Here is a 57,671-nt window from a genome sequence, read left to right as displayed (position 1 = left end):
TACGAGAATAACATTCCCGACGAAATCCACACCGTTGCCATCGGGGGGAGAAACCTTCGCGATCCGTTATCCGAAGTTAGAACCCGAGCTCCCCACGCTCCAACGATAGACCATGCTCCGGTACTAAACGTCAGCAGATGCCACCACACATCGCGTTCATCCACTCTTGCCGGGTCAATGCCGAAGGTCCCTCCCGCAGCCCAAAACACCTTAATGGTGCCGAGTAGAATACAGCCAACTCCAACAAACTTGGCCAATGTTTGCTGCAGCTTCAAAGTGTTCCCGGGTAAATCACGATAATCAATGAATGTGCCGAAGGCCTCCGGCCAGCGTGTTCTGGCGTAACCTGCTAGGGCGAGAGGCAGACAAATGCCGACACCGACCAGCGATATCATGACGAACAACTGTTCATAAACCCAAACATCGGCCGCGCCTGCCTCCTTATCCCGAGTCATGGCTGCCGGTCCTAGTACTGGTGCCAAGAGCAGCATAGGAACCAGCAGACCCGTACCCATCCAAATGGGGATGGCAACCAGCCAAGCAGGAAGACGTTCGCCCCATGGCATGCTGAACGCCAGCGCCAGCAGGATTCCGATCATTGCGAGCACTACGGTAGCTGCGTTGATCGCACGCCAGCTAACATCGCCCATTTGTTCGGTCGGAATGAAGAAACCTAAAGTCCAAACGATTTTGATCAACAGATACGGCAACACCGATATGGCTGCTCCATAGCCGCATATACGACGCATTTTCATCCATAACGGCGCCTGCAGCTCTTTCGACATTGCCATGTTATCATACCTCATGTTGGATTACTTACCTCCTTAAATAACGCTGCTTGCATATCCCATTCTATCTTCTGATTCGAAAAGTAAAGCGACCTTAAGTTTAAGAATGGGTTAAATTTCTACATAAGTAGCCTTACGCGAGGTAATTGATCAAAAAAAGAAACTGCATGCAATCGTAATCTAAATGCTGCCGCCGCTATCCTTCCAAAGATAAAACGAGCTTCCGTTTGCTTCGGACTTCAACTCCCATTGCAAACCCATCTCCCTGGTCATCATGGATACAATGGACAATCCAATTCCAGCTCCTTTTTCAGGAGACTCGTTACAAGTGCCGGGACCCTTGTCTTGTACGATAATAGCCTGATTGGGATAATCCGTGATTTGAATGCCGATGTATCGGCCAACTCCAGCATGACGCACCACGTTCTGGAACACATTGTCAATGATCCGATGAAGCCACATGGGGTCTACATTCCATAGGATCGGGCAATCAGGCAGCTCGACAACAACATCAAAGTCCTTTGCCTCGAAGATCGGATACCATTCGGCCACGCGGTTACGAACTTCTTCAGTGATATCGATCGATTGGATGTTAATGGGATACTTACCCGCTGATAGCAGTGAGTATGACAGCAGGTTATCCATCAACTTGTCGACTTCATCCAGCTTGTGGTCAATGATAGAAAGCGACGTCTGTTCCTGGGAAGCAGCAGGATTACTTCGAACGGAATGAACATGCTGCCGAATGACAGTTAACGGAGTCCGGAGATCGTGGGAAATATTCGAAATGAATTGCTTACGCAGTTCCTCCTCCTCCTGCTCCCGCTGCTGACTTTCTTTAAGCTCGCAGACCATCCGGTTAAAGGCGCCTTCCAGCTCTCCAATCTCGTCTTCCTTGCTAATAACGACTTCATTCGGGAAGCCGGTCTTCCCGCTTAAGTTCATCGCTGATCGAAGTTTAATCAATCTTTTTCGAAGATTCACGAAGAACAGAAATGACAGTACCAAGAAGCATAGACAGACGGTGAAGAACATAATGGCTAACGGCATGTTCTCTGGAAACGACATTTCCGCAGATATAATATAAGATTCGGGAAGACTCATCACCATAAAGCCTTGTTTTGGATCGTTTCCGATGAGAGCCGTCAAGGTAAACGCTTCCTGGCTGCTATCCAGGGTTTGAAGCGAGAGCATATCCTCATAATTCCATTGCGCCGGGATATCGTTCGAGGTGACCTTGATCGCATTCGTTCTACCCGACGAGTCGACCCAGAATATCTCCGCCTCCGGATATTCCTTGCTCAACGCGCCTAGTTTGGCATAAATCGCGGCACTTCCTGCACCATTCAGCTTGATGGCCTCCTCTTGCCACCTACGAGTGATCTCTTCCGGACGATACATCGAATGCTCGCTGAATAGGTAACCCGGTAAATAAAACATCGCTGGAATAACCGGCCATAGCAGCAATGCGGTCATCATCAGAGCCAGGTATTTGCTCATTAACGAGGTGCGCATCCTCATGTTCTCACTCGGTATCCGACGCCGCGAATCGTCTCAATCGTGAATGTCTTCATCTTCACACAGACTCCTAACAAATGGTATAAGGTTAGTCTAACACACGAAGGAAATACGGTGAGAGTTATTACGAGAACTTCTATGCTTCAAGCAAAAAAGCCGCAGCTTATGCGGCTTTCCTAATAGTCAATTTCGATCTGCCTATATATTCTCCTGCTTTAACGCATCAATAATGTTTTCCTTTTTTAATTTCCTGCTGGAAAAAATAATCGCAGAAACGACAATAACAAATACGGCGACGACAACTGACAGCACACTCAGCCAGGGAACGGTGAATCCGTAGCTGAATCTGTTCGCAAATGACCTATAGATCAGAATCATCACGGCGACACTGACGGGAAGCCCGAACAGCAGCGACTTGACCCCATAAAAAATACTTTCATAGTTCATCATTTTCGCAAAGCCCTTTGGCGTCATGCCAACGGATTTTAACATCGCAATTTCTCGCTTACGAAGGGATAAGCCCGTTGAGATGGTATTAAAAATATTCGCAATGGAAATCGCGGAGATTAATACGATAAAACCGTAAGAAAAGACGGCCGTCAATAGAATCTGTTGTTCTTCGCTTTTTCTGGATTGATGTACATTGTAGACATTCAGATTGGTCTCAAACATCTCTTCGATTTCCTGCTGTGTTCTCATCGGCTCCGTACTTTTCAAATAGAGGTATGTCTGAAGGTTAGCCGGCTCCTCGTCGTCTGCCAATTGATCCATGATGCGTTCCGACACGATCATATTTAACCCGCCCACGCCTGCCCCGCTCATCCCCATCGGCGCTTGATCCGTCAGCGCGGCAACGGTCACCCGGCTTACCTTCGTTTCTTCCGCATTATCTTTATAGCTATTCGTTAGTTCGAAATTTTGACCGACATTCGTATACACGGCCTTCGTCTGGACATATTTCCCCGCATCCATATCTTGGTAGCGTATCGTATCCATCACGATCGCGGCAGGATGATCCGGATCCCTAAGCTGTTCGTAATTTGCACCGACGGCATTGGCATAGGCTTGCAGACTCGAATCGTCTAATGCATGGATCTTAATCTCGTAAGGGTATTTTCCGTCCTGCAGTAAACCCTTATCCTTCTTAACCATCTCTTGCAATTCATCGGCGATGTACGCTTCATCGACCCAAGCCTGCTTATAGAACTCTTGAATCAGGTTGTATTCCGTTACACCATCTAAGGATACAATCGATTGCATCAACCGGTCGTCTATTCTTTTTCCAGTGCTGTACGACACTTCAATATCATAATTGACGCCTTCCTGCGACAGTTCCAGGGATTGTTTCATGCCGGCGGTAAAAAACGATACCGTCAAAAACAAAACGATGCTGATGACAAGCGAAAATACAATGGCATGATATCTCCGTTTGTTTCTTTTTAAGTTTTTCAATCCGATTTCCGCTTCGATGCCGAAGAGCTTGCGAATGAACCTCGACGTTTTCACGGCTTTCGCCGTAAGCTTAACGTCGGACGTTTGGCGAATCGCGTCCAAAGCGGAAACCTTGGATGCTTTGATCGCCGGAAGATACGTCGAGATGAAAATCGTCAGCATCGAAACAACACAGGCAATCAAGAGTGATAATGGCGTGACGATGACCGTCAGCTTTTCACTGCTCCATAATGCCCCTTCAATCATCGGGTTCATGAACCAAAAGGTGATTCCGATCCCGGCAAGACCGCATAGAATGCCAATCGGAATGCTGATCAAGCCAATAATGACACCTTCAAAAAGCACGGAATTTCGCTTCTGCCTTTTCGTAGCCCCGACGCTCGCGAGCATCCCTAAATGACGGGAACGTTCCGAGACGGATATCGCAAACGCATTATAGATGAGCGAAACCGAGCCGATCATAATGACCGCCATCAGGATCGCCGATAAAGAGTACATCGTGCTGTACGATTCTTCGTTTTTGGATAAGCCGTAATAATGCAGCAAGTCGTTATTGTATTGGACCGATTCGATGTCGTTTCTCTTTGCCACATTTTCCGCATGCGCGAACAAGGACGGTTTGATTTTCTGCAAGACCACCGCCGCATTCACGTGATCGTTTGACCCGATCATATTATCATCGACATAGCTGATAATCGTATAACCCGGCCCCCAAGCCGTTTCCCATTCGGGACGCTTGATGTAGCCGACCACCGTATAATCCCTTGTCTCGATATGCTGCAACGATTCCGTCAATATGCCGTCTTCCCTACGCAGCGGTTCGGTCTGGTCCAAAGGATGATCGCCCCCTTGTTCGAACCGTTCGCCAATGCGAAGGGTTAGACGATCGCCGATTTCGTACTTCACTTTGGCGTTCGTTGCAACGGGCTCGGAGATAACGACTTCCTTGTCCGTACGGGGTAGACGCCCCTTGCTTAGTTCAACCTGAAATTGCGTGAAACCTTGCGCATCATACTCCTTAATGAACAAGTATGGTTTGTTGGGATTTTGTCCCCCTTCTAAAGGAGCGAAGCCAAGATCCCTTGTAATCGCAACGGTTTTAGTTGCCTCATCGGCTTGTATCGCCGCAAGCTGTTCTTTGGTAACATCTTGATATTGGACATGCCACTCCCCGCTATCCGCGATGGTTTGCCTGATCATTAAATCCGAGAAGGAGAACACAAGCGTAGCGACAGCGGTCACCATGGCAACCGAAATGATGACGCCGATGATGGTTACGAGTGTTCGTCTCTTGTTTTGCTTTATATTCCGGATGGCAAGTTTGTAGACAATATTCATCGACGGATCACCTCGTCTTTGGCAATCTTCCCGTCTACAATTGAAATGATCCTGTCGGCCTGCAAAGCGATTCGTTCGTCGTGAGTGATGACAATCAGCGTCTGATGATAGGTTTTATTCAACATTTTCAACAAATCGACGATCTCGCTGCTATTTTTGCTGTCCAAATTCCCGGTAGGCTCGTCTGCCAGCATGATGGCAGGGTTACTGATGATCGCTCTGCCGATCGAAACCCGCTGCTGCTGTCCGCCGGATAACTGATTCGGCAGGTGGTTTAAACGATGCTCCAAATTTAGGGTCTTTACGAGTCCATCGAACTGCTTCTTATCTTCCTGCTGGTTGTCAAGCAAGAGCGGAAGCGTCATGTTCTCTTTCACCGTTAAGGTGGGAATCAGATTGAAAAACTGGTAGATCAGTCCGATTTGTCGCCGACGGAAGATGGCCAGTCGCGTTTCGTCCAATGCATAGATGTCCGTATTTTCAACGAAAACCTTGCCGCTTGTCGGTCGATCGACGCCTCCCAGCAGATGAAGAAGGGTCGATTTTCCCGATCCGGACGGACCGATAATCGCGACGAATTCGCCTTTTTGAACCGAAAACGAAATATCGTCAAGCGCCTTTACCGCCGATTCGCCTGTGCCGTATATTTTAGACAGATGCTCGATTTTTAAAATTTCCATTGCCATATCTCCTAAAAGTTTTGTGGGCGTTACTTCTTGAATCGACTTCGTACAAAACTCACTTCGGAACCATGAGCGCTCCTTCATGCTCAATTCCAGCTATAGACCATCTCTTTATACCCAACATCCCACAGGGTTACATTTCCCTCAATGGTTATCGTAAGCTCATTGGCCTGAGGGAGATAAATGGAACTCATATCCGGCTCATGACGACCGGCTTCTACAGATACAGTCAGGAACTCATGTCCATCGGCGGTAATCCTAATGCTGCCCCGGGAATCCTCCTGATCGGGAATTCCATAATTCAAGAAGAGGTACACCTCCTTCTTATTGCCTAGCGTGTACCTGTACGTTTCCTTGTTCTTGCCTTCGAGGCTGTACACATTATATTGGGGTTCCACTTCTTGACCGCCAATCTCAAAACTGGCCGTTTTGGGTCCTGTTGTTGGATTTCCCGTACGATCCCTTAAATCGTTTATCGCTACAAAGGGTCCCAAATCTTTGGTGAACGCTTGGTCAACCATTCCGAAGATCCCCCATACCCCGAGCATCAAGACAATGCCGGAAAAACCCGCAGCAGCAATATTTCTCCAGTAGTTTTTTGTACGAAAGCCAAGTTTGTACGCCCCGAATCCGATGGCTGCGCCCGTTGAATTCTGTATGACGTCGTTCATGTCGAAGCTGCCGAGGAAAGTAAGCGCCTGAATCGTCTCCAGCATAAGAATGGACAGGACGAACAAAGTCATGAAGCGAACAAAGTTGGTTCGATATAACAACGGAATCAAAATGCCAAAAGGAATGAAAGCGGCGACGTTCCCGAAACCCACAAAATCCATCAACGTCGGATGTAGAAGGTCGGATAGACCTGGCAGCCTAAAAAAATCGTCCGGTAAAAAAATAAAGGTGTACCCCATGATTGGATCTGCCTTACCTACTCTGCCGAAAGCGAAAAACAAAAAATAAAGAATAAACAGGGTGTAAAATATCGTGATAGCAAAAATAATCTTACGCTGTTGCTTCGATTGCATTGTCTTACCTCCATCGTTCTTCTGATGAAAATCATTTTATCTGCCTAAAATGACTTTTCAGTGACGATGGAGGTGACAATTCAGTCACTTAGAGGAGTGCTGCTAAATCACCTGCTTATAAAATTTAATCCGAAACTGCGTACCCTTCTCGCTGTCGCTCGTCACATCGATCACGCCGTTCTGGCTGGCAATGATGCTCTGGGCCATCGCAAGGCCTATGCCGATGCTCCCTTCGCTAGCATTCTTTCCTTTGTAGAAACGTTTGAAAATATACGGCAATTCTTCTTTCGGAATGCCTTTTCCGTTGTCGGCAATGACGATTTCCGTGTATAACGCGTTTTCGGAAAATGAGATGGCGATCGCACCGCCTTCAGGCGTATGCTCCACTCCGTTTTTCAAAATATTGATAACCGCTTCGGCAGTCCAATTGAAATCGCCGACAAAAGAGACATCGTCATCCCCCGCAATGGAAACCGTCTGTCCCTTAATATCCATCGGAATCATTACCGGCTCTAATGCCTTTTGGATAAGGTTTTTCATGGGTATTCGATCTTTTTTGAATGGGATGGTCTTCGCGTCCATTTTCGATAGCTTTAATAAGGAAGAAACAAGCCAGTCGATCCGTTCAAGCTGGATGCGAATATGGTGGGTGAACTCCGTTCTTTTGACCGGAGGCAGGTCGGGGGCGCTTAGCAGATCCGCCATGACGGTCATGGAGGTGAGCGGCGTTTTGAGCTGATGCGAAATATCGGAGATGGCATCCGTCAATTGAAGTTTGTCCCGCTGCAATAGCGACCGGTGTTCCGACAGCATGCGCGTCACTTTGTAAATATCATTCTTTAGGATGCTAAGCTCGCCTTCTGTATTATCCCGTACGTCAAGGGTATCATTGCCGCTGCTAATCTCCCGCAAATAGACGGACAGCTTTTCAATTTCCCGGTATCTCCATTTCGTAAATAACAAGCTGCCGCCAATGAGCAAAATCGATAGGAAGAAAACGAGCACCGCGGCGGCAGGAGAGATCATAAGAGCTGCAACAATCGCCGCAAGGCTGATTGAACCCATAACGAACAATAACATCTTAATTTCTCGATTGCGCAGCATCTAATCACCAACCTTATATCCCAGTCCGCGCACGGTTTTGATCAATGTCGGATGTCCAGGATCATCTTCCAGCTTTTCCCGCAGTCTTTTGATATAAACGGTTAACGTATTGTCGTTCACGAAATCGCCGGCCACATCCCAAATTTGCTCTAATAGCTGATTTCTTGAGAGAACCTGCCCGATATGGTTGCCAAAGATGAGCAATAAGCGATATTCCAAAGCGGTCAACGCTATCTCGGCACCGTTCTTGAACACTTTCCCTTCCAGCGTATTGATGCGTATATCATCGATATCCATGATGCTGTTAACTTGGGACGGCTTTTGGTATCTCCGCAAGACGGACTTGATCCGCGAAAGAAGTTCGCGAACCCGAAAAGGTTTGGTAATATAATCATCGGCTCCCATATCAAGCCCCATCACGACATTAACCTCATCATCGATCACGGTTAAGAAGATGACCGGAATGTCACGCCGCTCCTTCACCATCTTGCACAATTCATAGCCGCTTCCGTCCGGAAGCTGTAAATCGAACAGACATAAAGCGAACTGATCGATGTCTTCGGCGAGCACCTGTTTTGCAGATGCGACATCATGGCAAATAACGGTGGAATAGCGCTCTTGCTGCAGCGAATATTCCAGGCCGGACGCAATCGTTTTATCATCTTCCACTAACAAGAATTTCATATCCAAAAAGATCATCCTAACGTTATGATTAAATTTATGACCCCATCTTCATTCTGATAGTTTACCAACGCATTAGGAAAAATAAAAGCCGTTGCCACAATGAAAACGGCAGCCGATCATTTGACCAGCTGCCTCAATATGATGCTTCAACATCAACTACGGATAGGCAAATCTCGAATCTCAAGCTTTCGTTGCTGTTGTCCATACAATACAGCCAACGCAGCGGCAATCGCCATAAAGATGGCGCTGGATGCCACGCCGAATGGCAAGCCGTATTGTTCGACGATCAAACCTCCAACGATGGGACCGATGATCTGTCCAGAGGCAAAAAAAGCAGTGGCTATGCTGAGGCTTGGCGCATACGCGTGGTGAGGGACATGACGACGAAGAAGCGCGGTTGTCATCAGCGGAGGGGTAATAAAGGAAACCAACCCAATCGTGGTGGCTCCAAGTACAGTAAAGAACATATTATCAGTGATTACCCCACACGCACCGATCGTACCTAAGGTTAATCCCGACGCCAGCGTATACCCGCTCGGCCATCGGTCAATGGCTTTGCCTCCGATCCATCCGTTAAACAAACCCGCGAATCCGATACCGGACCATATCAGCCCGGCATAGAGGGATGGAATGCCTTGGTTCACCAGATAGGGAATCAAATACGTGAAATAGATGATGTATCCCCAGCCGAAGAAGAAATAAGAAGCGATTAGGAACAAGAGCTTTTTGGGGTTCAACAGGAGACGATACACATGATTGCTTTCTTGGTCCCATGGCTTCGATTCGGTCGGCGCCGGTATTTTTACGACTCCCCTCTCTCTGGTAACAACGAACTCGAAGCCAAGCGCGGCAATTACACCGAATACGCCCATGATTACCCAAGCATAACGCCATCCCTGCAGGTGTGAAGGATCAATGATAAAGGGGGCGAACAAACCCGTCACTAGAATGCCGGCAGAACCCCCCAGCCATATAAGACCCGATGCAACGCCTCGTTCCGCCGGTCGAACGGCATCCATGGCAATGGACAGAACTAACACGGTCGCGAAGGCAGATAACAATCCGATGGCGAACCGCCAAAGCCCAAGCTGGGTAAAATGGTCACTAAATGCCGAGCCGATCAAAGTTAATCCGAGCAATAAGCACGTCATCCGATTCATGATATGCTTGTGGTCTGGAAACCGCGAGATCAATGGGGAAAGACACAACGTCCCGATTAAATAACCGATAAAGTTGACGGTGCCGAGTATACCCAACTGTCCATAGCTCCCCCCGATGACCCTCTGGATCCCGGGCAAAAACATGCCGTAGGAGAGCCGGGAAAAACCGAGTATCACGACAAATAATAACGATGCCCATAGCGTAATCCAATTCCATGCCGATTTAGTCCCCATATCCCCCATCTTCCCCCAAAATAATAAGACGAACCATGAACCGCTACCCTTCCTGCATTACAATCTCGGCTTCGATGCCCATCTGTTCGCACAGCTTGTGAATCCGGCGCATCTCCTGTGTGCTGGTGATCCATTCGCAGCCCAAGGCTGATGCCTCGTGAGCCGCCCATTGCAGGATATAGACTATAGCATCCGCATGGGCTTCCTTCGTAGCGAAGTCCTCCAGTATCAGCGTGCCGCCCCGGATCGAAGCACGCACGTATGCCCAGTGCTGTCCGGCAAAGCTGCGTGCGACAAAACGCGTTTCACCATCCGACGGAGAATGTATGGAGAGCGCTTGCAGCCATTTGCCGAAAGCTCCTGACCCCGTCGGAGCTTTCGGGTTCCCCCATTCAAGTGAATCGGCAGCCAGCTTCCGCAATTCATCCTCGTCAGCGACGCTCTTCCACTGCTCACTTTGGTAAGAGTTCGGGAGAGTCGGTTTGAAGCGGACTTGCCAGCTGCGTTCGCCTGCCCTGATGCCATTGGCACGAAGGAGATCGGATACGGTGATCATATCAAGACCCTTGGCATGAGCATGGTGTACAAGCGATTTTACGGCCTGCGGCGTTTCTTTGGCGATTTCATTGGCATGAAACATCAAAATCGTCCCATTATCCAGCTTAGGTATCACCCGTTCCACAAGCTGCGCGCTTGGCGGTCCCGACCAGTCGACGGTATCCTCCCCCTCGATGACCAGATAGTTCCACTCCCGAAGCCATTCCAAATTTTCTTCCCGATAAGAGGCGTAAGGAAACCGCATGAAAGTCGGAACCGGCCTTCCCGTTGCTTCTTGATAAGCAAGCTCAGCCCATTTCAACTCTTCCAAGAAAACGGCTTTGGTCACATCTGCCATTCTGCGGTGATGGTAGGTATGCGTGGTAAGCTCATGGCCCCTGGCTATCATTTCTCTTGCTTTCGCCGGATACCGATCAAACCACTCGCCCGTTAAAAAAAACGTCCCGCACGCGCCTCCCTGCTCCAAAGCATCCAGCCATGCGTCAACAGGAACCCGCATCGGTCCGTCATCAAACGAAAAGGCACAGTGAGAAAGCGCCGGATTGCCGCGAGTAATGACCAAATTAGACATCGTAAATCCCCCTTCTGTAATATCTTTTCATCAGAATACCGGTGAACCTATTGTAAAATTCCAGCAATGTTTTGTAAAATTGAATAATATGAACAAATGATTCAGGTATCTTAAACAAAGGTGATGGAAATGATGGATCTTCGAGCTTTAAAGACCTTTGAGGCTTGCGTGCGTCTTGGACATTTTTTGAAAGCCGCCGAGGAACTCCAATATGCTCCTTCTACGGTAACCCTTCAGATTCAGCGTCTCGAAGCTGATCTTGGCGTTTCTTTGTTCGTGCGCGACGGAAAACGCGTGATTGTGACCGAAGCCGGCCGATGGCTCTATCATGAGGCCTCGGCTTTACTGAAATCGATCGGAGCCATGAGGCAGACCGTCTCGGATATTGCAACGGGAGATAACGGCTCAGTGCGTTTTTCCTCTATCGAGCCTGTCGCAAGCCAGCAGCTAGCGGCCGTGATAGCCCGCTTTTGCAAGACTAGACCGAAAGTGCAGTTAACCATGGAAGTAGGCGGCAGCAGATCCATTGCGGAGAGGGTTCGGGCCGGCGAACTCGATTTTGGTGTTTGCTCGGCTCCACCTTCGAAGCTCATGCTGGAGTTTGAGCCGCTGTTTGAAGAAAGATTAGGCGTCATGTTAAACATGAATCACCCATTAGCCGATCGAGATAGCATCACCGCAAGCGACCTCGTGGGGCATACCATTCTAGTCAAAGAACCGACTTGTATCTATCGGGAGCTTTGGGAAACGGCGATTGATGAGGCTGGGGATAACCTGTTCTCTTGTATGGAGGTTGGAAGCTTCTTTGTGATTCAACAAATGGTAAAGGCCGAGCTCGGTATCGGGATTGTTCCGATATACAGCGGTCTGGAACAGGAGGGCTCCTTGGTTATACGACCTATAACCGATTTGAATCCTGTCATTACGATAGGCATCGCTTATAAAGACAAAAACGTCCTAGGCAAGGCAGCTTTATTGTTAATGGAGGCCATTCGGAGCATCCGCGAACCCAAGCCTGCTCTCTAAAATTCGACAGGACCTGTATGGAAAATGACGATGAGTTAACTCCCATGAAAAATTTCGGCGGTAAAGCCGTGCTGTTCATGCCCTTCTTGTTCAGGGCTGCAGCGTGCGCGGAAAGTTCGAAATCGTCCTCATTTGCGTAAAATAAAAAAAGCCGCAACTGTGCGACTTTTAAGCATATACGTTGTATCGGTCCACGGCCATACCCCAGGACTACCCGTTCTGGCCGGATACCTTCGCCCAGAGTTCCAGCTCGTTCGTGCAGATAAGCAAGGAAGGATATTGAGCTGCCAATTTCATGTCGCTTTCTTGATTAACTGTCCATGAGATGAGTTGAATGCCTTCTTCTGCACAGCGATGGATGAAAGGCTCCGTAATATGTTGATGTTCGATCGACATGTAGCCGCAATGGATCTCTTTGGCAAATGGAAAAAATGCCGGCGAAGCCCCAATGTTGATCAGGCCAAGGCCGATTGTATCGTCAAGCTGTCTTACTCTTTCGAGGGAATAGTGGTCGAAAGATGTGATGAAGACCTGCCCCTGCATTCCTTTTTTCTTGACCATATCGAGCACAAGCTGTTCCATCCCCGGGTATAGATCGCCCATCTGCTTCAATTCAATATCAATGATGATCCGGTCCTTTAATAAATCGAGCGCTTCTTCGAAGGTTGGAATGCGCTCCGTCCCGTCAATCGTCAGCTGCTTCAGTTCGGCCAGCGTCAAGTCCTTCACTCGCCCCGCTCCGTTGTCAGTCATACGGTCGACAGAAGTATCATGGATGACCACCGGAATGCCATCCTTGCTTAATTGAACATCTAACTCCAGGTGAGTGAAATTCAAATCGCAAGCTGCTTGAAAAGATATTAACGTATTTTCAGGGTATTTACTTGGATACCCCCGGTGCGCCATGCCTTTAATATGTTTTTTCATGCCATCCTCTCCTTTGCCCCTTTGCTTCGGGGAAGCAAATCCAGCGCTTCCAGCACTTCGATCATACCGTTGCTCATCGCCATTTTCGCGGCCGCAAATGAAAAAGCCTCAGGCCAGCAGCAACGGATGGATGTTGGCAATCGCGGCTAACGGGCCCTTAACGATCTTATCACCTGTATATTACAGTGAGCGGCGCTATTGCACAATGCGTTTCTTCCAACTCTTGCATTCAGATCGTCAATAACACACTTCGCTTGTTCCCTGCGCTCAAAATACTCAGTAGCTGATTGTCGGACATCACATGCAAGAAGCATGCGCACTTGCTGAATCCGACAAACTGTGATATTTTAATTTCCAAGTAAACAATATGGAGTGTGAGACCGGAACTATGGATTACCCTGATCGCATCAAGTCAATCATTTATGAACAGCTGCTTCACTTCTCTCATTTGCATGAACAGCGAATGGAACTGGAACTTAAAGAAATCCAAGAGATGGTCCAGCTTCATCAACTGAAAGGCGTACCTGGAAATTTATCGACCATCCATGTCCTGGATTGCATCGGCCAACATGAACCGATCAATCATTCCGCGATTGCCGAAAAATTAAATTTGTCGAAGGCGAGCATTACCAAAATCAGCAAGAAACTGCTTGCGCTTGACCTTATTCATCGAACCCAGCTTAACGACAATCGCAAAGAAGTCTATTTTCGTCTAACGCCCCAAGGTAAGCAGTTGTTCGAATTGCATCGGACTATGCACGAAGCAGAGGAGCAGCGCTTTATGCGATTTTTGGACGATTACTCCGAAAGCGAGCTGCAGACGCTGTTGAAGTTTTTTCAAGGAATGGCCCGGTATATCAGCGAGAGATAAGTAAATTTTTTTAGTATTTTTGTTTACCGGTAAACTATATTATATAAGGAGGAATCAAATTGAATATTCCCCAAACGATAAGAGAACGCAGAACCATCCGGAGATTCAACACAACGCCGGTACCTCCCGAACTGGTCGTATCCTTGTTGAACGATGCGGTCAACCTGTACGAAGACAAAGGTACGCCCCGCTGGCGCTGTCTTATCGCTGGCACGCCGGAGTCCCGTCAAAGATTGGTGGAGAGCATGATGACCAAGATGAAGGAAAACCGATTCGTTAAGCTCATGCCCCCAAGAATGATTGATTTTTTCATTAAACGAGTAACGGAAATTCCCGCTCACCTGATTTTCATCGCGGAATCGGCCTCCGATCGGAGGCAGAGCGACGAAAACTTCGCTGCAGTTTGCAGTGTGATGCAAAATTTTCAGCTGCTTGGCTGGGAACGTGGATTGGGTGCGCTGTGGGACACGGACCCCATGCTTCAAAGCAAGTCATTTCTTGCGGAAATCGGTTTGCAGGAAGGTGAAAGGTTTGCCGGGATTTTGCACATTGGATATTTCGATAAAGCGCCGAGAGCCCGAAGAAGAACGCCGGCCGAGCAGAAATGGACCGCCGTCGGCGAAGGCCGAGAAGCGGATGGGCTACGGTCGGAACGCGGCGGGATTTCAGCGCAAAGCATTCTGGAAGTGCTGGATGACGCTGTCTGGGCCCCGAATGACGGACTAAGAGAACCGTGGCGCTTCATCTATGTGACGGGCAGCGAAGCGGCCGCAAAGCTCTCGAATTCGGAAGGATATACATCATCGGCTTTTCTCTTGATTATAGCAGAGCATGAAGAGGATCCCCACAAGCAGGAGGAGGATTATGCGGCGATTTGCTGTTTGATCCAGAACGTACAACTATTGGTAAAATCCAGGCCGTGGAACGCACGCCGATCGATACCGGAATGGATTTATGACCAGGATCAGTGCAAAGCGTTCGGCATTCAGCCGGAGGAGCGGGTTGTAGCGGTGCTGGAGCTCGGAGAAAACAATCGATCGTTGCAATCGGTATCGTCTCCTCCCCCGCTCCTTAACCTGACGCATCTATGATGATATAAGCGGGGTGGACCTCCCCAGATCGCTTGATGTGAAGTCCACCCCGTCGTATTTGTGCAATAACCCCGTTCAGATAGCCGTGATTTCGCCCTGTTCTTAAGATAAGCGGTTCTTCGGTGGCCGTAGCGCCCACGAGACGATATTAAGTGCCGCATAAGAAAGCGGTAGGATAAGATTAAACCCGGAATCCCCATAGTCGTTAGCAAATGCATGAGATAATGCCGCACCCGTCATTAAAAAGAAGATGCCGGCGTGAACCCATTCTTTAAGTCGAGGTAAACCTGGCACGAGGAGAGCGATGGCACCAAGCACTTTCCAAATTCCGAGAATGGTCAATACATACAGTGGATAGCCCAGATTCGTCACCAATTCGAGGTTTCCCCCAAATTGCATCAACTGTCCGATGCCGCTTAACATAATAGCTGCTGCGAGCAGTCCTGTGACTGACCAATAAGCAACCGTTTTCCCTAGAGGGCGGGTATTTATTTTCATGCTTGTTTCTACACCGATCACCTTATTCATTGGTTTCCACCTCTTCATAATAATCTCTCTTGATCACAAAAAACGAGCCTCGAATCGTTCCTGCAAGTTTCGACTTCTGCCTAGCGAACTTGAACTTCCCTTCTAACTCTTCGGGCACCTCCATCCCCTCCGAAAGCTTAAAACCAACAGCTCGCTTCTTAGGATCATCCACGGTATACATTACGTTTAACCCGAGACCATTCTCGTAAAAAACATAGGCAAATTGAATGTTTTCCACTTGAAAACGTGACGTTTCCAATGGTTTGGCCGCAAACTCAAGATCACGCTCTTCTTTCAATATTCGGTTCACATAATCCAGGGTCTCCTGGCTCTCGCTAGCCGGTACAACCGTAAATGCATGCTTATACTTGTTCATAAAGTAACGGGCTTCATTCGCTCGTAAACCAGCAAGCGCTTCTGCTACGGGCGAAGACTCTAAACCAGTTGAAGATACATGTTTAAAATCAACGATATTGGACACGATCATCCCTCCTAATAGTTTTGCAAGCTTTCCTTCTACTATAGGCAAAGCTCGCTCGAAAGCATTCGCGGCTCTTTATTTCCGAACAACAGGAATCCACATTTCGCCTAATATTTGGCCGTTTCGCTGTCCCATATCCACCATGGCATTCGGCCCGCCGACATAAGCGAAATTCTTGGCTTCCGGCAATACTTGACCAAAGGCGATACCAGCAAGCAATTGACTCAGCTCATCAGCCGACTGCCCCTCCCCTTTTACAACGAGGTAATCCCCTTTAGGAAATTGGATAACGCGGGTTGCTTCGGGCACCGATTCCTCTGTCATGACGCCGGCGTAGAACATCATCTTGTTGTTAACCGCTTCGTTTACGGCAAAAATGTAGTCATTTGCGGCGATGCCCTTTAATGTGTCCAACCTTCCGTCTTGCTTCACGGCTTCCCAAAAGTCGGCCTTCTCCTTGTTAATGCCCGCATAGTCGGTGTAGTCGCTCTGAAGCTCAGTTCCAATTCCTAAAACGATAAAGCTGTCTTTTTCCTCGAGGATGTAATTTGTCATTTTCAATCCCTTCCTTTTCTGTGAATATTCATTTCGTTCGATGGGTTAATCATAACTTTTAATCATGTCAAAAAATGATACTGTTTAGAGGGCTTATGAAAAAAGTTAAAACGGATGAATTCCATCACTTGGTTTCTTATCCTCAACTCGGGTCAAGAGCTTGCAGCAATAAGACAAACTAGCCTCGATTCTCGCAATCTCTTATGCATGTATATTCTTGTAATCAAGTGCTTACAAGAATACAAGCAACAAAATAAGAACGGGAAGTTTCTCCCGTTCTTATTTTGTGAGCACTTCTAATTCATGTCTTTTTGCCTGATCTGCATGTTTTCTTTTGTTTATGAGGCTTCCCGGCTTTTGACCAGGTAATTGTACATCAGTTCGGCTGCCATTGCCCGATTGGTAACGGCCTTTGGAGACAGCTTGCCTCCGCCGGTGCCTTGAATCAATGCGGCTTCAAGCATGAAATCCATCGCTTCCCGCGCATAACCGGATACGTCCTTCGCATCGGAATAACGATCCATGCCGTCTCCTCCGCCCGGCAACTCGCTTCCGGCCGCTTCCATCATCGCATGAAGCATGACGACCATATCCTGACGCGTGATCGAGTCCTCCGGTCTAAACCGGTTATCTCCCGTTCCATGAACCAGTCCCAGCTGCTTCGCAGTGGACAAATACGGCGTATAGTACCTGCTCCCCGCATCTGCAAAATTCATGGCGTCATCCGTTTTCCCTGGTTTGAAGCCGAAGGCATTCATGGCCATGACCAGGAAATCGGCCCGGCTGATCTTCTCCTGCGGAAGATATCGCCCTCCGCCTGCACCTTTTACAACGTCCCTGGCAGTGAGGTAATGAACGGCGTCCGCATACCAGCTGCGCGGGTCTATATCCAGGTAAGATACTTGCTTATATGCGATCGCATACGTGCCAAGCTTGCCCGTTTCAAAGGTCAGGGTACGATGCTCGACATTGTAATAACCGTTTAGGACAGCGGATACGGATCCCATTGCATTGAGTTCCCACGCGACCAGCTGATCCAATCGCTCGTCAGCCTTGGCCTCATAATGAAGCGATACCTTTACAGGTGTGCTGCTTCCCGGCCATTCCACCGTCTTGCCATCGATCTGCAGCAGCAGCTCGACGATCGGTCTGTTCCCAATTCCGGTAAGCCGATCCCCGGAAAGCCCGCCTTGATTGCCCGGACGAATCACGAGGCCCGTGAACTGCCCTGCTTCCTTCAGATTGTTCAGCATATTGGAAGGCACCGTCACGGTTGCCTGCGGGGTAACGATTTCGATCCGTTCCCTCGCGTGGTTCCGGTTCAAGTACGCTGACGGTACCTGGATGACGATTTCGCCGTTGAACGTTCGGACGCTTTCATCCAGTTGAATCGTGACGGTCTTGATTCCCCGCCCATCTGCAGTTACGCTTTCGAAGGCTTCGCTGAGCTCCAATTCGCCGATGGATGCCTGAGCCTTCTGACCGTTTATCGCGACTTCCGCCGTAATCGTTCCCGGTCTGGAAGCTCCAGTGGTCGGCGGTGTGCCACCTGGCTTGCTTGGGCCCGGTTGATTGCTGCCGCCTCCATTATTGCCGTTGCTTCCGTTGCTTCCGTTGTTTCCATTGTTTCCGTTATTGCCGCCACCGCCATTGTTTCCGCCGCCGTCATTGCCGCCACCCGGAGGCGAGGATTTCTTTGTGGTCGTAAAACGATAGATTGGACTAAGCTGCCTGGCGCCGAATTCATCGGTAATATCCATATACCAATAATATGTCTCATCGGCTTCTCGTCCATTCCATACGGCAGAAGCAATTTCTCCGGACTTCACGTCTTTTTGCTCGCCAATCAGCGTATCTTTGTACACATTGACCGCGAAATAATCGGTTGCCACCCGTTTTTGAATATCCCTGAACGCAAACGGCTCCGTAAAATCCTCAATGGCGTCGTCAAAGAAATTATAATCGTCCAAGTAAGGCGAATACGTATCCACATCCAGCGTGCCGGAGGTTGGATCGAATTTCAGCAGACGCAGATAACCGCTTCCTCCGTTCGGCCCTCCCTGATAATCCGCCAGCATTTCAATGACCTGTCTTGACGATCCGTCCGGATGCGTCACCGTTTTCACGACCCGGTTGGCAGCATGATAATGGCCGCTTAGCACCAGCTGCACGTTTTTGTTCGGCGCAATGACCTGGTCAAAAACGCGCTGCGCCATACTGGACAAGGTTCCGTTGCTCTCCAGATAAGCGTGCATGCCCACGATCGCGATGCGGTCCGCATGCTTCTTCAGCACCTCGTTGGCCCAAGCGATCGTCTCCGGTGTATCCTCCAGCCCGAAGCCGATATAGAGGAAAATAAAGTCGTGGCCTCCGAACGACACGAGGTCGTAATGGTTGCGGTTGTTATCCATTTCGCCGCCATACCATGGATTGTTCTTGTACCGGTCGGCCCCGACATATTTCCCGTAGTAGGAGTAGTCCACGCCGTCAATGATGACGTCGTGATTGCCCGCCAGCACGCCATACGGTACGCCCGCTTCGTCCAGCTTCTTCAAATTCCGGTCGGCTACGGCCCACTGCTTCTCGTCGTCGGCCACGTTCACGATGTCGCCGGTATGGATCACATAACTGAACAAGCCCTTCTCATATTCTTCCGTGATCCAATCGCCCAGCTTATCGAAAATGTCCGGGTACGATTCCGCGTAATACTGGGTATCCGTAAACCATAAAATGTTGAACGGCGCATTCGCGCTCTTCACTTCATCTTGGACCATGGCCTGGATTTTGCCGTTTCGCACGTAACGGCTAGGATCCACTTCCGCTGTCAAGACGATGTCGGATTCGGCTTCGTCACCGGTGGCCGACTTCAGTGCCGTCCACTTTCCGCTCTCATAATCCCAAGCATACAGCGTCACGATACGGCCCGGAAGCGTGCGCCCTTGCCAGTGCAGCTCTACGGTATCCTGTTCCGACCATGCTTCGTCCAGCTCGATTTCGAATCGATGATAAGGGAACCCGGAATCCGTATCCGTGATAAGATACTCACCGTCCGGATAAGCCATTTTCTCGGCTTCCTCCTTGCCGATCCCTTTCTCTCCGTCCGGCGCCAGCACGAGCGGAGGCTCCCGGTCTGCAACGTTGAAATGGCCTTCGATCCCGTCTTCGCGGGCAAAGTCATATTTATCCCCTTCCAAGAAGCGAACGTCCATCGAATCTCCGCTCGGATCGCTGAGTCGTGCTCTTAGGCTCGGATTCAAACCCACCTTCTCCGCGAAATCGGCTGGGGAAACCTCGCCCGGAAGAAGAGGTTTCTCCTCTTCGATCATAAAGGTGCGAGAAATCTCCGCCGAATTGCCGGCCCCGTCGAGTACGGTCACATTCAGAATATGCTCGCCCGGCGAAAGCAGCGTGGAAGATGTTTCATAAGGTAGCGTGATTGGCTCGCCATCTAGCTCCGCCGTAATGCCCGTTACGCCTGTTAAGTTATCTGAAGCGACCACATCCAGCATGAACGGCCCTTTGAGCTGTATGGCGTCGGTCAATAATTGCCCTTCCCCATACGATATCCCTTCAATCTCGGGTGCGGTGTTGTCCACAGTCACGTCGACGGACTGGAAGACTTGACCGTTCACCGACATGCTCAGCGGATATACCCCGTCCTTTACCGAAGCGGTGTCGAGCTCGGCATATCTTGCCGTGAACTTGTCTTGCGGAATCGGAAAATGGAAGTCGCTGATCATCGGCTTGTTCGGGTTGCTGCCGTAATCCGCATCGCCGAATCCGTAGTACGTATCCTCCCGGTAATCCACGGTCGACTGCCCAAGGTTGCCCAGGTAGTTCAGTACCTTATCCGGTTTGACCACCGAACCGTCCGGCAGCACAAGATGTAGATTCATCACTTCAAAATCATCATGGTTGTTCTTGCCGAATACCTTGTCATGGTCTTTGACTTGATATGGCGCATTCTCATTTCCGGTATGCACGGAAACCGTTGTCCCGGTGACGAACAGGTCAGGAGCAATATCGAACATCGACCAGGCGCCGTCGATGTATTTGGGCAGGATGCGGCTGAAAAATACCGTCTCCCCGCTTGCATCCAGCCCGCTTGCCGACGCTTGGTAAATCTGATCGATCCCCCGGGTCTGCATGCCCAGCTGTACCTTACCCGGCAGTGCCTTGCGAAGCGGCAGCGGATTGACCTCAAAGCGAACTTCGATGTCGTCTTCAGCCCGGGAGCCGTAAGCATAGAAGGATGACTTTCCGCTGATCATGCTGCCGTTTGATAAGGACAACCCCGGCGCCGGCAGCTCCGTTCCCGTATTCTCTTCGTTAACCGTTAGCAAGCCGCCTCGGGAGTTATATGGAACCCGCGTGCGGTTGCCGCTGCCGTCGGCAGCTTCAATGATATACCGATAGACGCCGATCTCATTTAGCGTGATCGTGCCTTGATAGACGTAAAGTCCATTATCTTGGGACGCAAGCGTCAGCGCATGCTTGTCCGTAAACGCTGTCGGCTCCTCGGAAGCCGCTTCAATCAGCACTTCAATGGAAGCAAGGGGCTCATCGCTGATCACGGAAACCGGATAAGCCTGTCCCTGGCCCAAGTTATAGGCGGTCTGCTCATGCTGCAGCGTCGGGGCAATCATGTCGACACCTGCAACAGGCGGCACCTGAACCGGATCAATGCTGCCAGGATTGGCGTACATCCGATTATCCAGGCGTTTCATGGTCGTTCCTGCATCCGGATAGGCATATCGAACGACCGCATTGCGGACGTCATTGACCAGCCTGTCCGGGCTGTCCGGAGCGCTGGGATCGTACCAGGCCTGTACAATGTACGAATTGGCCTGTCCCGGCGCGGACAAGGCGATCCCTCGATGCAGCGAATTCGGAAGATTGAAATCCGAAGCTTTCGAATTATCGTAGAAAATAATATCGTTGTCGTTCAGCATGCTGTTAAAATGCAGATTGAAGTCCGCCGTCGTCGTATAACCCTTGCCGTTAGCCACGGCTTCCTTCGCGAACCAGATAACCGCTGCGCTGTACGGCTCGATCGAGGTATGATCCGGTACCTTCCAGCTCTTAGGCGCCGTTGTGCCCGGATATAGATACCAGAGGGTGTAATCCTTGAGGTCCAAAACCTGATCCGAGTTATTGTAGATTTCAACGTATTCGTACTGGTTGCCGCTTCCCCACCGGTAATCCCCGGCCGGGTTCGGAAGAATTTCGGTGATTAGAATACGCGGTACGCCCCCGCCTGCAGAAGCTCCGGTTAAAGCCGTTTCATAATCGACAGATCTCGACTGCTGAAGTCCATCCGCTGCCTCGATATAATACTGCAGCTTATCCCCGGTCAACTGATCGGCCGGAATGACCGCATCGAATTGATCACCGCCCCGATCGATCATGTCGATCTGGCTGTAGGGACTATGGACCGCCGTTTTGTAATACATCTTAACTACCAGCGCATCTCCGTCCGCGTCATAGACGCTTGCGCTGACGGTCAGCGGCTGTGTCCGCTCGGTAAAGGCAATGGGCGTATGATTGATTTCCGGCGCACGATTGTCAAGCGGCGATAGCTGGCCCAAGTCAACGATTCCGGCGCTAGGCGCAGCTTCCCTGGCGTAAGGAATCATCGCCGAACCGCCGGGAGGCAGCTGAAGATGTACACTCTTGCCGTCGCCGACATCATTGGCAGTATAATAGAAGCCGCTGATCACGGCGGCGTCGTCGCCTTTTCGGGTTATGTATAAGCCGCGGTCCGTATTGTTGAGGCCATCCTGTCCCCGAAGCTTGAATACCGGTACCTGGTCGGGAATCGAATGATACCGGCGGAAATCGGATTCCGTCAGGGCAGCGGCTGCTCCGGTAATGGATGAGCTTGTCCGTTCCACCCAGAGCACGGCCGGGCTGTCCGCCGGGATGACCACCCCATCCGGATTGCCGTATACGGTGTCCGTTACCGTCAACGTCTTCACGCCCGTATTGTAGTCGTAACGCATGTTGAATTCGTCATTAAACGAGATCGGCGCTCCCGAATGATTGTAAACCTCCACATATTCGAACAGGTCGGCCCCGCCCGCGCCTTCGATCGTCTGCTGATTCGACCGGTCATCGGGATAAATTTCCGAGATCAACACCGGCATTGCTCCCGAAGGGGCCGCATAGGCCGAGTTGCATGCAAGCGCAAGCTCAAACAAGCTGCTGCCAATCAGTATGCCGGATAATAATCCGGCGATCCATTTTCGCTTCATGTGCTCCTCCTATTTGCTTTATTTCTCTAAAATCCTAAAGCATAAGGGTCAAGCGAATATTAAATGTAATTGCGTGTTTCGTAAACGAATTCTGAATAAAAAAAAGCCATCGCTAAGAACGCGATAGCTTTAAACTTCATTTCATTATTTATTGAAAGTGACCTTCTCCGAACCGCCCTCAAGAATGATCGACGTGTCCCGCGGCTTCGTTTCGGCGATTTTGCGGCCGCCTCTGAACGAGTAGAGCACCCCGGCCTGTTTGCGTATAGCCTCATATTCGTTCTCGGCTTCAAGAACGATGAAGTTCGCAGGCTTGCCTTCTTCAATACCGTACACGTCCTCGATATGCAGCGTTCTTGCACTGTTTTTCGTAATGAGATCGATCGAATTCACGATTTGATCGTAACCGAGCAACTGCGAAGCATGGATGCCCATGTGCAGCACCTGAAGCATGTTGCCCGTGCCTAGCGGATACCATGGATCAAAGATATCATCGTGACCGAAGCATACATTAAGACCGGCTTCCTGAAGCTCTTTGACGCGAGTCAGCCCTCTTCTTTTCGGATATGTGTCAAAGCGTCCCTGCAGGTGGATGTTGACCAGAGGATTGGAGACGAAATTGAGGTCCGCCATCTTCAGCAATCTGAACAATTTGTAGGTATATGCATCATTGTATGAGCCCATCGCCGTCGTGTGGCTTGCCGTGGTGCGGGAGCCCAGCCCGCGTTCGTAGGCTTCTTTGGCGACGACTTCCACGAAACGGGATTGCTCGTCATCAATCTCGTCGCAATGGATGTCGATGAGACGGTCGTATTTTTCGGCGAGGTCAAACGCAACCTTCATCGATTCAACGCCATATTCCCTCGTGAATTCGAAGTGCGGAATGCCCCCAACCACGTCAACTCCCATTTTCAGCGACTCCTCCAGCAATTCCGCGCCGTTCGGGTAGGAGTGAATGCCTTCCTGCGGAAAAGCGACAAGCTGAATATCGATGTATGGTGCCATTTCTTCTTTCACTTCAAGCATCGCTTTTACCGCGGTCAAGCTTGGATCGGTGACGTCCACATGCGTTCGTACATGCTGGATGCCCTGTGCCATCTGCCACTTCAGTGCCGTTTTGGAGCGCGTCTTGACGTCTTCATGCGTCAGGAATGCCTTGCGTTCAGACCAACGCTGAATGCCTTCGAACAGCGTTCCGCTTAAATTCCATTCCGGCTCGCCTGCCGTTAACGTTGTATCCAGATGAATGTGAGGCTCAATGAACGGCGGCAGCACAAGCGAGCCGCCCACGTCAATGACTTCCTCATTCGCCGTTGCTTCCAGCGACTGCGTAATTAGCTCAAACCTTCCGTCTTTCACGACGATATTCCACAAACCTTCTTTACCCCGCAATTTTGCGTTCTGTATAATCATTGTTTTTCCCCTTTTCTTTGGATTCTTTTGCAGGAGCGATCAGCATCAACACAATGTAGGCAACCGCCGTACCGATTAGTGCGTTCAATGGCGTTATGCCTGGAGCAAGCTGGGCGAACGCCACGCCGATAGCCCAAGCCAGCATCGCTATCCAGTTTACCTTCTTGAAAGTCATGTCGGCAAATGGCTTATAGTTTCTGCGCTTCACAAAAAAGTAGTCCGCGATGATGATGGCCCCGATGGACGGTACCGCCGCGCCCAGCACATTGAGGAACCCGACGAAATTATTGTACATCCACATGGCAAATAGGGTACCCACGATGCCGTTTACGATGACGAAGAATTTTTTCGATATTTTTGTGATGTTGGCAAATCCCAGTCCGGAAGCGTAAAGAGCGTTATCATTGGTCGTCCAAATATTCAGCCCCAGTACGATGATCGCGGGAATGATCAGCCCTTGCAGGAACATGACCTCCGAGATATCTGCCAGGTTATAAGCCATGGCGCCAACCGCACCGAACAGGAACATGAGCGAATTCCCCAGGAAGAACGCTATGACCGTGGCGGTAACCGCCTGCCTCGACGTCCGGGAGAACCGTGCAAAATCGGGCGTCAAGGTTCCACCGCTAATGAATGAGCCGATACAAATGGTCAGGGCCGCTGCCGCGGTCAGTGTCTGTTCAGGCTTGTAATCGAGCAAGCCTTGCAAACCGCCCAGCATATCTGCGCCTTTGAACATGGAGTAACTGCCGAGAATGGTAATGGCCGGAACCGCGATATAACCCAGAATGACCAGCGACTTCATGCCGAAGATGGCCGATGCCGTCATCGCGAGACCAAACAGGAAGATCAACAGGTACACGTTCCAATCCATCGCTTTGGCAACCGGAATCGCGAACATGGCCACGCCGACGCCGAACCATCCGACCTGCGTGAAGCCAAGCAGGAATGATGGCAGGTACGAGCCTTTCTCACCGAACGCGTATTTTGCCAGCAAATGCGTGGAAAGGCCCGTTTTTGCAGCGATATGTGCCAGCGCTCCTGTGTAGATACCGAGTGCCAAATTACCCGCAAGCACGATTCCAATAAACTCCATGAACGTCAAGCCGACTCCGAGCGTCCCTCCCGCAAGCATGCTTGCGGAAAAGAATGTGAACCCTAACATAACGGATAACGTCTTCCAAAAATGGTTTCTCTGCGTTTTCGGTACCGCTTGCCACGAAAACTCTTGATCTTGTTTGCTCATCAGAATACCTCCAGGTTAAAGTGTTCTGATACCAAAGAAGCAGAAAAAAGAGGCTACTCGTCAAGTCTTCACTGACAAGTAGCCTCTTTCATTACATCATAACCCGCGCGAAGACGCAGAGCATCCCTGACTGAATACGCTCTGAATCACGCGTGATTATAAAAATCCGCTGCCCTTGCCAGCCTCTCTGGACTGAATTAAAGGTACCAGTATTCAATTACATTCTATTATTTTGGAAAAGCCTGCAGTTGTCAATGTTATAATTATCCAATGGTTAAAATCCTCTTAAGTATCTTTAATGCGGAAGGATATTGTAAAACTCAAGAGCACGAAGATAAATTGGAGAGACAAAGCCAATAAGATCGTTGTTCTGCGACTCTAGTAGTTCATATGGGTTTTGTACTTTTCTTCATCACTCCACGTGTACTTATTAGGTATAGATTTCTGTAACTATTCTAATTGCATCCTTAGCTATGATGAACGAATCACAATTAAGAACATCATATACATTCAGCGATTTGGCATCAGTTGTCTGCACATCCGGAATGTTATTTGCACTTTTATACACGATTTGATCCGCCTCAGGTGTTACAATAAGCACTTTCTTATTGGCATAAAGAGCTGTAAGCATGGCAATGATCGATTTTGTCCTGTAAGTTTCAAGTTTAATACGGTCAACTACGATGAGTTCGTTATCTTGCACCTTGGCGGATAAAGCTGATTTAATCGCAAGACGTTTAACCTTTTTATTAAGGCTATAACCATAGTCACGAGGTTTGGGACCAAACGCAATCCCTCCGTGACGCCAGTGCGGCATCCGAATGGAACCCGCCCTCGATCTGTCAATTTTATTTTGCTTATAGGGTTTTCTACCTCCACCTCTAACTTCGCCACGGGTTAAAGTCGAATGTGTCCCACGTCGCTTGTTCGCTAGATGGTTAACAACAGCTTCATGCAGTACCGATTTGTTGGGAATCACCCCGAAGATGGATTCTTCAAGCTCCATCTCGCCCGTAATTTTACCTTCCATATTATAAATAGAAACGTTTAACAATCTTAGCTACCTCCTGATTATCATCATAAATATGTGGATTTTTTATGGGAACGTATAGCTCAATAGTGAGCAGAAATAATGATAATCAGTTGTTTTGTTAGATTTAGAATATCAACTTTTTCTTCCTGCTCACTTATACTGCAATCGAAGTATTTACGATAACATCCATCACTTCGACCCCCTCCTGATACATTTTTTAAATGGGTTATCCCCATGTTTCTCTTACATCTTCACGATAACAGATCGAAAATGTATGCTCTATATACAAAACGATGTTGTAGTATTTTTTATTCGTTAACGTAAGCTGCATCACATATAAGTGGCTGCTCTGATGTCCCGTTTTTTTGCATTAAAAAATCCCTTCAAGTAACAGTGCTGGATTTTAGCACGCTTGAAGGGATTCGTAGGTAATTATTTCTGATAAATTATTTTTCTGATAGCGTAGGTTGATAAAAAGAATGATTCTGAGAGTTCCTCGACTGAAGCGCCAGATAAATACGCACCCACGATAGCATCATTTCTTTGGTTAATTTCTTTTCGTGCGCCAGACAGCTCTCCCCAGACTTTAAATTCATTTTTTCTAGCTGGTATATAGAGGTATTCGCCTTGGACATATTCCTGTAATTGTTCTACTAGTTCCTCCGGCAAGACGACAGAAGCATTAATATATCTCACGAACGACTCACTCCTTGAAATTATTGTTCAAGCAGCAAAGCCAGTTTCTATTTTGTTGGCTGCTCCATGCAAATACTCAAAACCGGCTCTGCATGGAGAATCACATGTGTTATAGATGTATTTTTTAAGAACATTGTATTCCTCCTGGTTAGTTGATCGACTTATTAAATGTTACCGTTTGATCCATATAGTTGACCGCATGCTGCGTTGATGTCTGATCCGAATTGGGTCCTCACGGTGACATGGATTCCCTTTGACTTCAAGATTCTAAGGAACATATTGATGCTGTTCTGATCCGACTCTACAAAACTTTGTGATGTGGCATAAGTGGAATTGTATGGAATTAGATTGACGTGATATAAATGTTCCCACGACCCTCTTCCACGCAACAAATCAGCAACGGCTTCAGCATGTTTAGTTGAATCGTTGATACCCCTTAGCAGGATATAAGCAATGTAAACCTTTCGCTTTGTTTGCTGAATATGCTCGTCCAACACGGTCAAAACTTCTTCTAATGGAAAATGATTGTTAATGGGCATTAACTCGCTTCGCTGATCATGAAATGGTGAATGAAGCGAGAACGTTAAATTAATCTGTGGAAATTCCTTCGTCAACTTTTTTACTCCAGGTAATAAACCTATGGTAGAAACCGTAATCCTTCGATGTCCTAAACCGAAAAGTTTAGGATCCGTCAGCACATGCAAAGCATCAAATACATAGGGATTTGCAAGTGCCTCTCCCATTCCCATAAAAGACACACTGTCCAAGGGATGGTTATTCAAAGTAAAATAAAGCAGTTGATCCGTTATTTCATCCGTTGTAAGATTCCTCTTCAAACCGAGTGTTCCCGTAGCGCAAAATGTACAACCAAATCCGCAGCCGCACTGCGAAGAGATACAATAGGATTCCCAGCCCGTTTGATAACTTAACCTTACGGATTCAATGTATTCATCGCCTGGGATAGCAAACAAAATTTTGCTAACTTGGTTGGATTTCTGCTCCATTTTTGGTGTGATGCTTAACACATTGTTTCCAAGCTCTTTGATTAATTCATTTCTTACAGGCTTAGGCAAATTGTTCATTGCTTCGAAATTTCCGATCTTGTTCTTGAAGATTGCCTCTGCTATTTGCGAATATCTATAATTCGGTTGATTTAGAGCCGATAAGATCTTACGTATTTTTTCATACTTAGATAAATGCTTCATTTCTATCTCCCTTTAAACGGAGAAAACGCAAAAAAGCACCAGCTCACCGGTGCTTTTTTGCGTACATTAACCTAACTATACCTATACAAAAATAAGAGACTAACTATAAATAAGTCGCTAACTGTATATATGCATAGAAGGATAAAGTTCCGGTATCTGATTTGTAATTATGTGAACCTTGTCAAACATCGCTTTACATGACAGGTTCACGTTTACATCTACAATCTCAGAAGCAGTCATCACTTTATCCCTCCCATTGTTCATCATCGTTATTACATGAAAAAAATTTAACACAAGATATATGTTTCGGTCAAGGCGAGTTAGATAGCAGGCATATTTCCTCCCCGCTTCGGACTTTTTATTGATCCTTCCTCATCTTCTATTGTTCAGTCGCGAACTTACGAGTCATGTTCCTATACTTTGTAGGTGAAATACCTTTTTTAGCTTGAAATTGCTTAATAAAGTAAGTGTCATACTCGAATCCGGTATCGCGTGCAATTTCATCAAGCTTCATACCTGTATGTGTCAGAAGATCGCACGCAACGTTTAAACGATAGGAAAGCAAGTAACCGATAGCTGTATTTCCGCATCTCTCTTGAAACAGCTTATTTAGCGTCACACGGTTCAAATGAGCGCAATTCGTCAAATCTTCCAACGAAATCTTTTTGGGATAGTTGGTGTGTATATATTCCAATACCAAATCAACCGGGGATTGTTCACTATTATGATTTAGATCCTCCAGTAAACCTAAAATTTGAATGAGGTATTTTTTTATTCTGCATACCCAGCGTTCATCACTTTGCGCTTGCACTTCCGTACCGAGTATGAAGAACCACTCGAATATACGCGGGTATGCTTTTTCCGTTACACGAGGTACACCAGAGTTTCGATCATCTCTTTGAAAAAGCGAAAGACCCCTTTGTATACTCGGACCCGTAGGAATGTAACTCTGCGTTTCGGAAAGTGTTACAGTGTTAAGGAATGCAGGGTGAAAACGAAAGGATTGTGCAGCCACGTTCTGTCTCTCAACGACTTTCATCTCATCTTCTTCAGCAAGACAAAGGACGCCCGGTGCGGAAATTTTAATTGGTCGTTCGTTTAATATCCCGCTTAAACTTCCTGACGTAATGAGAACCAGGGTAAGACGTTCAGGATAAGGAAGCACACTAAAATCCTCTGTTGCGGCAAATTCAATGTACACGGTGCGGTTTTTGTGACGGTCTACTTGCGGCATAGCAATCACCTATCAAATCGTATAGTCAGATGCTTCATTTAAGCCAGTGTACCACACATAGGTGCGGGATATAATAGCGATGTAACAACTAAAGGAGGAGATCCATATGTCGATGGAACGTTATCATATTCACGTCTCCGATGAGATCCTTGCCGATCTCAAATACAGACTTCATCACATCCGTTGGCCTGATCAGCTAGAACACTCGGGTTGGGAACGAGGCACGGAATTAAGCTATTTAAAGTCGCTGGTTTCGTACTGGCGGGACCACTACGATTGGCGGGCACAAGAAGCTGAGTTGAACCGTTATTCCCAGTATAGCTGCAATATCGATGACATGGATGTGCACTTCGTGCACGAGCGTGGAAAAGGACCTAACCCCATGCCTATTATTCTTACTCACGGATGGCCCGACAGCTACCTTCGTTACCAAAAAATCATCCCCCTCCTTACGGATCCGGCCAGCCATGGTGGTCATTCCGAGGACTCTTTTGATGTGGTTGTCCCTTCATTACCTGGATTCGGGTTCTCAAGCAGCCCCAAACAACCTGGATTCAACAATAATCGCGTCTCCGAAATGTGGGCTAAACTGATGACAAAAGAATTAGGCTATAAAAAATTTGCTGCCGCAGGCGGAGATATTGGCTCCGGCGTTACAAGATATCTGGCAGCAAACCATCCCGAGTTATTATTTGGAATTCACCTGACCGATATCGGCATTATCAGAAATCTCATGAATGCATCTGGTCAGGCTAATCTCTCGCAAGAAGAACTGCGATACAAGACAAGCGCTTCGGAATGGATTGCTCTGGAAGGTGGCTATATGTCGATTCAATCGACACGCCCCCAAACCCTTGCATATGGACTTTCCGACTCGCCGGCAGGTTTGGCAGGCTGGATGATCGAAAAATTCCGATCATGGAGTGATTGTAAGGGTAACCTCCAGCAAAGATTCAGCAAGGATGAACTCCTCACCCACATTATGATTTATTGGGTTACGAATACGATGGGATCGTCAACACGCATGTATTATGAGAATTCACATTCATTACCGCCATTGGGCTATATCGAGGTACCGACAGGCATCGCATTGTTTCCGGAAGACATCTTGCTGCCGCCCAAGGAATGGGCCTCACGTAACTTAAACGTTACTCGCTGGACTTCGATGCCATCCGGCGGACATTTTACCGCCATGGAAGAACCTGAGCTTCTAGCTCGTGACATTCGTGCTTTCTATAAGCCATACAGATTGGGAAATAGAAATTAATCTAAATCAAAACTATTTCATCATGCAAGCTATAGATGAGCGCTCATTAGGATTCAACGGCCTTTACTGTTTCGTCTTTAGTGCTGTTGAAGCCTGCACCTCTGATCGTTCTGGTGGGTAGAGGGTAAATCGTTATGAGTTTCTCATATATTTCCTTTACCTCTGATCGATTATCTTTTTTTATATGGACTACCAAAGATTCGAACTCCGGAATGTCCTTCTTTCGATACAAGTCATATCCAAGCTCTATCGTTTCGGCAAGTTGATTGCGAAATGCTTGAGAAACTTCCGGTCTTTCGAGATACATCTTAATGGAGTACATAATATTGGACCCATACCGTTCTCCGGCTTGGCTTAATTCGTCGGTTCCTGAATCAGCATGGGGATTCATATTCATGGACTCAACAGCTTCTTTCGTTGCTATCTCTTCTCGGATGCGTGGATTGCTTTGTTCACTAGCGCTGCAACCGACACTACATGCAATGAACAACATCATAGTGATGCGGCCAGAATTTTTCACAAAACTCTTCAAGCCTGGTTCCTCCTCAAACTTTATATTGGTAGTTTACCAGGCCGAGGTTTATTTTTCTATAAAACCCATTATCTTCATTAGATTATGGTTTAGCATGCTGCCCATTCCATTCATTCGTCTTATTTTTGGCTCGTAAAGTCTTCTTGGATCTTTTTCAATCGTTCAAGATGTGGTTTCAACTGCCGCAGCATTTCCGCTTTATATGACTCTATTTGATCCTCGAAAAACATGTGATGTGCGGCATCCTTGAACGACATAATCGTTTGGTTTAACTCACGGAGTTCAGTCGCAAGCGAGCGCAAGGTTTCTCTGGTCTTGGCGTCAATTGTTTTTGGATTAGACTTCCAATACGAATAGCTTATTTGGTATAACGGTCGCCATGTCCTTGCCTGAAAAGCGAGAATAAACATGTCCTCCTGGTTATCCATTGTCATTGCCGTATTATTAACTGAAAGCTTGGGAACCGCGTTGTTGGGGAAGGTATCGCTAAATTCAATGATCGTTAATAGCTGCTCATCGATTTCCTCCGCTTGGATCTTCGCCTTATCGATCCATTGCCGTATCTTGGCAGGATCTTCATTTTCCTTCGACTCGCTGATCGCCATCAGCGTATCAGCAAGCGAAATCGTTTCAGAAGCGTGCTTCACTAAATAGGCAAATACCGAGTCGTTCTTCAGCTGATACAGGGAATGGAGGCCGTTGTATCTAACAGATGCCTGGTTTTCCAAATGCCTGTACACCGCAACGTTTATAATGATGATAATAATAAGTATTGGTGCGTAGATCTTTATGTGCTTAGGCAAAGCTGTACTTCCTTTCTGATACATTCATCCTGTAAGTAGGATGATTTAATGCTGCTATATGAAGCTGCTAGTTTATTTTCGCGAATGTTAGTTCATATTGCAGTCGAAAAAATAGTTTAACATACCAATTCATCAACCCTAAATGGATAAGATATTCCATAAAAGTGCCTATTAGCTTAATAAGCAGTAAATGCACCTGACTTAAGTAACAACAAGAATTTATATACTTCAAACAAAAAAAGCCGCATAGGATGCGGCTTTAAGGTCTTCAAGTTCTTTTCGTCCAATCAAAAGAAAGTCCAAAAATGATCCGCCATGATTCCAATTGGTTATCCCGAATTTAATAGAAACTCCTCACTCCGCGTTTCGATGTACAGCCCGTAACGCAAAGTCATGAAGATTGCGGAAACGCCGGCCCAGCAGCTCATACCCCTCGGCTCCAGGGTGTAGGCCATCCGTCAGAAAGGCTTCATCCTCCGGACCGAACCACTTCAAGCCGTCCTGATAGTATAACTGGCGATCGCCCCGAGCCCTTAGCAGCTCCACGGCCTCGCGGATGAATTCCCGCATGATGGGCAGGGTGAAGCCCAGCGAATTGAGCTGCGTTTCGCGGACGGTGCCATAAATCGGAGAAATGACAAGCAGCGGGGTATCCCTGTGTTTGTCGCGTATCGTCTCCAGCAGGCCAATCAGCAGCGGCTTGAACATGCGAGGGCTTAAGGTGCCCCCGCCATAGATGTTCACGCCTGCACATATCGAGATGAAATCGGCCGGCAAGTCGCGAATCAGACGCCCGATCATCGGTTCCATGTGGCAGTTGCCGGAGAAGCCGAGATTGGTCAAGCTGAAGCCGCAGGCTTCGGCGGCAATGGCTGGCCAAGCGCGGGAGGGGCTGGAAGCCCCGACGCACTGGGTAATGGAGCTCCCGTACGTAATCCAGCGGGGCCGGGTGTCCGGCAGCGGGACTCCGACGGCATGGGCATCAGTCCGTAGGCCGGTGACGGTTATTCCTATATTTTGAGGGAGCCAAATCTCCACATCCTTGATTCCGTCCTTAAGTCCGCTGAACAAGGCTTCTGTTGCTCCGCCGGACAGGCTGAGCGTCTGGCATAGTCTACCTTCTGCAACGCAATCCATGGCGGCGGCGTCCGCAAGCGGTGCAAAAGATACGGCCACCTCGGTAGAGTCCGTCCGCAGCCGCAGGCGAACACCGGCACATATCTCGGCTTTGCCATCGATTCCCCCAGGCGGATACAGCTCGTAATCCATGTAAGGAATACGCCACGGCTTGATACCATCCTCCCCGTGTTCGAGCGACACGGCACCGTGAAACCACTCATCCGTTAATGGAAGCTGCTTCACGGCGCATTCCCTCCCTTCTGCTTATCAGCCGGAATGAAATCTTCTCCCAGCCATACATCCTGCTCCAGCAGCCGCTGCTGAAGTTCGGCTACGGAAATGCCGCGCGAGCCGGTGCCGTCCCGCAGCGCCAATGCAGCCGCCGTTCCCGAGGCCTGGCCCATGGAGAAGCAGTTCGGCATCACCCGAAGGGAGCCTTGCACTGCTCGGTCCGAGGATACGCAGCGTCCGGCAACCCAAAGGTTGTCGATGCCAATCGGCAGCATGATCCGGTACGGTACGCCGTGTGAAACCCCGGGCGGCAGGTGGTTAAAAGTCATCTCGCTTTTGCTGTTGGCGAGATGAATATCGATGTAGTATGCGTTGCGGGCAATGTCGTCCGGGAAGGAACGCGCAGCAAGGAAGTCATCGACCGTCAGGATATAGTCCCCTTCAATCCGCCGCGTCTCCCGGATGCCGAGCTGCTCACCGCTCGCTACCATATGGGCGCGCTCAAAGCCCGGCACGTAGCGGCGGAAGAACTGCAGCTGGCGTTCCGCCGTGCGGCGCCCTTCGATCGCCCCCCGTGTCAAATCCTCGGCAAGGGTGCCGTCCACGCCGAATACATGGCCGAAGTTGACGCCTACCAAATAGTCGCTGACCCAAGCAAGGCCGGAGATCGACTTGCGGCCCTCCGGCAGCGCACCGTCCTCGATCGCCAGCTCCACCGTCTTGTGCAGTTGGCCCGTATCCCCGCTCTCCTCCAGGTACCGTCTGAACCTTGGACGGTCCACATTCGCAAGCAGATAGCACATGCTGCCGGGCTGAAGCTCGCCCGCTTCCCCGCCCTTCTGAAAAGGAGCTCCCGCCAATGCGGCAACATCCCCATCTCCCGAGCAATCGATAATATACCTGCAGGGGATGAAAGAACGTCCTGTTTTGTTAACGACAACGACACCTTCAACCTTCCGGCGGTCCTCAGACAGGACAACATCGTAAACAAAGGTGTGATACAGCGGCGTCACACCGCTTTCCAGAATGGCATCATCATAAACCCGTTTCAGCACTTCGGGATCGATCGGCACCCAATCCAGCATCTCTTGATATTCCTCACGGTACTGAGGATCGCATGCCTGCTTCATCCGTTCCATCAATTGAAGGCCGAGACCGCGGATAATCGGCTTCCGCTTATCCGTAAAGGGACAGAAAGCCGGAACGAGCGCAACCGTGCCCATGCCGCCAAGGAATCCTCGCTGCTCCACCAGCATTGTTTTCGCCCCCCCTTTCGCAGCGGCAATGGCCGCAGCGATGCCTGAGGCGCCTCCGCCGATGACAAGCACATCCACCTCGCGGCTAACCGGAATGCTGACGGATGGCAACGTAATATGTCCTTTCATAGAAACCCTCCCCATTCTGTATCAACATGTCATCATTACTTATGGACTGTGCCTTTCAGACAAAGATGCAGCAAATCATCTACATGCGCAGTCGCCAGGCATTCTACGGTATCGGCCGCGCCGTAGTAGATTTTGACTTCTCCGGTATCCTCCAGAATCATGCCCCCCGGAAAAATAACATGATTGCGGAAGCCCCCATCGGTCTCATAATCGGCTTCCGGGGCAAGCAGCGGCGTCTCCGCCATGCCGATGATCCGGCTGGGATCGGCAAGATCCAGCAGTAAAATGCCGGACGTATAGCGCTTCTTCCAGCTGTCCTCCCATCCGTTCTTCCCCCGGCTGCGATCGATGTCCACGGCATGGAACAGGGTCAGCCAACCTTTGTCCGTTTTGACGGGCGGAGCGCCTGGTCCTACCTTGTCATTGGCATAAGCAACATCTTCAACCGCCAGCAGCAGCTTGGAGTTGCCCCAGTATTTCAGGTCAGGCGAGTCGCTCATCCACATGTCGAAGCGGTCTATCCCCCCCCGGCTGTATACAGGCATCGGGCGCTCCAGCCGGACGTACTTGCCCCCGATCCGCTCCGGGAACAATACCATGTTGCGGTTATCCGGCAGCGATAGGCTCAGCACCTCGAAGGATCTGAAATCTTCGGTGACGGCGATGCCGCCGCGCAGCCCGTGCTTGGTATCGACCGCAAAGCACATATAACATTGTTCGCCGATTACCGTTAGACGCGGATCATACACGCGGATGACCTCTTCATCATGCCAAGACCAGCACGGTTCCGGCTGCGCATCCCACTTAATGCCGTCATCGCTGAAGGCCAGCCCCAGATTCGTTGTATGATGAGGGGCGACAATCCCTTTAAGTTCATCACCGTAGTCATTGCGAAAAACCATCACATATTTGCCTTTAAATTTGGTAACTCCGGCATTAAAGACCAACGCCGGACCGTAGGGCACATCACCCGGAGTCAGAATCGGATTCGCGGAATGCCGGGTCATGATCGGGCTGGAAAACAAATGCCCCACTATAATATCGCTCATATGCATCAAACTCCTTGTTTATGAATTATGAAATTAACCTTTCACTGAACCCGCCGTCACTTGAATAAAGGATTTGTTCGCCACAATATAAGCGAGAAGCATCGGCAGAATCGACAGGCATGCTCCCGCCATCATCAAATGGATCTGCATGGCCGCGGAAGAACCGTAACGAAGATTCGCCAGCCCGACGGTGAGGGTCTGCAGCTGAGGATTCGTCATCGTGAAGACCAGCGGCAGAATGTATTCGTTCCAGGCATGGCGGAAAGCAAACAGCCCGGCAACGCCAAGCCCCGGCGTCAGGAGCGGGAGAATAATCCGGAAGAAGGTTCGGACAAAGCCGGAGCCGTCCACCATGGCCGCTTCGTCAAGCTCGCGGGGAATCGCTTTGAAGAAACCCAGCAGCATAAAAAATGTGCTGGAATGGGCACTGATCAGAATCAGGATCACGCCCCACAGCGTGGTATTCAGGTTCAGCGCGACCATCAAATCGAATTGCGGGCGCAGCACGATCGCACCGACGGATATAAACATCATCGACGCCTGCGTCGTAACATACAGGGATTTGCCGGGAAAATGGCGACGGTCCACCACATAAGCCGCCATGGCAGCTACCAGCAGGGTGCCTGCGGTAACCATAATGCTGACAAAAGCGCTGTTCCAGGTATAGCGGGCAAAATTAGCCTGCTTCCAGGCTTCGGCATAGTTGACGAACTGCAGCTTGGCCGGCAGCAGGCTCCCGCCGGTCATCATTTCGGCGCCGGTCTTGAGCGATCCGGACAAAGTCATCAACAGGGGAAATAATGTCAGTATCGCCGTTATCAATAAGAACAACCACATCACCGTACGGCCCGCAATTCTGCCTATGTGGCCGGAAGGCGGGCGGGCGGCGATTTGGCCGCGCGCATCCGGCTGTTGGGGTAATTCCTGTTCGTTCATCTGCTGATCCTCCTGCACGCCTGCAGCCGTTCATGATCAATCGGTCTGCGGCGTTGTTGTCAAATCGTAAGGGCCTTCGCTAAGTTGGCGTCTATTGTTGCATATAGTGCTTGTTCAAAAATCATGTTAAGTGGGTTTTAAAAAGAAACTCTAATAAAGCTTGTTCATTTTACGGCTTAATAAGAAATACAAACCCGTGATCGCACCCACAATAACAGCGGTTGCGAAGCCAACGGCGCTGCCGTATCCAAGCTGCTGCTCCACAGGCGAACCCGTGGAAACCGGAAACAACAGTTTATACAGATAGAGATACATGACCTCGGTTTTGCCGATCGGTCCGCCTTCCGTGATCAGCATAATGCTCTCATAGCCTTTCAGGGATGCGATAATCGCAAGCATAATGACCAACTGGGCAACCGGAGCCAGCATCGGAAGCGTAATGCTCCAGAACCTTCTTCCTGCATTCGCGCCGTCCATGGCCGCACTTTCGTACAAATCCTGCGGAATGCTCTGCAAGCCAGCCAGAAACAGCAGCATATAGTTACCGACCGCGCCCCATACCGCCACAAGAATGACCGTAAGCATCGCATGCTTTGGGCCGAGCCAGTCGATGGGCTGCGAGACAAGATGCAGCTTCATCAATACGGTGTTTACCATCCCGTTATAGGAATTGAAGATCGTATAGAACACCACGGAGATAACCGCGGTGCTGATGATCGTCGGCATAAAATAGATCCCGCGCAGCAGATTTCCGCCCCGCAGCTTGCCGTTCAGGATGACCGCGAGCAGCAGGGACAACGGCAGCGTTAGCAGCAGCTTGCCCCCGGCATAGATAAAGGTATTGCCAACCGATTCCCAGAACAACGCATCGCGCATCAGCCGACGGAAATTGTCCAGCCCAACGAACAGCGCATCGCCATACCCGGCATAGTCATAAAACATATAACGCAGCATCCATAACAAGGGATAGATACCCAGAGCCACCGTCAAAATGATGCTGGGGGACAGAAACAGAGCATTCTCCCCCAGCCGTCTCCATTTCATACTCACGATTCGTTCCTCCTTCGGGGAAAGAAAAGGGGCATCCGCCAAAAAAGTGTGCGGCAGCCCCATCCTTGCCTGTTATTCTCCCTGCGGTTTCGTTGGATCAAAGGCTGGGTTCGGCGTTACAGTGACCTCACCTTTCTCCACCGCCTTGGACAATGCGGCGTTGTATCTTGTGTTTAAATCCTCCGTAACCGCTTTTAGGTCTTCATCGGTAAGGATATATTTGAAGAAAGCGTCCGCATAGGTGGAACCCTCCGGAGTAACGTTTGGCGAAGCAGGCCAGAGCGAGTCGTGTTCCCCGACCAGGAAGCCTTCCATGCCATTGATCTCCGGATCTTTAGCCTGTTCTACAATGCTTGGCACAATGGCAATACCGAAGCCTTTTTCATGATAGGTCTTCAGAACCTCATCGCCGTACATATACTGCATGAATTTCCAAGCCGCTTCCTTATTGGCCGATTGGGCGCTGATGCCGAGCCACGTTCCGGCGGACACGATTTCGGAAGTTCCCTTGATCTCACCGTCCAGCGTTGGAGCCAACGCGCCCCCCCAGTTGATTTCGGTCGGGAATTGATCCATGTACACTCCCGGCTCCGTCGAGAAGGAAAGATACATCCCGATTTTGCCTGCGGCGAACTGGGCGCGCAGCGGGTCGATATCCAGCGCTTCCGCTCCAGGCAGAATGCTTCCGTCTTTATGCATTTGCTTGAAATATTCAATGACCTGCGAGTAAGGCTCGAAATCGAATTGGCCTGTTTTCAGATCAAAGCCAAGTCCCTGATAACCGCTCAAGGAAAGAATCTCCCGGACGGAACGGTCAAATGCTTGCTTCGGATTTTTGAAGTTCAGCGCAAAACCATAGATGCCCTCGGCTTTGCCGACTTCGGTAATTTTCTTGGCATCCTCCACCATTTCCTGCAGCGACTTCGGAGGATTCTCGATGCCCGCTTTGGCAAAAAGATCCTTGTTGTAGACTAGGCGCATGGTGAGGCCGGTATTGGCGAGCGAGTACACCTTGCCGTCAAAACGGTTGACATCGTCGATCAGCAGGCTGCCGAACTTCGCTTTCAAGTCATCGGTAAAATACTCGTCAATCGGCGCGAGATACCCTTTTTTGACGAATCCGGATGTATTGGCGCTCTTGAGACGCAGTACATCCGGCGCTTGGTTGCTGGAAAATGCAATGTCGACGCTTTGCGCGTAATTCTCGGACATGACCGTCAATTCCACCTGGATGTTATCGCCGTTAGTTTCGTTGAACTTGTTGATTAATTCCTTGATATACTCCTGGTCATGACGGTCGTCAGTCCAGTATTTAAGCTGTACGGGTTGGCCCGTCTCGGTTGATGGTGCTGCCGTTCCGCCGTCAGGCTTGCCATTCGTCGTACCGCCATTGCCATTGTTGTTGTCGCTCCCGCCGCAGCCTGCGATCCCGGCGGCCAGAATGAGGCTCAAGCCGAGGCTTAACCATTTTTTTCGCATACATTCTACCCCTTTGATTAACGTTTGTATTGTGAGCTCGTTTTTTATTATAGAATCCCGTTCTCGGAAAAGGAGTGAGGCAAATTCACTCTCAAGGGATAGAATTCTATGGTCTCCTGCAGCACTCGCCTCACGCCTCCGGCCGGTCCATGTGATAGCCCGCCCTGAATTCCGACGGTGTCTGGCCGGTGATCTTCTTGAACATCTCGCTGAAATATCTGCGCTCCTCATACCCTACCGCCGCAGCCACCTCCTGCACCTGCGCTCCCTCTACCAACAGCTGTCTCGCTTTGTGAATGCGTTCCGAGGTGATAAACTGCGTGACCGTCATCCCGGTCACTTGCTTGAATAAGCTGGAAAAATAGCTGGCGCTTAGATGCACATGCGCTGCACATTCGCCAACGGTAATATCCTCGGACAAGCGGCCCTTGATATAGCCTATGGCATGATAAATAACCTTCTGCCCTTCGGATACGCTGTTTCGGCGAACCAGCTCGGCTCCCTCCGTGCACAAGGCATGCAGTTGACGCTGCAAAGAGGCCAGCGGCAGCCCCGCCGTCCCTTGTACCGTTCTGAATTTCTGAATCATCGGCTGTATCTCCGAATATGAAACCATTTCGTAAAGCGTGCGGATCGCTGAAGCGGCCAGCTCATCGTACAGGCTGAGGAGATAATCCGGACTTTGCCGGGAGATCCGTTTCTGCAGCGCTTCCGAAATCGTGGACAGAATCGCGTCCGTCCGGACAGCATTCCCGGAACGAAGGGCCAGCAGGAGCTCGTCCTTGTACTCCAGTGCCAGCGGCTCCTGGCTTCCGCTCTGATGGATATCGTCATACATAATGGCGGCATTGCCTTCAGTGAATAAGTGATGGGAGAGCGCCCGATGAGCCTGGCGATAAGAATCCGGGAGCCCGCTGATCTCCTCCGCTCTGCCGCCGACCCCGACCGAGATCGTAAACTTGGTGTATCGTTCAATATTCCGGCAGCACTGCTCGGCAATTTCGATCGGACTGGACGGTCCTGAATCGTTCAGTACGGCCAGGTACTGATCATGACGGGCACGGAAAAGAACGCTGTGCGCATAATGGGCAAGCGTCTCCTGCATAATATTCAACAGCGAGAACCGGATCAGCTCCATCTCCTTCACGGCCAGCTCGGCAACTTGCTCCCGGAAACGATCAATTTCAATCAGCATCACGACGAAGCCGTGCGGCTCCAATTCAATATTCAGAAAATCCCACCGTTCCGATGCCTCTTCCCATGATGTGCGGTGACTTACGAGCAGCCCAAAGTATTCCTGCCGCAGCGCCGGCATGCTCTCGCGAAGCTTATTCTCCATTTCCCACAAACTTATCCGTTTGGACCTCTCTTCCATAACCTCTGCTTTGGCTCGCAGCACAGCCGACATCATCTCTTCTTCTGTGAAGGGCTTCACCACAAAATCAAATGCCCCGAGCTGCACCGCCTGCTGCGCATATTCAAAGTCGGCATAGCCGCTGATCAGAATGACCTTGCAGCCGGGATTCTCTTCCAGAACCAAACGCAGCATGCTCAACCCGTCCATGATCGGCATCCGGATATCGGTAATAACCAGATCCGGACACAACCCGCTGATCAGCTTCAGCCCCTCTTCTCCATTGCTCGATACACCTGCGACCCGAATCCCTTGCTCTTCCCAGTTCATGGCGGTCAACCCGTCCACCACGCTCTTAATATCGTCGATAATGCAAAGACTGATCGCTTCAGGATTGCTCATCCAAATGCTCCCCTTTCTTGGGTAAAGAAATCCGTATTTCGGTTCCGCGTTCCGGCGCACTGTCTACGTGAAATTCCGCACCGTCCCCATAATAGAGCCGGAGCCGCCGGATCAAATTAGACACCGCATATCCCTTTTTCGATTCTAGCCAAAAGAGTGCGCGCACTTGGGCCTCATCCATGCCCCTGCCGTTATCGCGTACGGCAATCGTCCAGCGTTTCTCATCCCCGCTAATTTCGATTTCGATTAGGCCGCCGTTCTTCAGGTCGCGAAAACCGTGCAAAATGCTGTTTTCGACCAGCGGCTGCAAAATGATGCGTGGAATCGAAATCGATGACACCTCCGGTTCGCGTACATGGATCTCATAAGAGAATAAGTCTTCATAGCAGCTTAACTGCAGTTCCAAATACTGGCGCACATGCTCCAGCTCTTTCGACATTGTCGTAATTTCCTGACCATTGTTCAGCCCGAGTTGGAACAGGCGGGAGAGCGACATGACCATTTGCTGCGACGGTTCGATCTGCTTCAGTTTCAATTTCCAGTAGATGGTATTGAGCGTGTTGTACAGAAAATGCGGGTCCATCTGCGCCGACAGCGCCTTGATCTCTGCAGTTCGCTTATGCGTCTGCGCTTCCGTAACCTCATCAATCAACACCACAATCTGTTCCAGCATCCGGTTAAACCGAAATCCCACTTGAGCCAGTTCATCTCCGCTGCCGCTCTCAAAACGGGCGGTCAGATCGTTGTTCTCGACCCGCTTCATCACCTTCAGAAGCCCTTGCAGCGGCTTTAGCAAATAGCGTGAAAATGCGCCCGAAATCAACGTGGTGACGGTAAAAGCTGCCAGCGTAACCCCGGCGATCAGCCATTTGACGTATACCATGCCATGGAGCACGTCGGCCCGGGAACGAATGGTGGTCATCGTCCAATCCGCTATGCCGAGACGGGCATAATTAAGCAGATAGGTTTGGCCGTCCAGATCAAAAGGCTGACTTCCCTCCGAGCGGTTCATCATGCCGCTCAAATCTCCCGTCTCCACCGCTTGCCTGACCAGCGGTTCCTTCACGGGGTAAACCGTATCTCCATCAGCGTTCAGCAAGAAGCTGGACGCTCCTTCCGCGGTGTTTCCCTGCACCAGCTTGCGGAAGCCGTCCTCACGGATATTCACGACAATATAGACACCGCTGACCGGCGTGTCAAAGATCGGCTCCAGAATAAGCGAAATGACACGTTCCTTGCCGGAGAATAGCATGTCCTCATGCCCCTCCACCCACAGATTCTTTTTCTCCTGTTCGATGCGCGAATACAGCACGGTGTCCTCGAATGCGGTGAGCCGATTGCGGTTCATGGACGAAGGATAAAATTCGCCGATCGGCGTAAATACGTAGATCGATTGGATAAGCGGCTCGGCAATCCGCGCCTGCGAGAAAACGTTATCAAGATCGTTCAGATGCGTGTAATATCTGCTGGCATCCTCGGAGGCGGCATCCTTCAGCATGTCGTAGAAAGGCTGGCTGATCATAAACGTCATCATAATCAGCATCAGTTTATTCAGCTTCTCATCCACGATCTGTGCTGACCTGACCACCGTGTCCTGCGTGAGCTTCAGCGCATTCTTTTCCAGCGTGGCAGCCGAGATATAATAAGACAATCCTCCGGTCATCAGGACAGAAAGCACGATGACAGCCAGAAAAGCGACCTTGAGTTTGTTGCGGAACGATTGCCTGCGGAGATACTCCAAGCTTTTCACGCCTTCCGTTAAATTCTATTCTTTGATTATGTCACTGCATCCCCTGTACGACAATGCAAAAAAACGAAGCTGTCCCGAGCAGCCATTCACGGCTTTAGGGGCAGCTCCTTCGTATGATCCCATTAACGATGTTCGACCTGTGGATCGGCTCTTATTGACATGGTACGGGATGCCGTACTAGTTAGATCGGACCAGATGCCAGTACCACGGCATCATCAAAAGCGACGCCTGCCGAAGTGGTCCGAAATCCTATTTTTCCTGCAGTCAATTCCGTCTCGGGATTGGTCCATTCCACTTTTAATTCTCCATCCACATAACCTTTTATTGTGTTCCCATCAATGGAAGCCTTCATCGTATACCACTGGTTCGCCTGAGCTGTAAACGGGGTACTGGATACAAGAGTCATGACGTTGTCCACGGATTTGTACAACTCCAGCTTTTGGGCTGCGGAATGGATTCGGAACATATAGAAATTACCCGCATCCTGTACCCTAAAGAGAATGCCTGCGTTGGCATTGGTAATGGGCATTTTCGCTTTGGCTTCATACGTATAATCCGTCCACGAATCGCCGGCAGCAATGACTGCAGCAGCAGCTTGATTCTGAATCAAGGCTTTTGTGCCGTCAGTTGTTACATCCCAGGAACCTGAAACAGACGTCCATCCTCCGGCATTTCCATCTTCGAAATCGTCGCTGAATCGGATGACCGTAGGATCCGGATTCACGGGAGGTTCATTCACGTCCATGACATGGATCGTAAAGGTCTTCTCAACATACAGTCCGCCTGAGTCTGTACTCCTGACCCGGATGCTGTAGCTATCCTTGGTTTCGTAATCAGGCGTTACGGCTAGAAACAACTTATTGTCCGAAATGGTGAAGCTGTCGTTGTCCACATCCCCTGCCCCTGCTATCAGCATATAAGCAAATGTTTCTTCCGCATCAGGGTCGCTGGTGGAAAAGCTTCCGACCATGCCTCCCGCCGTCGTGTTTTCAATAACACTGTTGTGTGAAAGAGCAATCTCCTCAGGCGCTTTATTGAGGAGACTAACCACGGCATCGTCAAAATGGACGCCCGCCGATGTGGTCCGGAATCCGATCCCCCCAGCCGTCAATTCGGTTACAGGATTGGTCCATTCCATCTTTAATTCTCCATCCACGTAACAGGAAATCGTGTTCCCTTGCATAACCGCCTTAACCTTATACCACTGTTTCTCAATGGCCGTGAACGGCGTACTGTTTACTAGCGTCAGCTGTCCATTTACGGATTTGAACAACTCCAGCTGTTGATTCGATGAATGAATGCGATACATATAATAATTGTTTGCATCCTGCACCCTGAAGACCATGCCCGCGTTGGCATTGGTGATGGGCATTCTTAATCTGGCTTCATAAACGTAATCCGTCCATGAACCCCCGCTATTAGCGGTAATCAGGGAGGTGGTTGTCTGATTCCCGCTGGACAGCACGTGATTCGTGCCGACTGTCGGGACGGTCCAGCCGCCGGACATCGACGTCCACCCCGCCGTATTTCCGTCTTCGAAATTGTCGCTGAATAGCGGCGGCTTGGAATTGGCAAAAACGATACCATATACATTGTTATTAACGGTAACATTCAAGTCGTCCAGGTTTGTTGCAAGCTTGCCTCCAACATAAACATCCGTGAACGTGACGCCGTTAACCCTTCCGCCTTTCGTGGCATTCCCGGAAATTCTGGATTTCTGGGTGCCGGTCTCGCGAACATGGATGTTCTTGACTACAACATTGCTTACATCGCCGGAAGTGCTGGTGGACACTCCAAGCCAATAGTTCCCGAATTGATTGATGCCGACGCGTTCGATGTCGATATTTTCAAACGTAATATTTTGGGCGTAACCTTCCTCCGGGAGGGTATTCAGTTGGTATCCATGATCAATAAGCAATGCTCGGGCGCTTTGATACACATACGAATTTCGGATGGTTACGCCGATTTGCGGCTGGGCTACACCCATGCCAATCTTGAAAGCCGCGCATCTTGTCCATGCAAAAGCGTCATCAAAGACCACATTCTCCAAATGTTCAAGCTCGCCCGGCCAGTCTTTGGACATCCCCGTCTGCAGCCAGGTTTTAGTGGAATACGTGTCATCATCCGAGATGGCAATCGAATGTTGAACAAGCACGTTCTGACTCTCATTGATATCGATAACGTCATTCTCGATTTTGTATAAATCCTGGAATCCCTTAAGATTGTTTATGGTCACATTGTCGGAACGTACCACCATAAACGACCAAAAACCGCCATCCCGCAATATTAGACCGTCAAAAGTAAAATTGGATGTTGCGATCGGAACGAGCAGGTTATTGAGGAACCCTTCATTCTTATTCGGCGCCGGCATCTTTCGCTCTCGCATCGCAATGCCTTTTCCATCAATGGTTCCCCGTCCCCGTATCGTAATATTGGTGGAATCTACGGCAGTACGAATAAAATACGTTCCATCCGCGTTTCGTGAATCCTTGCGAAAATCAATCACGTAGTCTTCCCCCTTGCCCGTGCCGACAATGACGGCGCCGCCGGCCAGGTAAAAGGTTACGTTGCTTTTTAATGTCAGGTTCCCGCTCTTATAAACACCGGCCGGAATGAATACAACGCCGCCGCCGGCTTGATGGGCGTCATCGATCGCCTGCTGAATCGCACCCGATGCCAGCGTTGTACCCGTGTTATCCGCGTGGTATGGCGACTGCGTCACATTATAAATCCCGGCACCTGTGGACGGGGGAATATCCGTCTCCAAGGGATCTGCTGCGATAACAATCTTCTTCCTCTGGTCATTGATTTTCACGATGACATAGGTAGAGGATGAAAGATAGAACGTTAGCTTGTTCCCGTTGACCGTGCCTTCGATATTTTTAGCCTGAGGACTGATGGAGTATGATGTAATCGGCACATTGTTGGTAACTTCGATACGGACCGTGCCGGAAAAGGAAAATTGAGCATAATCATAATCAGCCAGATAACTGATTACAGGAATCGCTTCGTTATTCGCTTTCAACGAAAACACGCTGGATGCGGTATAGATGGATGGCATCGGGTAATTTTGTATCGTGGCCGGAGCAGCGGCGGTCTGTGCCAAAGATGCCGGATCAGCGGCATCCGTCATATCCATTGAAGAAATTGAATAGCTATCGATTTCTACAGCGTCCGCAGTTCGGGGTGAGAATCCTGTGATCATTACGGCAAGCACGACCAACAAACTAACTGCTTTTCTTGTAATGGTAAGCATAAATACCTCCTCAAGATTATTCATCTGCCACACGATAATAAGGCACCGCAGCTTCTGTTCTCCCGGTTGTATTCTTGCTTGGTTTTTTGTGAAGGCGCTAACATTTTATCGGAAGCAAGCAGCCCGCTTTCTGACGTTCACTCCCCCCTCCATCCAAACTTTTCACTGTCACGATGGATTATAATCCCTGCCCATAAAAAAAGGAGTGGGGCAAGCCCACTCTCTAGGGATACATTTTAACTGTTCTCCATCGCCACCAATTCACCGGCAGCATAGCGTTGCGGGAATGAGGATCTGCGCAGACGCTATCTCCGTTGATTGCTACCAAGGCTGCTTTTCCGATAAATCGTCGTAAGAAAGGACTCCCAAAGTCATGTGCTCAAAAGTTCCCTCCTCCAAAATTTCATGGCCCATGCGATGCAGAAGCGATATTGCGGCGCGAAAAGGTCCTGAGCCGGTGCTGATACGCTGAATTCCTAGCGCTTCAAGTTCATTTGCAGAAGGCATTCCCGGCCCGGCCAATACATTTATCGGACAGCTTATTTCATGGCGCAGTGTTTGGATGTCGGAGATTTCCTGGATTCCGGGGACAAAAATACAATCTGCCCCGGCTTCCAGGTAGGCATGGGCCCGCTTGATCGTCTCTCCAAGCCTCCCTGCAGGCGGCATAGACTTGATCCAGTAAGCATCGATACGTGCATTGATAAAGAGAGGATACCCCATGGCATTCCCCAGCCCTCGGATCACGGCTAATTTGTTTTGCTGGAGCAAAATATCATGCAGCGGCGCTTGTCGATCCATGCTGCTGTCTTCTATGTTAATCCCCGTCGCGCCTGCCTTGATCACCTGCTTAACCGATTCTGCGACTTCATCAGGCGTCTGTCCATACCCGTCTTCCATATCCACGGTAACCGGAATATCCACCGTTTGCACAATCCTGCGGACCGTATTCAGCATCCTGTCGAAGGGCATATTCCGATCCGCGTACCCATGGGAGACCGCTATGCCGGCACTTGTCGTGCCAATGGCCTTGAAGCCGCACTTCTCGAAAGTCTTCGCGCTTGCAGCATCCCATGCATTGGGCAAAATAAAGAAATTAGAGTGAAGCTTTTTAAAGGCGGTAAGCTTTTCAAGCTGTTTTGTCATGTCCATACCATACCTCTCCCCATCTATTATCGACTGGCGTACTTTTGTATATAGTATAAACCGAGTTCTATTCGATACTCATCGAAATATGGAATGCACTTTGAGTTCCAGAAGGATATGAAAAGTCTGACTAGAATATTAATCAGAACCTATAAGAAATTGGAGTGAATACGTTGGGAGAAGGTGGACCATGAATGACAAAATAAATGAATTTATGATTTGGGCTGAAGACAACGGTTGGACGATAACCACAAATCAGGATCATCAGTTACATTTAGCTGGCAGCTTGTTATCAAGATATAAGGAAATCCCTAATGATTATTTGGAATTTTTAAGTGTTGTAAAACGATGCATCACACCTGATGAGAAGACCTGGTTTCTTTGCGAGGATGAATACAATAATCGCTCCGATACTGATTTTAAATGGAATGAATTTGAAATGCTCAGTTTGGAAGAAAATATTAATACTCTAGCAGACGGCCATGATCGTTCCATTGACCGTACATTTTGTTTTCTCTTGTGTTGGATATGAATTTGTCTAATCTGCTCTTGAATAATTCCGGCTGATTCTTATAGCTTTGTATTGTATCAATCCGAACTCTTTTATAAAGATCCGGAAATGCCACGAAATTCTCAAATACTAGTTTTTCCTCCTTTAGCCTTTGTTCTATGACCCCCTCTATTCTGAAAGAACCGGGATCCATGTCAGGAAGAACTCTTCTGCCTTCGTCACTCATGAAGCCCAACTTTTCGAGGCGGCGGACACGTTCTTTATTCAATTCGGTCCATGAGCTTTTTTTGCTTCTAGGAGACAGTCTCTGGGCCAGCTCGGTTTCGGACATTTTCTTTTTAATGCCGTCAATCCATCCAAAGCATAAAGCTTCCTCAACGACGTCCAAATATAACAACATATCAGGGGTTGGCGTCATACTAACCAATACCCAGCAAGACTTCTCGGTCTTGCCATGGTTCTGCAGCCAAATCCTTAAATCCTCTCTCGATTCTGCTGGAATGACATGCTCAATTTTCATAGCTAATACCCATCCTCCTCCTTTCTAATGAGAGTATCAAAACATGGCCTTTCATTGGAAGGCCATGTTTTAAAATGCGTTACTGTTTGTTTGAAATGACTTTATCCAGGAAGCGATCTGCGTCACGATTAAATTTCCAGGCAACTCCGAATTTATCAACCAGCAATCCAAAGCACGAAGACCAAGGAGTATTGGATAACGGCATCACAACATGGCCGCCAACAGACAATTGGTTAAAGTATTCTTCCAATGCTTGTTGATCCTCCATGACTAGACTAATAAGTATGCTGTTTCCTTTCACCAACTCACCCGTTACCTGCTTCATGGAAGGCAAAATATCCGACATCATGATTTTTCCGCCTGCAAATTCAACCGAGGACTCCATGATCATATTGAGTTCATTGTCTGGCAATGGATAGTTTGGATCCTGCGGAAAATCCTTAAATTTCACTTTTTTTACCTCGTTCGCCTGTAAAGCCTCCGAATAAAATTCAATCGCTTCTTCGGCGATTCCATCAAAGTTCAAATATGCAATAGCTGACATAAAGTTGTACCTCCTTCTTTTGATAAATGAAGTATAATTTATTAGTGGTGACAGACGTATGTCACCATTTAAAATTTTATACCGAACGAGGGACGGCTATGGAGAAGGTTGAGAGATTAATATCTATAATCATGATTTTGCTGAAAAAAGATATTGTTTCAACAAAAGAATTCGCACAATTATTTAACGTTTCCAAAAGAACGATTCTTCGCGATATGGAAACACTGAGTTTATCCAACATTCCCATCTATTCTGTTCATGGAATTCATGGCGGATACGGTATTATGGACGAATACAAGGTGGATAAGCGACTTTTAAACAGCTCCGACCTAGAAAATATATTGACTGCGCTCGGCGGATTGGAACAAATTCTAATTAGCGAGGAAGTTGAAATCACGATTAAAAAAATGGAGGCCATGGTTCACCCCATGTCACTGAAAGGTTCAGTCCGTTTATCATTTTATGATTGGGAGGGTCGGTCCGAAATTCTTCAAACCTTGAAGACATGCCAAGAATCGATCATAGGGAAAAAGTTGATTTCATTTGATTATATAGATAAAAATGGCATGATAACGAATCGAATCGTCGAGCCGTATCAGCTTCATTTTAGCGAAACGAGTTGGTATTTGAAGGGATTCTGTTTACATCGCCAGAGCTATAGAACATTTAAATTATCCAGGATCGATAATCTCAATATGAATGAAGAAGCCTTTAACCCGAGAGATTATGCATTAGAACAAGACGCTGCCAGTTATCAGCCGCAACTAGTCGCCATTAAAGCGTTGATTGCGCCCGGCATAAAAGATCAGTTTATTGAAAGGTACGGTCGAAAGAGTATTGAAAGCCACAGTTCTGAATATTACCTGGCTACCATCCAAATTCCTCAGAACCCTATTGGATTTCAATTTTTAGCAAGTTTCGGTACAAATCTAGAAATCGTAGAACCGAAATCATACGTGGAGGAGTTTCGCAATTATTTGCTTAAAATGGTCGATAAATATTCTTGAAAAGGTTCTTTCAAATGAACATGTCGGCAATTTCTAACGGATAGATGCATCTTGCTGCCAACATAAAAACACCTTCAAGACCGTCTCCATCTCTTACGACATGGCTTCGTTCTCCTGAAGGTGCTCTTTTTTTACCGATTCGTCACTTCTCCATCCCGGTACCGGCGCCCTTCAAGCCCAGCCGGGAGTTGAAGAGTTGCTCGATCCGGGTGCAGGTATCCGCCGGGGTTTCCATGCCGGCCCACAGCAGATTCAGTTCATCCAGCAGCGTCAATATCTCAGATTGGTTCATGTTGAGGATATGCAGCGGGTAAGCATGCGGCAGCACCTCGAGATAACGGTTATAGTGCTGCGGATGAATGTCCGGATTCAGCAGGCTGTCATCCTCGGCAACAGACCGTAACACCGGAATGGTGCACCCGTACTGTTTCAGCAGTTTCTGTGCTTCCTCGCCCGTCATAAAATCCACGAGTTTTTCGGCGATGTTCCGATGACTGCTCGCAGCGTTGATCGACAGACCCCCGCCTAGCAGTATAGTGGCGGGCTTGGTCCCTTTCGGCAAGGTCATCACATCCCAGTCGATGGAATGGTCGCGGAATTCATTCATGAAATAATAAGTGGACATGATCATCGCAACCCGTTCCTTCATAAACAAGCTTTCGGCTAAATGGCTGCTGCCATGGGAAAAGATCGGCGACACATGTTCCTTGTACATCAGCGATACGCAAAACTCCAGCGCTTCGATGTTCCGTTCGTCCGCCATCGTGCTCCGGCTGCGGTCTGCAGCCATGATGCTGCCGTCATTTTGAAGCAGGAAGACCGGCCAGCGGTTGGGGGACGAAGAGAAGCAGAACCCGTAATGATCGGTCATACCGTCTTCGTTCGGGGCCGATGTGCTGGCTTTGGCCGCCTCCAGCAACTGCTGCCAGTCGCCAAGACTGACGGGGTGAGACAGGCCGTGCTGACGGAAGATCGATCGGTTATAACAGATGACTACCGGCGAGAACACAAACGGCGCCGCGAGCATGCCGCCTTCATGATTGAACAGCTCGAAGACCCGCGGATAGCTGACCCCTTCCTCCATCAGACGGGGAGGAACATACCCTGTCAGCAGATTCGTGCGCCCGCTTTCGGTCCATTCCCGGAAATGCTGATCCGACATAATAAACAGATCAGGCCCTTGACCGTCCTCAATGGACCGGATGATGGTTTCGGTGTAGAAATCCTCGGAATACAGCACCATCTCCACCTGAACGAACGGATGCTTCCGCTCGAACGCCTCGATCATTTTTTCGATAATCGGAATCTCATAGGAAGAAGAGAACCAGGCGAGTCTCAGCACGACAGGCGTTCTGTCCTCATCCGGCACCTTCACCCGGTTGCCCTTGCCCGCGATTTTCTCGATCAATCCTTCGTTCACCAGCTCATCCAGCGCCTTCCGGATTGATACCCGGCTCATTTCGTATTTTTGGCTAAGCGTGTTTTCCGGCAAAATAAATTCACCCGGCTGAAGAACACCGGCAACGATTTCATTCCTCAATTCCTGGACAAAGCGTTCATAACGCTCATGAAATTCATTTCTTCTACGCAACAATATATACCGCTCCTATACATGTCTATAAAAATCAGTATATCATGAGGGACATCAGGATTCCATGCACTCCGGATAAAGAACGCGTATATATTTTACTCGGCAAGCTGTTTTTCAAGAAAAGCATAGGCACGCTGCCGGATATCCGGCGGAAAATCGTGCCCTTCATGACCGGTCCAGCACTCGAAAGCAGATGAAGCGCCCAGAAAATCATACAAACCATCCAGCTCCCCCAGTCCCGTGACAATCTCTCTCCAGTTCGGAAAAATCGGGTCTCGCGTTCCGGACCACATCAACATCGGCACCGGAGCTGCAAGCGCCGCGATTTCATGCCACTCAAACGGAAGGGAGCCGCTCCTCAGGGTGTCCGTAATGGATGGGATATGGGAAAACCATTCCCGAAGGCCCCAGCGGTTCGGCTCCGGATCGCCGCGGAACATCGTAAATCCGCAGCTCGAGACGACGGCCTTGATGCGTTTATCCATTCCCGCCAGAAACCAGCCGTTATAGCCGCCAAGCGAGTGGCCGATGACGCCGATCCGGCGTGGATTTACCTGTGGCAGCGAGGACAGCACGTCGACCCCCGCCATATGATCGGAGATCATTTTGCCGACTGCGGTCCAGGCCTGGTGCCGTTGATAGAATGGAGCCGTTTGAAACGGCGCTTCCCCTTCATAGATTCGGTCACCGAACGTGATGGAATCCGGAGCCAGCACGGCAAAGCCGCGCTGTACCAGCTCTAGACCATACTGCCGGTTCGCCCGTCCGGAAGCCAGACATACATCGTCTTTTCCATTCTCGGTTGTCGGGTGAAGGGCAAGTACAGCGGGGAATCCTCCTGCAGCAGGCTTTCCTGAAGGGAGCAACAGATAAGCCGGGATCGAATCCCCGTCCGGTGATTCGTACATAATCGCCTGTCTAGTGTGATCTTCTTCCTCATGCACGGAAAGCACCCGAAAGCCCCCGCTGTCTGCGACGGCTCTCGGCTTATAATCAACCGGCTCCGGGGGCTCCCCCAGCAGCTGCAGCCAGCGTGCTTTCAGCCTGGACTCCTTCTCCATCCAGGCCTCAAGAGTATGGATTCCCTCTAACAGCGGCACAATTTCCCCATTAAAGCGAGTCATATAAGTAATCACCCTCCTCTTCCATCCGATACCGCCACAGCTCAGCACCGGAACCGAAATACACGTCTCCGTTCAGGCAGGCGATTCCGCTGGTCGCTTCGACCGGAAGCACTTCCAGCAGCTCCGGCTGCATACTTACTGTATTTACGGTGAACAACGCCCCGCTCAGCAGACCCAGAAGGAATGGATGCCCCTTGCGCTCGATCATGAGCAGTCCCTGCCGGACAATACCGCCCCAGGAGGATAGATCGCAGCAATGAATGATCTTTTGCAGTCCTGCATCGTAAACAAAGAACACCGATTCCGAGGTCATGCCATAGAGAAGACCGTTAGCGCCGGAAATCAGCTGAGCGATTTCCCTGGCTCCCGGAACCGGTACCCAGCGCCGAATCACTTGACGGGCAGGCCAATTCAACTCATACATCACCGCTTCCTCGGCTATGCTGATCCCGCCGCCGGGCGTCTCGATGCTGGTGCCGCCGAATACCCTGCCATCCGGCAGCACGGCAAGCGAAATCGTACTCTGCCCGCTGACCATTTCCCGGTTCTCCAGCATCTCCACTTGCCCGGTCAGCACATCCACGATGCCGAGCCCGCCGCCGGCCGCACCATAACCGGGAAAGCCGCCGTACAACACATGGCGGCCGTCCGGATGCGCGACTGCGCATCTCGGCCTGTGGACAGCGGCATTTTCATAGATCAGCCGGGGATTCCGATGAGGTCCTTGTTCCGTGCACCATTCTTTCGTCGTATCCAGCAAATGGACCAGGCCGCCGGCATAAGCCGCACCCACGATGATGCTGCCTTGAGCCGCATAAGCGGCAATATTGCCGCCGCCTCCCCGCTCCACGATATCGCCGCCCCAATCGGTCAGACGCTCGGCTGCGGTATCGTACGTGAACAGATGAAGCGGGTGATTGGAAGTGCCGTATAGAATGCCGTCCGGACCTCCGAACAGCGGGGAGAGTGACGTTCCGCCTCCCTTGTAGGCAAGCGGAAGCCGGCTCAGGCTTCCGTCCGCTTCCGTGATTTCGATCTGCCTGTCGGACAGCTGCCATTTCAGCAGCACTCGACCGGCGTCAAGGTCCCGGTGCAGCTTGTTGTATCCTGCCCCCTTATACAGGGACGGGTTAACCTCCTCTGCCGCCACCTGCTCTGCCCCCTGCTCGCCCAGCAGGTACCATATGCCGGCTCCGTTCTCCCCGGATGGCAGCCAGCCGTAAACGGCGCCGTCCCAGCCTTGGTGAACGGCACCGCTGCCCGTCGTATCCGGCGGCCCCTCCAGTACGATCTCCAACACTCCGGTTTCCTTATGAAAGCAGGCGATGGCCGGCGACGTCGTGCCCAGTCCGGCATAGACCTTCCCCCCGCTTCCGCAGGCGAGCGTCATGGCATACTTCCTCTCGGCATCCAGCCTGCATAAGGTACGCGAGGAGTTTGACGAAGCATCGAACTCAATCAGATAGCTTCCCGGATAAGTTGTTGCGTAGACCCGACCATTTTCATTCAAGGCAAATGCAAAACCGGCTCCCTCTTCCCCTTCAGGTACCCGGTGCTGCCCCACAAAAGCCGGGGTGAACGGATCGATAACGTAAAAATAACGGCCTGCTCCCGTATAGAACCATCCCCGGGAATCACTGATCGACGCAAACGGATACTGGCCCTCGCCTTCTGGAAAATAAAGCTGGGTGCTGCTTCCTGTTCCCGGATCCGCGATCAGCACATATCCCCGGGCTGCGATTACGATGCGCTCGGTCCCGTCGGCTCTCCGGCACACCGCCGCGGATCTGCTCTCGTCGACATCAACGGGTACGCCGATCCGCTCAAAAGCCCCCATCGTCCCCGTTGCCTTGCTGACGTTCACTTCTTCCGTATTATTCATGGCTTTTCGCATAATAGGCGCCCACCTTGGCAACCGCCTGAATGATATGCTCAATATCCTCGGGCGAGTAGAATTCGTTCATCGGAATCTGCACCGCCGTGTCTAATATCGCCTCCGCGACAGGACAACGGCCTTGCTCATAAGAGACGCTGCTGCCGTCAAACGGAAAATGGCTCCCCGGATAAGCCTGCCGGTTCTGGAACAGCGGCTGCAAATAGCATACCTGCGGGATATAGCCGGCACGGTTGGGGATCCCCTCAGCCTCCAGCGCCCTGCAAAACTCTTCGCGGCTGCACGTCAGCTTGCCCAGATCAAGGCGCAGCATGTAGAACCAGTATGTACAGTCATGCTCCGGGTCGACCTGCGGCGGAATGACGCCCTGGATTCCCTGCAATCCTTCATTGAGTCGGTCGCCGTATTGCTGACGCCGCCCGCAAATCCAGGGCAGCTTCTTGAGCTGGGCGATACCGACGGCTCCCTGCAGCTCGGTCATCCGGTAATTCGGCGCAATATAGCTGGTTCCCCGGTCAACCGTGGTGCCGAGTCGGCGGTAGTTTTTGTCCGCGAAGGCGTGAGCGGTTTCGTAATCCTCGCGCACTCCCGAATTGATCAGCACCATGCCCCCGTCCCCGGTGGATATATGCTTAAAATCGTTCGTGCTGAAACAGCCATAATCGCCAATGGTGCCGGCCAGCCTCCCCTTATACCGGGTCAGATAAGCCTGTGCGCAATCCTCAATGACCTTGATGCCATGCTTTTCCGCGATTTCCATGATCGGGTCCATATCGCACGGATATCCCGCCAGATGGACGACAAGGATCGCTTTCGTTCTCGGCGTTATACAGGCCTCGACCGAGGCCGGATTCAGATTATAAGTGTACGGCTCCAGATCGGCAAACACGGGGACCGCATTCTGGTACAGAATGCCGATCAGCGTTCCCTGGTCCGTAATCGGGCTTGTAATGACCTCGTCCCCTACGGAGACCCCTGCCGCACCCAGCGCCACATGAATCGCCGCGGTGCCGGAGGATGTCGCTACACTGTATTCCCGGCCGTACATCGCATTGAAATCGGTCAAAAACTGTTTAACCTTGGTGCCGAAATGATAAAACAACGTGTTCTGCTCCAGCGCTTCGAGCAGATGCGCGGCCTCCTCTTCCCCGAATCTTTTGCCTGTGCCAAAAGGACCGGTCTTGACCGGCTCTCCCCCATGAATCGCTAACGCTTCCACTGTCTGATTCCTCCTCATTGCCGTTATTCGGCTGCTGCTTTCATCATGCTCGCAACTTCAGCACATGGCCGCCCAAAGCGAATGTCCGTCTGCGAAGCTGACGGGTCCGCCTCCGCAGCCAACGGCTGGCGCACGACCGCTCCCTGCGGAAGATTCTCGGTGATGAGGGTGCCGTCTGCGCCTACCCGGAGCACCGCAGCTCGTCTGGCCTGCTCCCAGCGGGTGATCTCCTCGCTCGTCCAGAACGCATAACCGAGCCGCTTCGCGGTTTCGACCGCTAGCGAAAACGCATGCCGGACGTTCCCTAGATGATGGATGTGCTGCTGGTGAAACAGAAAATGGGCGACGCCGCGGACTTCCGCCACCTTTTCGAGAAACGGGGCAATCACCGACGCATCCGAAAGCGTGGGATGCTCCAGGTCCTGGGTCAGAAAGCCGATCTGCAGCACCCGGTATAGCCGGTTGCGGTCATCCGAACGAGCGATCGGGTAATACGGATGGCTGGTACCGAACGGAAAGCCGACATTTCCTTTTTTGCTCGGCCCTCTAGTTTGATCCGCTTCGATGCCGTTCTGCTCGCACCATTCATAGAGCTCTCCCCAGCCCTCAAAGCGGGTATAGTGGTTCTTGTTCGAAATGATCGGCGCGCCGCTGGTGCTCCGGATTACGTTCAGTTGACGGGCAAATTCCTCGGCGCTCCATATCCCCTTCTCCTGCTCCAAAGCATTGTAGTGAAATGCCAGCTCATGCCCGGCAGCCTGAATTTCTTTGTAGAGCGACGGGGAATAACCCGGTTCGATCATGCACCAGGTCGAGCGGACGCCGTTATCCTGAAGCACGCTCAGGGTCGTTTGGGCCGCCTCCTCTATGTTGAAGTCGCTGTCGTGCGAGATCATGGCCACCTGATTGACGCCTTCCGGCCAATAGTCCAGAAACGGAAGCGTCATTCCCAGCGCATCTGCTTCCTCCATCAGCTGACGGACAATCACCTCGCGCCACCAGTCTGCATGCGGCGTATCAAAGTATGGCATCCCGGTCTCCGTCACCGAGCGGTCCTCATCCCAGTCCATCTCACACCGGTCATCGGCCTTCAAAATGCCTTCGTCCACCCCTCCCGTACCGTCCGGTGCGGGGATGCCGTCCTGGACGACAGGCCCGCCGCCCTGCTGAAGCATAACGATATTCGCGGGGATGTCCACATTCCAGCGGATCAGCCGGCCTGCACCTAGCGGAAACTCCAGAACGGCTGCGGCTGCCTCGGCACCAGCTTTACGGAGCCGGCGCAGAACGCCATCCGCTTGAACCGGGATGTCGGATTTCTCTGACACCATCCACGGATCGCTGCTTACCGCCCTTAAAACCGGTATGCCTTGCGCATAGCTTAGCCCTGACAGGTCCCCATACACCGCATCCCGGATGGCAAACCGGGTACAGCCCAGCCGGCCGGCCATGCGGTTCAATCCGCCGTAACTGATGAGCGTCGCTCCTCGGCGGACCCACTGCTCCAGACAATTCAGGTCCTCTTCCTTCTCTCCCGGGTGCAGTACGACGATGATATCGGGTTCATATGACTCAAGGGTTTCGGCGTCATCAAACCTTGCATAAGGAATGCCAGCATGACCAAGCACCTCCTCCACATATAGCTGAAACAGGTCCTGGCCGTGCCCCCAGAAGTATTCCGCCGACTGCCTGTTAAACCACAGACCGATTTTTGCTGTCTTTTTCATGATACAGGTCTCCCTCCTCCACAGCTCGCATTCCCATAGGCGCTAGTTACTCCAAAGCAGAACAGGGGCAAAAGATTTGCCCCGCTGTCCTACGGATCAT

Annotated in this window: 45 protein-coding genes (1 of these 45 running past the window's edge); 6 read left to right on the top strand and 39 right to left on the bottom strand. The window is 50.1% G+C overall.

Annotated features, from left to right (window positions below; genetic code table 11):
- From JNUCC32_RS08955 to JNUCC32_RS08915, 9 genes are all read right to left on the bottom strand, one after another.
- Positions 1–791 carry the 5' portion of a hypothetical protein gene (locus JNUCC32_RS08955; protein WP_192571723.1) on the bottom strand. Its footprint begins 151 nt before the window's first position, so 791 of the gene's 942 nt are visible here — the first part of the coding sequence; its start codon is at positions 789–791; its stop codon lies beyond the left edge, outside the window.
- Positions 792–968: 177 nt separating this feature from the next.
- A complete protein-coding gene (locus tag JNUCC32_RS08950) occupies positions 969–2,288 on the bottom strand; it encodes a HAMP domain-containing sensor histidine kinase (protein ID WP_192571722.1) in 1,320 nt (439 codons plus the stop codon).
- Positions 2,289–2,504: 216 nt separating this feature from the next.
- A complete protein-coding gene (locus JNUCC32_RS08945; RefSeq protein WP_192571721.1) occupies positions 2,505–5,096 on the bottom strand; it encodes an ABC transporter permease in 2,592 nt (863 codons plus the stop codon).
- Entirely contained in the window at positions 5,093–5,776 is a 684-nt protein-coding gene (locus tag JNUCC32_RS08940) for an ABC transporter ATP-binding protein (RefSeq protein WP_096773924.1), read from the bottom strand. Before JNUCC32_RS08940 ends, JNUCC32_RS08945 begins: the two co-directional genes overlap by 4 nt.
- A gap of 89 nt (positions 5,777–5,865) precedes the next feature.
- The gene (locus JNUCC32_RS08935; protein WP_192571720.1) at positions 5,866–6,804 is read right to left on the bottom strand and encodes a VanZ family protein; all 939 of its coding nucleotides are present in this window, start codon (positions 6,802–6,804) and stop codon (positions 5,866–5,868) included.
- A gap of 102 nt (positions 6,805–6,906) precedes the next feature.
- Positions 6,907–7,908, bottom strand: a complete 1,002-nt coding sequence (locus JNUCC32_RS08930) for a sensor histidine kinase (protein WP_192571719.1) — start codon at positions 7,906–7,908, stop codon at positions 6,907–6,909.
- Complete coding sequence (locus JNUCC32_RS08925) at positions 7,909–8,592, bottom strand: response regulator transcription factor (RefSeq protein ID WP_015735612.1); 684 nt, start codon at positions 8,590–8,592, stop codon at positions 7,909–7,911. It lies immediately after the preceding gene.
- A gap of 152 nt (positions 8,593–8,744) precedes the next feature.
- Positions 8,745–9,986: a YbfB/YjiJ family MFS transporter gene (locus JNUCC32_RS08920; protein WP_192571718.1), complete on the bottom strand. Its 1,242-nt coding sequence runs from the start codon at positions 9,984–9,986 to the stop codon at positions 8,745–8,747.
- 43 nt (positions 9,987–10,029) lie between these two features.
- On the bottom strand, positions 10,030–11,115 hold the full coding sequence (locus JNUCC32_RS08915) for a polysaccharide deacetylase family protein (RefSeq protein ID WP_192571717.1): 1,086 nt from the start codon (positions 11,113–11,115) through the stop codon (positions 10,030–10,032).
- Between the two features lie 129 nt (positions 11,116–11,244).
- Between JNUCC32_RS08915 and JNUCC32_RS08910 the strand changes: the two genes are divergently transcribed.
- Positions 11,245–12,141 carry a LysR family transcriptional regulator gene (locus tag JNUCC32_RS08910; protein ID WP_228468906.1) on the top strand — a complete coding sequence of 299 codons (897 nt, stop codon included), beginning with the start codon at positions 11,245–11,247 and terminating at the stop codon, positions 12,139–12,141.
- 210 nt (positions 12,142–12,351) lie between these two features.
- Here JNUCC32_RS08910 and JNUCC32_RS08905 read toward each other — a convergent pair whose 3' ends face one another.
- Positions 12,352–13,068, bottom strand: a complete 717-nt coding sequence (locus JNUCC32_RS08905) for a glycerophosphodiester phosphodiesterase (protein WP_192571716.1) — start codon at positions 13,066–13,068, stop codon at positions 12,352–12,354.
- A gap of 388 nt (positions 13,069–13,456) precedes the next feature.
- Between JNUCC32_RS08905 and JNUCC32_RS08900 the strand changes: the two genes are divergently transcribed.
- On the top strand, positions 13,457–13,939 hold the full coding sequence (locus JNUCC32_RS08900) for a MarR family transcriptional regulator (RefSeq protein ID WP_192571715.1): 483 nt from the start codon (positions 13,457–13,459) through the stop codon (positions 13,937–13,939).
- A gap of 59 nt (positions 13,940–13,998) precedes the next feature.
- Positions 13,999–15,030, top strand: a complete 1,032-nt coding sequence (locus tag JNUCC32_RS08895) for a nitroreductase family protein (protein WP_192571714.1) — start codon at positions 13,999–14,001, stop codon at positions 15,028–15,030.
- 102 nt (positions 15,031–15,132) lie between these two features.
- On the opposite strand, the gene JNUCC32_RS08890 is transcribed toward JNUCC32_RS08895, so the two are convergent.
- The 10 genes from JNUCC32_RS08890 to JNUCC32_RS08845 all read right to left on the bottom strand — a co-directional run bounded on the left by JNUCC32_RS08890 (position 15,133) and on the right by JNUCC32_RS08845 (position 29,675).
- A complete protein-coding gene (locus tag JNUCC32_RS08890) occupies positions 15,133–15,558 on the bottom strand; it encodes a DoxX family protein (protein WP_192571713.1) in 426 nt (141 codons plus the stop codon).
- Positions 15,551–16,039 carry a DUF8821 family protein gene (locus tag JNUCC32_RS08885; protein ID WP_096773934.1) on the bottom strand — a complete coding sequence of 163 codons (489 nt, stop codon included), beginning with the start codon at positions 16,037–16,039 and terminating at the stop codon, positions 15,551–15,553. Before JNUCC32_RS08885 ends, JNUCC32_RS08890 begins: the two co-directional genes overlap by 8 nt.
- 75 nt (positions 16,040–16,114) lie before the next feature.
- Positions 16,115–16,594 carry a GyrI-like domain-containing protein gene (locus JNUCC32_RS08880; protein WP_096773935.1) on the bottom strand — a complete coding sequence of 160 codons (480 nt, stop codon included), beginning with the start codon at positions 16,592–16,594 and terminating at the stop codon, positions 16,115–16,117.
- 338 nt (positions 16,595–16,932) lie between these two features.
- The gene (locus JNUCC32_RS08875; protein WP_192571712.1) at positions 16,933–22,848 is read right to left on the bottom strand and encodes an S-layer homology domain-containing protein; all 5,916 of its coding nucleotides are present in this window, start codon (positions 22,846–22,848) and stop codon (positions 16,933–16,935) included.
- A 144-nt stretch (positions 22,849–22,992) separates the two neighbouring features.
- The gene (locus tag JNUCC32_RS08870) at positions 22,993–24,261 is read right to left on the bottom strand and encodes a cytosine deaminase (RefSeq protein ID WP_015735622.1); all 1,269 of its coding nucleotides are present in this window, start codon (positions 24,259–24,261) and stop codon (positions 22,993–22,995) included.
- A complete protein-coding gene (gene codB / locus JNUCC32_RS08865; protein WP_192571711.1) occupies positions 24,230–25,507 on the bottom strand; it encodes a cytosine permease in 1,278 nt (425 codons plus the stop codon). The genes JNUCC32_RS08870 and codB overlap by 32 nt, the downstream gene beginning before the upstream one ends.
- Positions 25,508–25,937: 430 nt before the next feature.
- The gene (gene rplD, locus JNUCC32_RS08860) at positions 25,938–26,561 is read right to left on the bottom strand and encodes a 50S ribosomal protein L4 (RefSeq protein ID WP_096773938.1); all 624 of its coding nucleotides are present in this window, start codon (positions 26,559–26,561) and stop codon (positions 25,938–25,940) included.
- Between the two features lie 411 nt (positions 26,562–26,972).
- Positions 26,973–27,236 carry a CD3324 family protein gene (locus JNUCC32_RS08855; RefSeq protein ID WP_096773939.1) on the bottom strand — a complete coding sequence of 88 codons (264 nt, stop codon included), beginning with the start codon at positions 27,234–27,236 and terminating at the stop codon, positions 26,973–26,975.
- A gap of 164 nt (positions 27,237–27,400) precedes the next feature.
- Positions 27,401–28,441 (bottom strand): Cfr family 23S rRNA (adenine(2503)-C(8))-methyltransferase, encoded by a 1,041-nt coding sequence (locus JNUCC32_RS08850; RefSeq protein ID WP_192571710.1) that lies wholly within the window; start codon positions 28,439–28,441, stop codon positions 27,401–27,403.
- Between the two features lie 379 nt (positions 28,442–28,820).
- Positions 28,821–29,675: a helix-turn-helix domain-containing protein gene (locus tag JNUCC32_RS08845; RefSeq protein ID WP_192571709.1), complete on the bottom strand. Its 855-nt coding sequence runs from the start codon at positions 29,673–29,675 to the stop codon at positions 28,821–28,823.
- Positions 29,676–29,781: 106 nt separating this feature from the next.
- Between JNUCC32_RS08845 and JNUCC32_RS08840 the strand changes: the two genes are divergently transcribed.
- Entirely contained in the window at positions 29,782–30,942 is a 1,161-nt protein-coding gene (locus JNUCC32_RS08840; protein WP_192571708.1) for an epoxide hydrolase family protein, read from the top strand.
- Positions 30,943–30,988: 46 nt separating this feature from the next.
- Here the strand turns inward: JNUCC32_RS08840 and JNUCC32_RS08835 are convergent, their stop codons facing one another.
- The 12 genes from JNUCC32_RS08835 to JNUCC32_RS08780 all read right to left on the bottom strand — a co-directional run bounded on the left by JNUCC32_RS08835 (position 30,989) and on the right by JNUCC32_RS08780 (position 47,440).
- Positions 30,989–31,474 (bottom strand): hypothetical protein, encoded by a 486-nt coding sequence (locus JNUCC32_RS08835; RefSeq protein WP_192571707.1) that lies wholly within the window; start codon positions 31,472–31,474, stop codon positions 30,989–30,991.
- Between the two features lie 119 nt (positions 31,475–31,593).
- Positions 31,594–32,277, bottom strand: coding sequence for a hypothetical protein (locus JNUCC32_RS08830; RefSeq protein ID WP_192572627.1), 684 nt, complete (start codon positions 32,275–32,277; stop codon positions 31,594–31,596).
- A gap of 354 nt (positions 32,278–32,631) precedes the next feature.
- Complete coding sequence (locus JNUCC32_RS08825) at positions 32,632–33,639, bottom strand: SGNH/GDSL hydrolase family protein (protein WP_192571706.1); 1,008 nt, start codon at positions 33,637–33,639, stop codon at positions 32,632–32,634.
- Entirely contained in the window at positions 33,636–35,012 is a 1,377-nt protein-coding gene (locus JNUCC32_RS08820) for an FAD-dependent oxidoreductase (RefSeq protein WP_192571705.1), read from the bottom strand. Before JNUCC32_RS08820 ends, JNUCC32_RS08825 begins: the two co-directional genes overlap by 4 nt.
- Before the next feature lie 35 nt (positions 35,013–35,047).
- The gene (locus JNUCC32_RS08815) at positions 35,048–36,061 is read right to left on the bottom strand and encodes a glycoside hydrolase family 130 protein (RefSeq protein WP_192571704.1); all 1,014 of its coding nucleotides are present in this window, start codon (positions 36,059–36,061) and stop codon (positions 35,048–35,050) included.
- A gap of 33 nt (positions 36,062–36,094) precedes the next feature.
- Positions 36,095–36,997: a carbohydrate ABC transporter permease gene (locus JNUCC32_RS08810; protein ID WP_096773948.1), complete on the bottom strand. Its 903-nt coding sequence runs from the start codon at positions 36,995–36,997 to the stop codon at positions 36,095–36,097.
- A gap of 150 nt (positions 36,998–37,147) precedes the next feature.
- Entirely contained in the window at positions 37,148–38,047 is a 900-nt protein-coding gene (locus tag JNUCC32_RS08805; RefSeq protein ID WP_192571703.1) for a carbohydrate ABC transporter permease, read from the bottom strand.
- 72 nt (positions 38,048–38,119) lie between these two features.
- Entirely contained in the window at positions 38,120–39,526 is a 1,407-nt protein-coding gene (locus tag JNUCC32_RS08800; RefSeq protein ID WP_192571702.1) for an ABC transporter substrate-binding protein, read from the bottom strand.
- Positions 39,527–39,656: 130 nt separating this feature from the next.
- Positions 39,657–41,282: a helix-turn-helix domain-containing protein gene (locus JNUCC32_RS08795; protein WP_192571701.1), complete on the bottom strand. Its 1,626-nt coding sequence runs from the start codon at positions 41,280–41,282 to the stop codon at positions 39,657–39,659.
- Positions 41,269–43,032: a cache domain-containing sensor histidine kinase gene (locus JNUCC32_RS08790; protein WP_228468905.1), complete on the bottom strand. Its 1,764-nt coding sequence runs from the start codon at positions 43,030–43,032 to the stop codon at positions 41,269–41,271. Before JNUCC32_RS08790 ends, JNUCC32_RS08795 begins: the two co-directional genes overlap by 14 nt.
- A gap of 181 nt (positions 43,033–43,213) precedes the next feature.
- Positions 43,214–46,288 (bottom strand): 3-keto-alpha-glucoside-1,2-lyase-like domain-containing protein, encoded by a 3,075-nt coding sequence (locus tag JNUCC32_RS08785; RefSeq protein WP_192571700.1) that lies wholly within the window; start codon positions 46,286–46,288, stop codon positions 43,214–43,216.
- 321 nt (positions 46,289–46,609) lie between these two features.
- A complete protein-coding gene (locus tag JNUCC32_RS08780; RefSeq protein ID WP_192571699.1) occupies positions 46,610–47,440 on the bottom strand; it encodes an isocitrate lyase/PEP mutase family protein in 831 nt (276 codons plus the stop codon).
- 184 nt (positions 47,441–47,624) lie between these two features.
- On the opposite strand from JNUCC32_RS08780, the gene JNUCC32_RS08775 reads away from it, so the two are divergent.
- Positions 47,625–47,966: a hypothetical protein gene (locus JNUCC32_RS08775; RefSeq protein WP_228468904.1), complete on the top strand. Its 342-nt coding sequence runs from the start codon at positions 47,625–47,627 to the stop codon at positions 47,964–47,966.
- On the opposite strand, the gene JNUCC32_RS08770 is transcribed toward JNUCC32_RS08775, so the two are convergent.
- Positions 47,896–48,465, bottom strand: a complete 570-nt coding sequence (locus JNUCC32_RS08770) for a YdeI/OmpD-associated family protein (RefSeq protein ID WP_192571698.1) — start codon at positions 48,463–48,465, stop codon at positions 47,896–47,898. The genes JNUCC32_RS08775 and JNUCC32_RS08770 overlap by 71 nt on opposite strands.
- A gap of 79 nt (positions 48,466–48,544) precedes the next feature.
- Complete coding sequence (locus JNUCC32_RS08765; RefSeq protein ID WP_096773956.1) at positions 48,545–49,009, bottom strand: VOC family protein; 465 nt, start codon at positions 49,007–49,009, stop codon at positions 48,545–48,547.
- Positions 49,010–49,107: 98 nt separating this feature from the next.
- Here JNUCC32_RS08765 and JNUCC32_RS08760 point away from each other — a divergent pair, with 98 nt between their 5' ends.
- Positions 49,108–50,016: a helix-turn-helix transcriptional regulator gene (locus JNUCC32_RS08760; RefSeq protein ID WP_192571697.1), complete on the top strand. Its 909-nt coding sequence runs from the start codon at positions 49,108–49,110 to the stop codon at positions 50,014–50,016.
- 142 nt (positions 50,017–50,158) lie between these two features.
- On the opposite strand, the gene JNUCC32_RS08755 is transcribed toward JNUCC32_RS08760, so the two are convergent.
- The 5 genes from JNUCC32_RS08755 to JNUCC32_RS08735 form a co-directional block, all read right to left on the bottom strand.
- Complete coding sequence (locus tag JNUCC32_RS08755; protein WP_192571696.1) at positions 50,159–51,610, bottom strand: extracellular solute-binding protein; 1,452 nt, start codon at positions 51,608–51,610, stop codon at positions 50,159–50,161.
- 92 nt (positions 51,611–51,702) lie between these two features.
- The gene (locus JNUCC32_RS08750) at positions 51,703–52,731 is read right to left on the bottom strand and encodes an alpha/beta hydrolase family protein (protein WP_192571695.1); all 1,029 of its coding nucleotides are present in this window, start codon (positions 52,729–52,731) and stop codon (positions 51,703–51,705) included.
- Entirely contained in the window at positions 52,718–54,625 is a 1,908-nt protein-coding gene (locus tag JNUCC32_RS08745; RefSeq protein WP_192571694.1) for an NHL repeat-containing protein, read from the bottom strand. The genes JNUCC32_RS08750 and JNUCC32_RS08745 overlap by 14 nt, the downstream gene beginning before the upstream one ends.
- Entirely contained in the window at positions 54,606–55,844 is a 1,239-nt protein-coding gene (locus tag JNUCC32_RS08740; protein ID WP_192571693.1) for a DegT/DnrJ/EryC1/StrS family aminotransferase, read from the bottom strand. Before JNUCC32_RS08740 ends, JNUCC32_RS08745 begins: the two co-directional genes overlap by 20 nt.
- A gap of 23 nt (positions 55,845–55,867) precedes the next feature.
- Positions 55,868–57,571 carry a polysaccharide deacetylase family protein gene (locus tag JNUCC32_RS08735; RefSeq protein ID WP_192571692.1) on the bottom strand — a complete coding sequence of 568 codons (1,704 nt, stop codon included), beginning with the start codon at positions 57,569–57,571 and terminating at the stop codon, positions 55,868–55,870.
- Between the last annotated feature and the right edge of the window lie 100 nt (positions 57,572–57,671).

The organism is Paenibacillus sp. JNUCC32 (assembly GCF_014863545.1).
Lineage (GTDB): Bacteria > Bacillota > Bacilli > Paenibacillales > Paenibacillaceae > Paenibacillus_AQ > Paenibacillus_AQ lautus_A.
The sequence above is the reverse complement of the archived record's forward strand: the minus strand, read 5'-3'. Positions and strand labels throughout refer to the sequence as shown.

Coding starts and splice junctions, on each gene's coding strand:
- JNUCC32_RS08950 (WP_192571722.1), bottom strand. CDS start 2,288: ATGAGCAAATACCTGGCTCTGATGATGACCGCATTGCTGCTATGGCCG.
- JNUCC32_RS08945 (WP_192571721.1), bottom strand. CDS start 5,096: ATGAATATTGTCTACAAACTTGCCATCCGGAATATAAAGCAAAACAAG.
- JNUCC32_RS08940 (WP_096773924.1), bottom strand. CDS start 5,776: ATGGAAATTTTAAAAATCGAGCATCTGTCTAAAATATACGGCACAGGC.
- JNUCC32_RS08935 (WP_192571720.1), bottom strand. CDS start 6,804: ATGCAATCGAAGCAACAGCGTAAGATTATTTTTGCTATCACGATATTT.
- JNUCC32_RS08930 (WP_192571719.1), bottom strand. CDS start 7,908: ATGCTGCGCAATCGAGAAATTAAGATGTTATTGTTCGTTATGGGTTCA.
- JNUCC32_RS08925 (WP_015735612.1), bottom strand. CDS start 8,592: ATGAAATTCTTGTTAGTGGAAGATGATAAAACGATTGCGTCCGGCCTG.
- JNUCC32_RS08920 (WP_192571718.1), bottom strand. CDS start 9,986: ATGGGGACTAAATCGGCATGGAATTGGATTACGCTATGGGCATCGTTA.
- JNUCC32_RS08915 (WP_192571717.1), bottom strand. CDS start 11,115: ATGTCTAATTTGGTCATTACTCGCGGCAATCCGGCGCTTTCTCACTGT.
- JNUCC32_RS08910 (WP_228468906.1), top strand. CDS start 11,245: ATGATGGATCTTCGAGCTTTAAAGACCTTTGAGGCTTGCGTGCGTCTT.
- JNUCC32_RS08905 (WP_192571716.1), bottom strand. CDS start 13,068: ATGAAAAAACATATTAAAGGCATGGCGCACCGGGGGTATCCAAGTAAA.
- JNUCC32_RS08900 (WP_192571715.1), top strand. CDS start 13,457: ATGGATTACCCTGATCGCATCAAGTCAATCATTTATGAACAGCTGCTT.
- JNUCC32_RS08890 (WP_192571713.1), bottom strand. CDS start 15,558: ATGAATAAGGTGATCGGTGTAGAAACAAGCATGAAAATAAATACCCGC.
- JNUCC32_RS08880 (WP_096773935.1), bottom strand. CDS start 16,594: ATGACAAATTACATCCTCGAGGAAAAAGACAGCTTTATCGTTTTAGGA.
- JNUCC32_RS08875 (WP_192571712.1), bottom strand. CDS start 22,848: ATGAAGCGAAAATGGATCGCCGGATTATTATCCGGCATACTGATTGGC.
- JNUCC32_RS08870 (WP_015735622.1), bottom strand. CDS start 24,261: ATGATTATACAGAACGCAAAATTGCGGGGTAAAGAAGGTTTGTGGAAT.
- codB (WP_192571711.1), bottom strand. CDS start 25,507: ATGAGCAAACAAGATCAAGAGTTTTCGTGGCAAGCGGTACCGAAAACG.
- JNUCC32_RS08850 (WP_192571710.1), bottom strand. CDS start 28,441: ATGAAGCATTTATCTAAGTATGAAAAAATACGTAAGATCTTATCGGCT.
- JNUCC32_RS08845 (WP_192571709.1), bottom strand. CDS start 29,675: ATGCCGCAAGTAGACCGTCACAAAAACCGCACCGTGTACATTGAATTT.
- JNUCC32_RS08840 (WP_192571708.1), top strand. CDS start 29,782: ATGTCGATGGAACGTTATCATATTCACGTCTCCGATGAGATCCTTGCC.
- JNUCC32_RS08820 (WP_192571705.1), bottom strand. CDS start 35,012: ATGAAAGGACATATTACGTTGCCATCCGTCAGCATTCCGGTTAGCCGC.
- JNUCC32_RS08815 (WP_192571704.1), bottom strand. CDS start 36,061: ATGAGCGATATTATAGTGGGGCATTTGTTTTCCAGCCCGATCATGACC.
- JNUCC32_RS08810 (WP_096773948.1), bottom strand. CDS start 36,997: ATGAACGAACAGGAATTACCCCAACAGCCGGATGCGCGCGGCCAAATC.
- JNUCC32_RS08800 (WP_192571702.1), bottom strand. CDS start 39,526: ATGCGAAAAAAATGGTTAAGCCTCGGCTTGAGCCTCATTCTGGCCGCC.
- JNUCC32_RS08795 (WP_192571701.1), bottom strand. CDS start 41,282: ATGAGCAATCCTGAAGCGATCAGTCTTTGCATTATCGACGATATTAAG.
- JNUCC32_RS08785 (WP_192571700.1), bottom strand. CDS start 46,288: ATGCTTACCATTACAAGAAAAGCAGTTAGTTTGTTGGTCGTGCTTGCC.
- JNUCC32_RS08780 (WP_192571699.1), bottom strand. CDS start 47,440: ATGGACATGACAAAACAGCTTGAAAAGCTTACCGCCTTTAAAAAGCTT.
- JNUCC32_RS08775 (WP_228468904.1), top strand. CDS start 47,625: ATGAATGACAAAATAAATGAATTTATGATTTGGGCTGAAGACAACGGT.
- JNUCC32_RS08770 (WP_192571698.1), bottom strand. CDS start 48,465: ATGAAAATTGAGCATGTCATTCCAGCAGAATCGAGAGAGGATTTAAGG.
- JNUCC32_RS08765 (WP_096773956.1), bottom strand. CDS start 49,009: ATGTCAGCTATTGCATATTTGAACTTTGATGGAATCGCCGAAGAAGCG.
- JNUCC32_RS08760 (WP_192571697.1), top strand. CDS start 49,108: ATGGAGAAGGTTGAGAGATTAATATCTATAATCATGATTTTGCTGAAA.
- JNUCC32_RS08750 (WP_192571695.1), bottom strand. CDS start 52,731: ATGACTCGCTTTAATGGGGAAATTGTGCCGCTGTTAGAGGGAATCCAT.
- JNUCC32_RS08745 (WP_192571694.1), bottom strand. CDS start 54,625: ATGCGAAAAGCCATGAATAATACGGAAGAAGTGAACGTCAGCAAGGCA.
- JNUCC32_RS08735 (WP_192571692.1), bottom strand. CDS start 57,571: ATGAAAAAGACAGCAAAAATCGGTCTGTGGTTTAACAGGCAGTCGGCG.